Source organism: Pedobacter zeae (assembly GCF_014196715.1).
GTDB lineage: Bacteria > Bacteroidota > Bacteroidia > Sphingobacteriales > Sphingobacteriaceae > Pedobacter > Pedobacter zeae.
In genome coordinates this window covers 288,358-346,028 of sequence record NZ_JACIEF010000004.1, presented here as the reverse complement: position 1 = coordinate 346,028, position 57,671 = coordinate 288,358, and the positions used below count along the sequence as shown (strand labels likewise).

Genomic DNA, 57,671 nt, shown 5'->3' with positions numbered 1-57,671 from the left:
CATTTTTAGGTTTGCACCGTACAGAAACCCTTATTCCTAAACCCGATTGAACGGAATAGCCCGCATCCTGGTTTTTTCATCGGAAGAGGACTATAAACGAAAGCGGATTACAAACCCCTCATTTCCTTATCCTGGCCTGGTACGTGAGAATACCAACCATAGCGATGCATTTCGGTCGGCCAGACACCAACCGATAGGTTTAATCTGGAGTTCTGCGTACAGCAGCAAGACACACTCCTTATTACCTATTACTGTTATTTAATTAGGTTATAAAGCTCATCCAGCCTTGGCGAAAGCACGATTTCGATTCTCCTGTTTTTGCTTCTGCCATCGGCATTTGCATTGCTACCCAGCGGCTGGAATTCGCCTTTACCGGTGGCTGTCATCCTTACGCTCTCTACTTTTTCGTTCTCGGTTAAATAACGTACCACTGAAGTCGCCCTAAGCACACTTAGATCCCAGTTGTCTTTTATCTGTCCTAAATTATTTATTTTCTGGTTATCGGTATGTCCTTCTACCGCAATATTGATTTCGGGCTGCTGTTTCAACACTTTTGCCAACTGGGTTAAAGCCTGTTTTCCTTTTTCATCGATAATGATACTGCCTGACGGGAATAAAAGTTTATCAGTTAGCGAAACGTATACCTTACCGTTTTTAATCTCTACGGTTAAGCCGCTTTTGGTAAAGCCCAATAAAGCCTGCTGAAGTTTTTCTTTCAATGCATTGGTGGCTTCATCGCGTTTGCGCAATACTTCTTCTACTTCTTTTAAACGTTTTTCGCGTGCGGCCAGATCGCCTGATAACTTGGTAATTTCTGTTGACGAGTTGCTCTTAAGCTTTTTGTAATTCGCATCAACGGTGTTATAACTGCTTTGCAGATCGCGCAGTTCCTCGGCCATTAATGTGGTATCCTTTTTCAGTCTTGCCACTTCTTTTTCGAGGTTTTCTATTTTAATCAGACTTTCGTTAAAGGCGGTATAAAGCGAATCTTTGGTTCCCAATAAAGCCTTATACTTTTTGGGTGATAATACCACGCAGGAGGTGAACGAAGAAATAAAGAGGAGAACGGCAAAGGCAAGAAAGGTATTTTTCATGTTTAAAGTTTCAAGAGTTTATTAGCAAGTGTTAAGTAGCAAGTATCGAGAGGTTATTATGTTTGAAAATTGTTATTGATTATTGCTGCCTGGTTATTGCTATTTGGTCATTGATTATTATTTAATTACTGCTCAATCGCATTTCGTAAAAATGCAACTAAAGGCTGAACTGTTTTAAAAGAACTTATCAACTTATTAACGAGGTTCGGTTTAAAAAATTCTTCATCGTCGATTTTTGTAATGGCTTCGAAGCTTTTCAGCTTTAAAAATTCGATATTAGGGTCTTCAGGATCATAGCCCTTCGGGGCGTTTTTAAGCGAATTATCAAAGCCTAGTTTAAAGTTTTTCTTAAAATCCTTTCCGTTGATAATTTCTTTAAAATCGCCTATATTATAATCAATTTCCTGCCGGATGAGTTTTAAATGTGGCGCCTCCGGCATCCAGTAGCCGCCGGCAATAAAGCTTTTACCCGGTTGGATATGCAGGTAATAACCAGGCTCGTTCCCTCCCTTGCTTTTTGCCGAAAACCAGATACCGAAGTTATTTTTATAGGGATCTTTATTCTTACTGAAACGCACATCACGGTAAATGCGCAACAGGCTTTTTTTCGGATCAGCTTCTGCCGATAGTAATGGGTCTACCTTGGCCAATTCAGGAATTAACTTAGCTACCAGTGCCAATACATCGGCTTTTGCTGTTTCGTAAACATCTTTGTTAGCTGCAAACCATTCGCGGTTGTTATTCTCCGCTACATCTTTTATAAACTTTAAGGTTTCTTTTTTTAACATACAGTTTTATGGTTAACTGATCATTGGTTCATTCGTCATTAGTTCATTGGTTCATTGGTTAGCGCAGTGCTTAGATATTGCTATTGTTGAATTGCTTAATTGTAAACTGCCAACTAAAAACTGTATACTGATTAATTGTTTACCTTTTAGCTACTCTCAACTCCAAACGCCCAATCAAACTTAATAATGGCTCACTGATCATTGGTTCATTCTCGCTAATCGCCAAACCAACAGTTAACCGATTTATACAATTTAAACAGTTAACCTATTTATCGTAATACGGCTTATACTTAATATTTGGCGATAAAACATGAAGTAATATTATCCTCGAATATCGGTAATTAAAGGGATACAGGACAAAACAGCCTGTAAAAATTACGATGAGGTAATGCCAGAAAGTGGCATCGGTAAGTGGTCCGAAAATGAGATAAGTGATCAAGCTGGCTACCAGCATTTCGATCACATTCATGGCATAACTTACGTACATCGCTGCATAAAAATAACCAGGCTCTATTTCTATACGTTGCGCGCAATGCCCGCAGATTTCTTTGGTGTGCTGAATATTCCAGCCATACATACTGCCTGTAAAAATGTCGCCCCTGCGGCAATGCGGGCATTTGCAATGCACAATGGCATAAAGCTTTGACGTTTGCCCACGCATACGGTTAATTTAGATTAATAGGCTCTTTACGCATGTTGAGGTGGATATTTTTTTTACGGTATTTTTTATACCACACTACACCTACAATAATGGCCATTAAATAAGGAACAGATAAAAGATAAAGAACACCCGTATTTAAACCTGCGGTTTGTGTGTTGCCGTTTTTAACCCCCTGCTCGGCATTAATACTGCACATGGCACATTGTGCATTAACATTTGGGGCCAGCGCAAAAGCAAATACCAATACCAACAGGATAAAAAATACTTTTTTCTTCATGATGTACAAATATATGAATAAACGGCCGGAGGGGTTTAAAAATTATGTCATAAAAAAGCCCCCGAAATTTTCGGAGGCTTATGGAGAGTTAATTCTAAAATTTATTGTAAGACCCCAGAAAATGTAAAGGTTGGATTTTGTACACTTTTAAATTGTGCAAACAAACCGCCAGTTACCGGATCTGTAAGATAATCAACAGTGAAAGTATCTACATTTAATCTTTGTCCTAACAAAGCTGCCATGAAAGGAACAATAATGGCACCGTTTCCATCTGCGTCTACATAAGTAAACTTAAATACACCGTCATCGGTTCTGGTGTAAGTATAGTTTATCGTACCCACATACAGAGTAGAATTTTGGGGCATATTTACTTTTAAGGTTAACTTTTTAGTTGTATTATTAAAGGTATATGCCATTTGCTCTAGTCGCAATGCATAACCTCCATTTAACATAGCTGATGCGGCTGTAGCCCTTCTGGTAACATAATCGGCTCCCCAACCTGCATAGGTTGTTGCATTCGGAACTGTAACTAAGGTATATCCTGCACCGATCAATAAATAAAGTGGAGTAAGTGGCGTAGGGCTACTCTTTACTATGTATTCTTTCCCGGTTGAATCATATACAGCCAGAGTTGTTCCATCTTTCCAGGCAAATCTCACAAATTTAATTCCATTATACACCAGTCCATTACCTAATAAATCAGCTCCTGCCAGTGTAAATGCAAATTTAGAGTTACCGCCTAACACAGTTTTATTATCTTCAAGTACACCAGTAAAACTCACTCTTTTTCCCGCAGTCATATTATTAGTAACATTAACTGCAATGCCAGCTTTTAATGTGGCACTACCAGAAACGATTTCGATATAAGGATATTTTATAGTAGAGAAGAATGATTTAAACTTGTCAATTGCTGTTTTATATTCCCCGGCAAGAAACGCTGCTTTTTGAGCTGCAGTAGCTTTAACTAATAATAATGGCTGACGAAACTGACGACCAACCATAATTAAACTATCAGCAGTTGATCGCACGTAGGTAAATTCAACATCTGATGAAAACCCACTTCCCTGCACCCCACCAAGTACCGACGATTTTGGATCTTGAAGCATTGAGATGAAGTTATAGGTATCAAAAGCCAACATTGCTCCACTGCCAGTGGTAACCCTGTAAGTTGATTCGGCGCCTGTTGAGGCACCCGCATCTGAAATATCACTATACATAGTTACTTTTTGGTTGACATTAAAATTCATATAGAAACCATAACCACCTCCTGCAGAGGTCGGCAATGTTGCTATCCAACCATTTGGAGCTGAAGTTAGTGTATTATTCACTAAAGCAATGGCATCTGCCATTCTTTCTTCAGGGCTTTTTTCAAAATTAGATTCAAAATCTGATTTTTTACATCCTGCCAGAATCACCAAAGTCAAGCAGAACAAATAAAATATTTTTTTCATAATGATAAAGTCTTATAAGGTTACTTGTCCTAATGCGCCATAGAAATAGTTAGTTGGAGTTCCACTAACATAAAAGCCACCGTAACTATTAAAATTATCTGCATTAATTGATGCCGGCATCCAACTGGCTACAAAAGTATTGTTCAGAAGATAGTCTAATAAGGGCTGTACGCCTGGCTTTAATACAGTTGCATTACCAACCCATGGGGCATCCGTACCTCCTGCAGTACCATTTGTAAATTTGGTTTGTCCAGTAGCAACAGTTAACGCTACATTTAGTGCATATTTTGCTTCTAAAACGGTACCAGCACTATTAGAATAATTAACATACAATACAGCAGTTGCTGCAGTTGGAAAATCCAATCGGATATAATTTAATCTCCGGTTTGCTCCACCAATTGCCGCTATACCAGAAACTGTTGCCTGGTGAACTGCCTTGAAATCATCCGATATACCGTAGTTCGCATAAACCTGATCAGTAGCTAAATTAATAGTCATGGTTTTAAAAAGGTTTTGTCCTAACCAATATGGGAAACTAGCTTGAGTATATTTGTATTGGTTTCTTACAACATTCTGGATTTCCTGCTGAAGTTTTCTAAAATCAACCCCAAGATTTACAGTAAAATACTGCACAACACTTGCTTCTTTTGCCTTCAATGCAGCTTTACCAACGGCTGTTGATGCATTTGCACGCGCATCAAACCATGCCTGTCCAAATACTAATAAATGGGAGGTCACTTCAGCAAAATCCTCAACAGGTTCGCTCGAAGCATAAGGCGTAACATACCCATTATCTCTGGCTGTAGCATCCGAAACTGTTGTCCAGGTAGCATTATAAGTAGACTTGGTAATATTCTGAAAATCAGCCGGCATCGGCACAAGTTGATTCAAAATGTGCGTAAACTCATGATGAATGGTTTTTAGTTTACCAACAACCAGAGAAGCATCATTTACATTAAAGTTATTGATGTCATAAATGGTTACACGCCTACCTGCAGATGCTGTGGCCAATATCATTGATCCATCGGTTTGGTAAGCACCGGAACCATACATTACCCACTCTTTCGGTACATTCTTTTTAATAAATGCAACTCCTGCTATTTTGCGATAGGGCAAAATAAAACCGTCTAATACAGTTTGCATTTGAGGCCTGACACTTGCTATGTTACTTGGAGCAACATTTTTATCATTGTCATAATAATACCTGCTGTAACGGTAAATTACATCCATATTATATTCATCCAAAAACGTTGTTTTTAGCCACAAATCTAAATCCGTATTGGCTACAGGATTATCTATATTATACTTAGTCAGATCAACATTTAACGGATCTTCTTTCCGGCACGAAATCATCATACCAAGAAGAGCAATAAAGCTCAAAGTCTTAAATATATTCTTTTTCATAATAATTATATTTTATCTTGGATTTAATGGAACACCTGATAGTTTAGCCTGCTCCGGAATTTGGAAAACACGCCTATTATCGTTAGCTTCTAACGTAACAATTGTTTCTACACCGCTAGCATCGAAAAGATTATGCTTTACCGGAAGGTGATTTCTAACAATGTCCATCCACCTCATGCCCTCCTGTAAAAATTGTGCTTTTTTAATATCTAAGATCAACTTAATAATTCCTTCTTTCGGATCCGCAGTATTATAAAACGTTGCCACTTTAGTCTGGGTAGCAGCATCAGAGGCAGTATAACTTCTCACGGTATTCGCCAAAATAAGATTGGCATCCTTTAAAGCATTTTCATATTGGCTTAACTTGGCATAAGCTTCAGCCCGATTTAATAATGCTTCGTCAGTTGTTAAGAGCGGAGCCATTAGATATGGGTAGCCGATTTGGGCAACCTGGTCAGTTAAGAAAAAGTATTCATAATATTTATAGGTAGTATAATTGGGAACGCCATAACTAAGAATTTTATTGGCATAAGCCTTGCCTGTTATATTACCATAAACACCACCAGCGGCGAACATTTTAACCAGGTTTGCACCATAACCATACCTTGGACTGGTTAATCTTTGATAAACAGAGTACTGATTAGCCAGCAAGAGATTATATTTTTGGTCAGATCTAGTAAAAGCAGCCCTGTAATCTGCAGTGCTTAATGCAGAAAGGGTTGTATTGATTGGCCTAACAATACCTGTATAATCTCCACCTACCGTAACTGCATTAGCATGATCTATTACTTTTTGCCACTCACCTTTAAATAAATAGAACCGGCTGGCAAAAGCATGACCCGCTGCTGGAGTGAAGTGGTATTTTGGCACTTTATATGCTGTGGCAGACAATAGAGCTAACCCTTCAGTTAAATCCTTTTCAATTTTTTCATAAGTAGATTGCACCGTACCCCTGTCATATTGTTGAATAACTTTAGTTTCCGGAGCGGTTACATATGGAATTCCAGGAGAATCATTCGCTCCACCAATTACATATTCTTTAGCGAAAAATGTAACCAACATAAAGTGCGCGTAAGCTCTTGCAACTAATGCCTCGCCCTTGTAAGGAAGGGCTGCAGCACCAAAATTATTCTTCTCGATAGCCTCTAAAGCCTGGTTTGCAGCAGCAATACCAGAATAGCAACCATTCCAGTAATTGGTTGATGTACCTGTATCATCGCCAATTACATCTTTCCAAAAATATGGCAAAGTGGAAACGTCATCAATAGTTCCTACGCCATTTCCTTTATCTTCCGCATTATCTGAAGCTGCTTCGGTAAAAGTGTAATAATCATATTGCGGATAAGCCGTTGCGACCAATTGCGCTACTTTCTCAACCGAATTAATTTCCGTTCTATTATCAGGTTCCTTATCTAAATATTTATTACAGCCCTGTGTGCTTAATAATAAACACATCCCTAAAACTGAATATATCGATATCTTTATTTTCATGTTCTTACTATTTAAAATCCAACTTTAAGTGAAAATGTATATTGTTTAGGAATTGGCAATGCAACACCGCCATTACCAAAAAACTCAGGGTCTTGGCCATTCAAACGCTTATCTGAATATAACAGGGCAATGTTATTCCCAATTAATGATACTGATGCATTAGACATGCGTAGCTTAGCAGCTATTTTTTTCGGGATATCGTAGGTCAAAGATATTTGCTTAAACCTGATGAAATCGCCTTTAGCCACCCTTTCGCTCGAAAAATTATATAAGTTATAAGGATATACAGCATTTAAAGTAGCTCCATCTGCATCTTTAATAATCCTGGCTGAGGTATAAGGGTCTAACAAAGCCGGCACATTTGTGAATGCTTCATCCCCCGACTGTATCCATCTGTTTAACATCGATTTAGACATGGAGTATAAATCGGGATAAGTTGATGAGAATGTTTGTGCTAAACGAATGTAATTACCAGCTGCAAAGGTAAATAATGCCGAAAGGCTAAATCCTTTATACCTAAACTGATTGTAAAAACCACCAGTAAAGGTTGGATCTATAGGACCTTCATACTTTAAGTATCCAATTTTATCACTTTGAAGATTAACATAAGTATTTTTATTGCCTTTGTCGTCAACATAATAAGGATACCCGTAATTGTGATCTAAGCCTGAAAACTGTATAGAATATAAACCAGCCTGAGCATGGCCAAGTGTGGCAGCACCATTGTCATCAACCAGGTTAAATATTTGTGGATTTACTTCTAATGATGTAATCTCATTTTTATTAAATGCAAAGTTAAATTGGGTTCTCCACCTAAAATCATCTTTATTGATTGCATTACCTGCTAAAGTAAATTCAATACCCTTCGATTTCATTTTGGCGTAATTCGCAGTTTTAGTAAACTGTCCGCCGATGCCAGAAGTTTTTATTTCACCAATTAAATCGTAAATATTTCTTTTGTATAAATCTACTGTTAAATTGATTCTACCTTTTATTAAAGATAAATCGGCACCAATATTTGCTTCTTTTAGTTTTTCCCATGTTAGCTCATCGTTAGCCAGACCTGAAATATAAGTAACCGTTTCTTTTTCATTATCGTAAGGTCTTCTTGAAAGTTGGTTATAAAACACAGCAGCCGAGTTATTTGCATTACCTAAATTTGCTACTAAACCATAAGTACCCCTGATTCTGGCGGAAGTTAAATAATCATTTTTAGGCCAAAAGCTTTCCTCCTCGATATTCCATGCTCCTGAAACGTTCCAGGTAGGCAACCATCTTGCGGTCCTGCTCTTACCCATTAAATTAGAACCATCATAACGTGTGGTAGCATTAAAACTGTATTTGTCTTTATAGGCATAAGCTCCCCTCAATGCAAAGGAAGCAAAACGATCAGCTCCAACACTCATGGCGTAATAAGGTGCTGCAGCTTCTTGTGCTTTTTTGAAATAGTAGTAATTTGCATTTACTATGCCCCCATTATCATATTGATATCCAACTCCGTCAAATCTTGATGTCTGCCTGTCAATATAACGTGCCTCCATTGAACCAAAAAAGTTTAATTTGTGCACTTCATTAATGGTTTTATCAAATTCTAAATTTTGTCTAAAATAATAGTTCTTCAGGTTATCATAATTTACGTTATAGAATCCTCCTTCAGGAAGGACCACAATTGGATATGCCGAGAAGTCATCGGGATTCTGATATAAAAAAGGATTACTGCCTAAAACCGTTGGATCTTGTGCCCCAGCTCTAAAAACTTGAGCCATATTTGAATTTTCTTTAATATAATGCTGGCGATCTGTTTTAGCAAATCGGTAAGCACCATCTATCGAATAGGTTAAACTCGGTATAATTTTATATTTAATACCACCTTGTATTTTAAAGTCTATCTGCCCTAACGATAAATAATTATTTTCTAATTCATTAATAATATTAAATGGAGCAAATCCTCTGTTGAAATATTCTAAACTTCCGTCCGTATTGTAAGCTGTTACCGCCCTGCTTGTATTTAGTGCATATGAGTAAGGGTTGATATCAAAATCTCGTGAAAACTTACCATAAACAGGATCTGAAGTTCTGGTCAATGTACCTGGAGCACGCTGATCCCTAACAGAGCCATTGGCCAATAATTCTCCACTAAATTTATCACTCAGCTTAAAATTTATCCTAAAATTACCGGTAAAACGGTCAACTTCGTTTCCCAATGTTTGGCCACTATCATGTAAATAAGATGTAGAGGCATAGGTTTGGAATTTTTCTGTACCAGAACTCACACTCAGAGAGTGTTCTTGAAGTAAAGAATTCTTAAACAAAACATCAAACCAATCAGTATTAGCATTGGCGTATCTCTCTAAAAATTTGGTTCTGCTAATCACGTCGTTTCTTAGTTGATAAGTATTCGTCGCTGCGTCATAATTGTACAATGCATCGTACATTTTACCAAATGGACCAACGTTTGCTGTTTTCGTGGAAGTTTGTTGAAAGTATCCTTTGTTCTCCAGTTCTAGCATCACAGACATTTGATCTGCAGAATTTAGAATATCATATTGAGAGTAATTGGGTTTTAAATAAGTAGTTAAATTGGTGGTGTAACTGATTCGTGGAGCTCCTTCCGTTTGACGGCCTTTTTTAGTAGTAACAACAATTACACCGTTCATTGCCCGTGCACCATACATAGCTGTTGCAGCAGCATCCTTTAAAATATTAAAACTTTCAATATCATCAGGGTTTAAACCCGCAACAGATGAGCCGATCAGTGTATTTGCATCTCCTGTAGATAGAGCGTCATTTGAGATGTTTACCACATCTTCCAAAATAATTCCATCCACCACCCAAAGCGGTTTATTATCTCCAGAAATAGAAGTAGCACCACGTACGCGAATTTTAGGAGCTGCACCAAAAGTACCTGATACGTTCTGTACAGAAACACCGGCAACCTGACCTTCCAACATTCTACTAATATCTGGCACACCATTACGTTGTGAATCTTCCGCCTTAACCAAGGTTGAAGAACCTGTAAATAATTTTCGGTCCAACTGTTGGTAACCTGTTGATACCACATTTACCTCATTAAGCTGGGCAGCATCTTCTTCCAAAGTAACATTGATAATGGTTTTAGCACCAATTGGAATTTCGAGTGTTTTATAACCAATGTAACTAAAGGTTAAAACGGCACCCTCTTTAACAGAGATAGTATAATCGCCCGATGCATTGGTAGATACTGCATTAGCTGCACCTTTTTCTCTAACACTTACACCAGGAAGGGCCGTACCACTTTTATCGCGTACCTTACCCGAAACCTTTACCGCTACAAAATACCCAATCACTTTGTCGATTAGCGATTTTTCTTTGGGCTTAATTAAAATGGTTTTATCCTCAATGGTATAAGTTAAATCATTTCCAGCAATAATTTTTGCCATCACTTCCTCAATAGTCGAATTATTAAAATTCGCATTAAATGTAGTGGTACTGCTAATTTTATTGGTAGAGAGCAGTACATCATAACCAGATTGCAATCTAATTTCGCGGAACATTTTTTCGAGCGTTACATTTTTTTCTTTTAATGTAACCAGCTGGCCAAATGAAGCTGCACTTACCTGCATTAATGAGGCAAGCAAAATGACCGTAACTAACTTCATAATAAATAGCAATTTAGGTATGTAGCGTCGATGCGTACATAAAATTCTAATATAAATTTTGTACATTTAATAGTCTGTTTTTGTGCGGAACGCAATAAAGTTTAGACGCCAAATAGCGTTTCGCGGTTATCCAATAAATAATTGATTTTTAATCGGTTCCGATTTCCGGAATAGCCAAACAGATATAAAAGGGGTGTTCCCAGCACTCCTTTTTTATTTATCCAGCATTGAATCGTCAGATGTATTGTCGAAGTTTATTCATCATTTGTTAGGTTAGGGTTGATTAATTAGTTGTTTATTTTTAGAGATAGCGGTTAGTTAGTCCGCCATCTTTTTTCTTTATTCCTTATGAACAATAATTTTGTTACCTTTTATATCGAAACGAACCTGTCCGGTTTGCTCCAGTTTGGTTAAAACTTTTGATATTTTCTCAAAACGGCTTACTGTTCCATAGTATATTACATTTTTTGCCTGCGGATCGGCATATTCTACTTCCACATTATACCACCGGGCCAATTTGCGTAAAATACTGGCGTGTTTTTCGTTGTTAAATTTGAAATAACCTTCCTTCCAGGCAATGGCTTCATCCACATCGGCTTCTTTTACGTCAATGCCTGAAGCAGATACAATAGATTGATCGCCCGGTTTCAATATTTCGGTTTCATTGGTACTCTTATGCAGCACACGAACACTTCCTTCTAAAAGGGTGGTTTTGGTTACAATTTCATCGTGGTAACTATTGATATTGAAATGAGTACCCAATACCTCAACCAATTGTTTATCCGTTTCAACAATAAAGGGCCGTGCATTATCTTTGGCTACTTCAAAATAGGCTTCGCCATCAAGTTTAACCATCCGCTGCTTTGCTTTGCCTATGTTTAAACCATACTGCATGGATGAGGCTGCATTTAGCCACACTTTCGTTCCATCTGGTAAACGGATCTGCCACTCGCCACCATTAGGGGTTGCGATGGTATTTACCCTGGTATCGTCAACGCTTTCTGATTCATCAATATTATATACCAGCTGGCCGTCTGCCGTTTTAGTAATCGAGAAGCCCGCTTCCTTGGCAACATCGCCTGTTAAAGCATCAGAAAGTGAAATCTTTTTCCCATCTGCCAAAGTTAAAATGGCTTTATTTTTCCCCGGAGCCACATCAGTTGCAAAAACATGCTCTTTCTTCTTCTGTAAAGAGATATAAGCCGTAACCGAAAACACAATAAAAACAACTGCCGCTGCCGCCCATTTTAAGCTTTTCATTAAAACCCGTTTAGGCGACCGTGCCGGTTTATCTACCGTCAGAATTTTATTCAGAACGCTATTCCACTTTTCATCAACAACATCAGCAGCATGCTCCTCTTCAGCAATAATCATTTTCACAATTTCGTCTGAAAGCAGTGAATTATTGTCAACAGCCAAAGCCAAAAGTTCTTCTCTTTCAGCTTGACTTAGTTTCTTAGTTGTAAACTGTTGTAATAAATAATGTATACGTTCCTCCATAAAGATTCTGATATTAAGAAGCAGTAAAATAAAATTAGGACTATCGGGATTTCACTTTTTTTTATTTTATTTTTAAAAAGAAGCAAATAATTGGGAAAAAGAATACAATCCCATGCTGATCAAGATGAATGCGTATTGATTTTAACGCAATTACAAGGGCGTTTTTAACCGTATTGGGCGAAATATTTAATAATTCCGCAATTTCAGGTATGGTTTTACCATCACGTCTACTTAATTGATATATATTTCTGCGTTGATCAGGTAATTTTTCAACTGCAATAGCTATAATTTTAGTTACTTCGTTTAGATTAATCGTTTCGATGGTATTGTTATGGCTATCCTGTTGCCTGGCTGTAAATGCATCTACAACTCTATCTTCTTTTAATTTTTTACGAAGGTAACTTAAGCACTCGTTGGAAACATATTTATACAGATAGGCTTTTACATTATCTACTTCAGCCAGTTTATCGCGGTTTAACCATACCCTTAAAAAAGCATCCTGGATAATTTCTTCGGCAGCATCGTCGGATTTTGTAAATTTTGCGGCAAACAACTGGAGTACGGACAGGTATTTGAAGAACAGTACCGAAAAAGCCTGTTCATCACCCTCTACTATCTTATCAATCAGGGCCCGTTCTTTATCCATATTACTTACTGCCATAAGTTAGTTCATCATAACCGCCATGTATTTCATTTTCTGAATTTATCAGATAGATAACAGAGATGGAAAACTAAAACTATTTAGTTTAACCTTAATATAACTTTATAACCAAATATACTGATTAAGAAATTTTACGCGCTAAAAAATATATAAAAAATAAAAAGCCTTAATTTTAAAAATAAGGCTTCGTTTATACTTCTGGATAATGCTTTTAAATTTCCTAATATTGATAATACGGCGAAATCATCAGGTAAACCACAACACCGGTAATGGCCACATAAAGCCATAGCGGAAACGTAATTTTTGCAATTTTCCTGTGTTGATCAAATCGTTCGGCAATTGCCCTCACATAACTAACCAAAACCAATGGAATAATTGCTATTGAAAGCAATATATGCGTTAAAAGGATAAAAAAATAGATATATTTTGCCATACCATCACCACCAAATTTGGTAGAAGGAGTAGTCATATGGTAAGCAATGTACATCACCAAAAACAAAAGTGAGCAGCCAATGGCCGTTTTCATTAAATTTTGGTGCAGAACGATTTTTCCATTTTTAATTGCCCAAACTGCAATGACCAATAATACGGCTGTTATGCCATTAATGGTCGCATATATAGGAGGCAGGAACGGAAGCGTTGGTGCATCAATTCCAAGATCTTTTAGTTTTACAACAAACAAAAAGGCTACGGCAACAGGAATAAAAATGGATAAAATAATAATCCACTTGTTATATTTCTTCTCTATTGGGCTATTTTCCATGAGTATTTTTAATCAATTTATTTAATTATTCTATTCGTCTGTAAACTTTGAACTCCAAATTATGGACTCACAGCTCCAAACTAACCTACCTGCCGTCTTTAACGTTTCTCAGGTATTCGGCAATGAGTACTTTGATCTCGTCTTCCAACCTGGCATTGGCTTCAGCATTATCGGCATCATAAATACCACGGATACGGTGAAGATTATCGATGAGCAGGATCTTATTACCAAAAATAAAGCTTGGTTTTTCTTTGCTGTCATCTTCAAGCACATCAAGCAATAAGCCTTCTTTAATCAAAGGATAAGTTTGTACAGTATCGCCGGCCAGGAAATCCCATTTGCCTTCCTTGGCCTTAAAGCCTTTCGCAATAGCTGTCAATTTACTTTTATCAGCAGGATCTACAGACAGACTTAAAAATTTAACCAATGGCTTTTGTTCATAGCTATCAGATAACTGTTTAATGTATTTGTTGGTCTGTTGGCTACCGGCACCAGAATAGAACAGGTTAAATACCACAATTTTATTTTCCAGCGATTTCCAGCTGATGGTATCGTGATGTTGGTTAATCAGTTTAAAATCCGGAACCTGGTGATAAATCGTATCCGGTATTTTCTTTCCCTTAACACTATGGAATGTGGAGGCAACTGCTTTTTTTCCAAAGATGGGTAAACTTTTATATCTGTTTTTTGCAAAGTGCGGCAATATGTAAAAAAATAAAAATCCCGGTATAGCTAAAATGCTTACCAGGATTAATACCTTTTTTATCGGGCTTCTTTTCATTAATGGTGTAGCATGTGCAGATTTAAAAATCCACCTTCTGTTAACATTAAAACAATAAAGTAAATAATAAAAATGAACGATACGGTTAATGAAAGCTGCAAGCCCAGTTTCTCATATTTTAAGTGCATAAAATACGCTACGATATAAAATGCTTTCAATAAAGTTAACACAATATAAACATAGTTACCGATGTGCTGGGTCATCAATCCTTTAGGGATCAATACCAACGCAATGATAAACTCAATTACCGTGATTAATAAAAGGATACCAAAAACTTTCCAGATTTTACCTTTTGATAAACCTGCGTGCTCATCGTGTCCGTGACCTTCTGTTGTATGTGAGTGCTCTGACATAAAAATATTTTTATAATATGATAAATTAAACCAAATAGAAGAATGTAAATACAAACACCCATACTAAATCTACAAAGTGCCAGTATAAACCCACTTTTTCTACCATTAAATAATGACCACGTTTTTCGAAAGTTCCGTTAATGGTCATGATCAGGATAATGATATTAATGATTACACCACTAAATACGTGGAAACCGTGGAAACCTGTAATGGTGAAGAATAAGTTTGCAAATTGTTGTGACGCAATTAACGATACATCTTCAGGTTTATTGAAAAAGTGTTTCAATTCTTCAGCAGAAGGGATATGTCCCCACCAGAAACCATCATGGTGTAAGTGAGTCCACTCAATTGCCTGACAGCCTAAGAACATGAAACCACCGATGATGGTTGCTATCATCCAGCCAATTACTTCTTTTTTAGAACGCCTGTGTCCGGCTTCTACAGCCAATACCATGGTAACTGAACTCATGATCAGGATAAATGTCATGATCCCTACGAATACCAGTGGAGCACCATGTTCCATTACACCAGGGATAGATTGGAAAACTTTATCCGGAGCTGGCCATGTTAATTTAGAAAAACGCTGAGCGCCATAGTAGATCAATAAAGAAGAAAAGGTAAAAGCATCTGACAAAAGGAAAAACCACATCATGATTTTACCATATTCTACCGACCACGGAGAACGACCACCATTCCATGGCCCGGTTTTAACTTGATCTAATTGTGATACTGCATTCATTTGGAAATAGTATAATAGTTTGTTAACAAATTTAACGGTTCAAAAGTAAAAAAACATACAGATATATCCATAATATATCTATAAAATGCCAAAAAATAGAAGCAATTTCCATTCTATACTGGCTTTTAGCGGGAGGAATATTCTTATAGCTACCGGCTAATGCATTAATAATAAGGCCAACACCAGCAATAATGTGTAATAAGTGTATACCCGATACCACATAAATAAAAGAAATGGCAGCGTTGTTACCCACCAGGGTAGCACCCGTTCTTACCATGCTTCCCCATGCATTAAACTGCATCACACCAAAAACAATGGCCAATATAACGGTAACCCAAAGCAGGTTACGTTGTAAGCCGAAGTTTAGTTTTTTTAATGCTTTAGAAGCTAAAAATAAGGTAATACTGCTGGCAATAATCACTATGCTCGAGTAAATAAAAGCGTCAGGAAGCACTAAACCATGCCCCTTGCCTTTAGATGCTGCAAATACCAGGTAATAACTGGTAAAGCCCCCGAACATAATCGTAGATGATACTACAAATAGCCAAACAATAAACTTTCTGGGTTTGGGATCAAATGTATCCTGGAATTTTTCCATTGCGATATCCATAAGTTATTTTGCTATAAAATTTAATAATAAACCCAGCTGTACAGCAGGGATGTAAAAAAACGAACAGAACATCACTTTCTTTGCATCACTTAATTCTCTGTTCATTAAAAGTTTAAAAGCCAACCAGCTAAATATTAATCCGGCTACTAGTGATAAACCTGCGATATAATAACCACCAAAGCCATAAATGGTTGGCAATAAACTCACAGGGATTAAAATCAGCGTACTTAAAAATGTAAGCAAGGCCGAAGTTTTGTCTCTTTTTTTTGTTGGTAGCAACCTGAAGCCTGCTTTTTTATAATCATCATCCAATACCCAGGCAATCGACCAAAAATGTGGAAACTGCCATACAAACTGGATCAGGAATAAAATACCGGCAATATGATAATCAATTTCATGGAACATTTCAGCTTTTAAGCTTCCGAAAGCAGCCAGATACCCAATAAGTGGTGGCAATGCACCAGGAATGGCTCCTACAAAAACAGCAATTGGCGATTTTCTTTTTAAAGGCGTATAAGCAAATGCATATAATAAAATCGAAAATACAGATAAAAGCCCTGTTTCAAGGTTTAATTTTCCCAACAGCCAGGTTCCTAAAAAGCTCATAAAAACGCCCAGTATCAAACCTTGTCCGGTAGTCATTCTACCGGCCGGCATTGGGCGGTCTTTTGTACGCGACATGAGTTTATCCAGGTCTTTTTCTATAATCTCGTTAAAACAGTTTGCTGCCGCGGTAACTAAAAATCCGCCGGCAATTAAGATCAGCCAGTTCCCCCAGTCGATAGTAGGGATATGACCTCTGCCTACCTGCATTTTCTGACCGATCAAGAAAGAAATCGATGCAGAAAACACTACCGTAAACGATAGCCTGAATTTGATAAGTTTAGAAAAATCTGAAATATATTGTTTCAATTCCCTTAATATTATTGTTTATACGTACTTGTACGGTAAACCAACAGGTACAGATAAAATTGTAAACTAAATAGCAACGTCGAGAACAGGATGTGCACTGCCTGCGCTGCCGGTGGAAAAGCAATGTAAGCCAATGCGAAACCACTTAATAATTGCACTAAAAGCGTAATGAGAATAAACCGTGCCGTTAACAATGGTGCTGCCTTACCACTAAAACGGTCTATTACCATTTTATATACAATCGCATTGGTTACCACTACCAAAATCGCCAGGTCTCGGTGGTAAGAAAATACGGATCCTGCCTTCGAAAGCCAGGTATGTTTACTGCCATAAGCGAGTTCTTTCGCTACTCCGTCTATCGCTTCCCTTACATCTGTTCCCAATACAATCTGAATAATGCTGATCAGCAGTGTAAAGAACAAGAAACCTTTTAACCACAATATCCGGTACATAATTACCGAAGGTGCCTTATTGAGTTGCTTGGCATAATTATAGGTATATATGGATATGGCCAGAATAACCAATGCCAAAAGCATGTGTACGGTAACAACCCACTGCGTGAGGTTGGTTGATACCACAATAGAGCCTAACCAACCCTGGTAACCTACCACAAATAGATTCAGGATACTTAATACAATAATGCGTTTGGCCTTTTTACGGAAAGTAAATGAATAAACCATGGTTAGGAACAGGAATATTCCAGCTGCTACGCCAACTAAACGGTTAATGTATTCGGTCCAGGTTTTTGCAGGATTAAACTCCTCTGGTATGGTAATGCTTTTATCGTGCCTGATACTATCCGCAAGGGCAACTTTCCCCATGCTTTCGAGGTATTTGGCAAATTTTTCGTTCTTTTTTAACCTGCCCGCTACATATTTTTCTTTATAGTTGGCGGGAAGCTGCGATACATCGGTTGGCGGAATATAACGGTCGAAACATTTAGGCCAATCCGGACAGCCCATGCCAGATCCCGTACTGCGTACAATACCTCCGGCAAGTATAACCAGCAATGTAACGATGATGGTTATAAGATTTATACTAATGAAACGTTGTTCTGATCTGCTGACCATATCACTATTAAGATGAAAAGGGTATCCGGATAAGCAGAAACTTAATCAGATACCCCTTTTAAAATTTAATTTAAAGCTTTAACTAGCCTTTATTTTCTGGCACAGGATTAGCCAATTCCCAATCCCGCTGGATTTTTTCCGCTTCTTCATTTCCTTCAAAATCATGAGGCAAGTTAGAGCTCATGGTTTGAGAGAAAGGTACAGTTTGAGGAATAAAGTCTGCATCATGTCCTGGCTTGCTATAATCGTAAGGCCATCTGTAAACTGTTGGAATTTCTCCTGGCCAGTTACCATGTAGATGCTCAACAGGTGCTGTCCATTCTAATGTATTGGCTTCCCAAGGGTTTTGAGGAGATACTTTCCCTTTAAAGATCGAGTAGAAGAAATTGAAAAGGAATGCTACCTGCGCAAGTGCTGCCATAATAGCTGCCCAGGTTACAAACACGTTTACTGTCAACCATTTCTTCATAAATTCGAACTCCGTAAATGCATAGTAACGACGAGGTACACCATCTAAACCTAAGAAGTGTAGCGGGAAAAATACCAGGTAAGCTGCAATAAAAGTTAACCAGAAATGCAGGTATCCTAATTTAGCATTCATCATTCTTCCAAACATTTTAGGGAACCAATGGTAAACACCGGCAAGCATACCGAAAATTGCTGCCGAACCCATTACCAGGTGGAAGTGAGCAACAACAAAATAAGTATCGTGCAAGTTAATATCCAAAGATGCATTTCCTAAGAAGATACCGGTTAAACCACCAGATATAAAGAATGAAACCAAACCGATAGCGAATAACATAGCCGGAGTGAAACGGATGTTACCACGCCATAATGTAGCTAAATAGTTAAAGGTTTTTACTGCCGATGGTACCGCAATGATCAATGTGGTGATCATAAATACCCCACCCAGTAATGGATTCATACCGGTTACAAACATGTGGTGACCCCAAACAATGAACGATAATACAGTGATACCGATAAGTGAGTAAACCATTGCGTGGTAACCGAAGATCGGTTTACGCGAGTTTACGGAGATTACCTCAGACGAAATACCCAATGCAGGCATAATTACAATATATACCTCAGGGTGACCTAAGAACCAAAATAAATGTTGCCATAAAATCGGAGAACCACCCTCATTTGGTAAAATATCGGTACCGATAACAATATCTGATAAATAGAAACTGGTTCCGAAACTACGGTCGAATACCATTAACACTACCCCAGCCACAAGAACAGGGAACGATAAGATACCTAAAATAGCAGTCAGGAAGAAAGCCCAGATGGTTAACGGCATTTTCCAAAGGTCCATACCTTTGGTACGCATGTTTAAAATTGTACTTACGTAGTTGATACCTCCCATTAAAGATGAGGCTACGAAAAGTACCATACTTACTAACCACAGCGTCATACCTAAACCCGAACCCGGCATAGCTTTAGCGACAACGGATAGTGGCGGATAAACTGTCCAACCACCCGAAGCAGGTCCGGTTTGGATGAAAAACGACGACATCATTACCACACATGCCAGGAAAAAGAACCAATAAGAAAGCATGTTCAGGAATGGCGAAGCCATATCTCTTGCCCCTACCTGAAGTGGAATAAGTAAGTTACTAAAAGTACCACTTAAACCAGCAGTTAGTACAAAGAATACCATGATGGTACCGTGAATGGTTACCAAAGCCAGGTAAAAATCAGGTTTGATACGGCCACCCTCTGCCCATTTTCCTAAAAAGGTTTCTAAGAATGGGAAGTTTTTATCTGGCCATGCCAATTGAATACGGAATAAAATTGATAAGCCCATTGCAATTACCGCCATGATAATACCGGTAATTAAAAATTGCTTAGCAATCATTTTATGATCCATACTAAAGATATACTTTGAAATCAAAGTCTCTTTATGATGCCCATGATCAGCGTGATCGTGATTGTGTTCGTCGTGTAATGCTATTGTTGACATAATTCGTTCGCTCCTGCTTAATATTATTTATTTAAAGCCATTTGGTTAGTTTTCACAGCAGCTGAATCGTTAGCTACTGAATCTGCTACTGATTTTACAGGTGCAGGTGCCACTGGCAAATTAAATTGTTTTCTTAAATCGTCGTTTAAGTATGTTTTCTGTTCAGCTATCCAAGTTTTATACTCGGCCTCAGAAACTACACGTACCACCTTTTGCATGTTGTAGTGACCAGATCCACAGATCTTGGCACAATAGAAAAGGTACTTAAAGTTAGGATCATTTGTTTCCTGCTGCATTTCTGCAGTAGTTTTTGTAGGCGTAAACTCAAAGAAAACGCGCATACCCGGCACGGTATTTAACTGTACCCTAAAATGCGGCATATAAAAACTGTGAATTACATCTTTACTGGTTAAGATCAGTTTTACCGGTTTTCCAACTGGAATTACCATTTCATCTGCCATCTCATCATCGCGGGAGTTCAAATCCTTGAAATCGATACCCAAAGGATTGGTAGCTGTAGTTAACTTATAGTTTTTAGCACCAACCACACCGTCAGCTCCGGGATAACGGATAGACCACTTGAACTGCTCTGAAGTAACTTCGATCTGTAAAGGTTTATTTTTAGGATCTTCGGTTTTGAAGAAAATTGATCTCCAGGTTAAGAAACCCATCAATACCAATACTGTTAACACCAAGGCCGGAATGATGGTCCAGATTTTTTCGATGGTATTGTTATGCGGATAGTAGTAAGCTTTTCTTTTAGCAGAATATTTGTAGATATAAGAAAAACCGAATAACAGGATGTGTGTAACTACAAATACGATTGTAGTGATGATTAATGTTAAATTAAACATTTTATCAATCTTCTTTCCATGTTCTGATGCTGCATCAGGAAGCAGCATAGCACCATGTACGGTATATTCCCAATATACACCATATAAACCTACCACTAAAAACAGGGCAAATAAACTTGCGTGGATCCTGTTCCAGTTAATGCCAACAGGTTTACCTTGTGCTTCGCGGCTTAATTCATACACCCTTATTGCCTTACCAATAATTGCGATGAATAAACATACGGCAAGAAAAGCCAGTATATAAAATATTACTGATTTATAAATCTCGCCCATATCAACCTTCGGTGCCGCGGCAGCACCTGCTGCTGCATCTTGCGCAAATACGCTAGTGTTTGCAAAAGCGGTAATCAATACTGCTAAAGCTGCGGTCGTTTTATTCGTTATAAACTTTCTTAAACTCATTTTCTTAAAAGTAGTACGCCGTACTGCTAATTATAATAATTAAAATATTTGCTCTATCCTACCACCATTATAGCTGATGGTGCAAACTTTCTTGTAATAATGGGTGGTTCTTCGCAATTAAAGGTTTTTTGCTCAGTGCTGTTAAAACCGTAAAGGTAAACAATCCAACAAAACCCAATGCAGTACCAATTTCAATAATGCCAAAACCATTATGTGCTTCTACCGTTCCCGGCATAATCATCTGGTAGTAATCTACCCAATGACCTAACAATACCACGATTGAAACGAACAATAATTTAACATCGGTTCTTTTGTTATCCCTGTCCATTAACAATAATACAGGTGCTAAGAAGTTCATGGCAAGGTTTAAGAAGAACCAGAATTTGTAATATTCAAAGCGTTTGTAGAAATATACAGTTTCTTCCGGCATGTTTGCGTAGTAGATCAACAGGAACTGGGCAAACCATACATAAGTCCAAAAGATAGAGAAACCAAAGATAAACTGGCCTAAGTTATGTAAATGGCTATTGTTAACCCATTGCATATACCCTGCCCTTCTCAATAGGATGATGATAACTGCGATAGTGGCTAAGCTGCTCACCCACATTGCCGCAAAGTTATACCAACCAAACATGGTGGAGAACCAGTGCGCCTCTAACGACATGATGGTATCAAAAGCAAATACCGGTGTAGTAAAACCGTAAATTACCAAGAAGATACAAGCATTTTTAAAGCTCTTTCTGTATGAATTTAAACCACCTGCTAAATCTTCATTATAAGAAAACTTAACAAAAAGGATCGAAAATATACTGTAGATACCTAAGAACACCACCTGGCGACCTAAGAAGAAAGGTACATTTAAGAATACCGATTTACCGGCAATAATGGCATCGTAATTAGGGCTACCCTCTACGGTTAAACCATCTGCATGCCAGTGGTGATATAAATTGTGTGAGTACAAACCTGCTGAAATAACTACAATAAGTATTACAGCTGCTATTGGCAATGTTTTTGCCATGGCCTGTGGTACACGTAAAATTGATGCAGACCAACCTGCTTGAGCTACATATTGAACAGCAAGGAAAAATGTACCCGACATACATACGCATGCAAAGTAATATGCCATAAGCAACAGGTTAGCAAAAGTACGCTCGTGCATTATTTTGTCGCCCGCGAAGAAACCGTAAGCTATTGCAGCAACTCCTAAGATGATGCCTACTATGCTTAATGTTTTTACTTTACCTGTAAACTCAAACTGTTCACTAAAATTAATATTGTGAGTTCCCATTTATATTCTGCTTTACTTATTGTTGTTTTTGTAATTCCTGAACATACATCACCACTTTCCAACGATCAGTCGGAGAGATTTGTGATGCATGCGAACCCATGTTATTTACACCGTAGGTAATGGTGTGGTAGATTTTACCGGCAGTAAGCGCTTTCATCTCTCCACCTCTTGACGAACTTCCGGAGAAGTAAGAAGGTACACCACTAAATTTCTCAATTTTAACCAAGTGTCCTTGTCCATCGCCTTTTTCACCATGGCAAGGGCTGCAGAACACTTTAAACAAGTGTTGTCCCTGTGCCAAGTTAATGGTATCAACCGGTAAAGGGTTCACCATGCTTACACCTGCTGCTTCATATCCTTCTTTTGTGTTAGGATACTCATCGTACTCGGTAAATCCTACCGGTTTGGTATGTGCAGGTGGCAACTGTGCAGTTTTACCGTCTTTAAAATTTTTATTTGGCTGATCCGGGTTATAAGCAATCGGATCATACATGTTCCTGGCATATTCTAAACCAGTACTGCGTTTATCTCTACAGGCCGAAAAGGTAACTGCAAAAGCAATAGCTAAAAACGACGTGTAAACAAATTTATTCTTATTCATAGCTAACGTACTTCCTTTCATTATACTTTACTTCTAAAGCACCTGCACCTTTTAATAAACCATCAATTACAGTGTGTTCTGCATTGTCTTTTGCATCAATCGCAATTACAAAGCGGTCATCGGTTGCCCTTAAATCCATTACGCGGGGCGCTCTGCCCGGAAATAAGTGGGTAGATGCATAATACGTTAATACCATACCGAAAGCACAGAACAATACGGTAAGCTCGAACATTATCGGCACAAAATCCGGCAATGCGAACGATGGTTTACCACCAATGTTTACTCTCCAATCAATTACTGCGCAGAAATAAATCAAAGCGAATGCACAGCAGGTACCGGTAATACCAAAGCAAAACGCTGCGATATCAATCCTTGATCTTTTAATTCCTAATTTGGCTTCTATTCCGTGTATAGGCATTGGGGTATATACATCATAGATGCTGATGTTATTTTCCTGAAGCTTTTCGATGCCGTGCATCATTTCATCAGGATCGCCAAAGCTGCCTAAAATATATTTGATATCACTCATTGTTATATTTTTGCGTAATCTTCTTGTTTAACACTATCAAATTTTTCTAACGATTCAATATACTCGTTAATGTATTCAGGTTTTTCTGAACCTTCTTCAATAATCTTTTTCTTAGCCTGTTCTGAAGCCGATTTAAGAATGATTTTTACCTCTGCAATAGCAATTGATGGCAATACCCTTAAGAACAATAAGAATAAAGTAAAGAATAATCCGATTGAACCTACGAATACACTGATATCAACCCAGGTTGGATAAAACATCGCCCAGCTTGAAGGGATGTAATCGCGGTGTAATGAAGTTACGATAATTACGAAACGCTCAAACCACATCCCCACGTTTACTACGATTGATAAAATCCAGGTCGCTTTAATGCTTAAACGGATCTTTTTGAACCATAATAACTGTGGTGAGATTACGTTACAGGTCATCATCATCCAGTACGACCACCAGTAAGGACCTGTAGAACGGTTAACGAATGCATATGACTCATATTCAGAACCTGAATACCAGGCAATGAAGAACTCTGTTAAATAAGCCACACCTACAATTGATCCGGTTAAGATGATGATTTTGTTCATCGACTCGATGTGGAACATGGTGATGTAGTTCTCCAGACCCAATACTTTACGTGCCACCAATAATAGGGTTAATACCATCGCAAAACCTGAGAAGATCGCCCCGGCCACGAAATATGGAGGGAAGATGGTAGTGTGCCATCCAGGAATTACCGAAGTTGCAAAGTCCATTGATACAATGGTGTGTACCGAAAGTACAAGTGGTGTAGAGATACCGGCTAAGATTAACGACACCGCTTCGAAACGCTGCCATGTTTTAACGCTTCCGCTCCAGCCAAATGAAAAGATTGAATAAATTTTTCTGCGTGTACCTACTGCACGGTCGCGGATGGTTGCGATATCCGGCAATAAACCTGTGTACCAGAATAATAATGATACAGAGAAATAGGTAGAGATCGCAAACATATCCCACACCAATGGTGAGTTAAAGTTTACCCAAAGTGAACCGAACTGGTTTGGTAAAGGTAATACCCAATACGCTAACCAAGGGCGGCCCATGTGCGATACAACGTAAGTTGCGGCACAGATTACGGCGAAGATCGTCATCGCCTCTGCCGAACGGTTGATCGAGTTACGCCAGTTCTGACGGAAGAGTAAAAGTACGGCCGAAATAAGTGTTCCGGCGTGACCAATACCTACCCACCATACGAAACCGGTGATATCCCATGCCCAACCTACTGTTTTATTTAAACCCCAAGATCCGATACCGTTCCAAAAAGTGTAGCTTACTGCCACAACCCAAAGTAGCGCACCTAATGAGGCAACGATGAAACCAATCCACCAAGCTTTGTTTGGCTTGTTTTCTACCGGCATCAAAATATCATCCGTAATTTTAGCATACGTGATATTATCACCGGTAATTAATGGTTCTCTAAGTATTGATTCGTTATGTCCTGACATAATTTGTATTTTCTTTATGCTAAAGCTTACGCTTGTACTTTTGTATCTGTATTTCTAATTTTAGTCATATATCCGATACCTGGTTTCACATTGATTTCTTCCAATACGTAGTAGATACGCTCAGAACGTAATGCTTTTGAAACCTCTGAATTAGGATCGTTTGAATCACCAAATATGATCGCATTTGCTGAACAAGCTTCTTGACAAGCCATTTTAATATCGCCATCTTTTAATGGACGTTTTTCCAATTTAGCCTGTAACTTGCCACCTTGTATACGTTGGATACACATTGAGCATTTCTCCATTACACCGCGTGAGCGTGTAGTTACATCAGGGTTTAAAACCAATTGGGTAAACTCGTTATTTAAATAGTTATCGAAACGCGAATCGTTCCAGTAATTGAACCAGTTGAAACGGCGTACTTTGTACGGACAGTTGTTTGCACAGTAACGTGTACCTACGCAACGGTTATAAGCCATGTGGTTTAAACCATCTGAAGAGTGTACGGTAGCCAATACCGGACAAACGGTTTCGCAAGGTGCATGATCACAGTGCTGGCATAACATTGGTTGGTGAACCACAGAAACATGATCAAGGTCTTCCAACTTAGCGATTTCTTTTTCTTTGGTTACGTCACCAGCAGGTGTTTCGTAGCTATAGTAACGGTCGATACGGATCCAGTGCATCTCACGGCGACGGCGAACCTCATCACGGCCTACAACCGGAATGTTGTTTTCTACGTTACAGGCAACAATACAAGAACCACAACCAGTACAAGCATTCAAATCGATTGCCATTACCCAGTTGTTACCTGGTTTTTCATACTGATCCCAAAGGTCGTAATCTTTATGCTCGCCTTTCTCGTTACCTGCCCCAGGATTTTTCAAGTACTCCTTAAAAGTAGCTTCTTTAATCACGGCACGGCCCTCGAAAGAGTGGTGAGTCTGTGTTTGTGCAAGCTCATAGTAACCGCCTGTTGGGCTGATGGTTACATTAGTAGCATATTGCATGGTTCCGTTTACGAAAGAAATGAAAGGGAAAGCATTTTTACCTACATCGTTTCCTGCTTTACCCGCTTTCTGACGGCCATAACCTAAAGCGATAGAGGCTGTTCCCTGTGCTTGTCCTGGCTGGATCAACACCGGAAGCTCTACCGAATATCCATTGCTACCTTTAACAGCAACAACATCAAATTCTTTAACTTTTAATTTTTCAGCAGTTTTAGGTGCAAGCGCAACAAAGTTATCCCAGGTTACTTTTGATACCGGATCAGGTAATTCCTGTAAGAAAGCATTGTTGGCATTTTTACCATCACGCATCGGTACATTTTCGTAAACCTGTAACTCTAACTGATCGCCACCTTTTGCAAGGCTTTTGCTGCTATTGATGATTGAAGTTGCTACAGCATTTAATGATAAAGTAAAGCTGTAGGCTCCAGCTGTTTTAGCAGTGGTAGTTACCACACCTTTTTCTAAAACCTGATCCCATTTAAGACCGGCAGCCGGTAATACCTTAGCTTCCCAGTTGCTGCGTACAAACTGGTAGTAATCTTTAACAGGAGCATCAGCCCAGATTAACAAACTTTCTTCTGCCTGACGGCTATTGAATACCGGGTTAATGGTTGGCTGAACGATAGAATAATATCCCTCGTAAGCATTTGCATCACCCCAAGATTCTAAGTAGTTATGGTTAATCGCAATGGCATCACAAAGTGAAGCAGTTTCATCAGCCCGGTCTGCGAAAGAAATTTTCGCTGGCACTTTCGCCAATGCATCCGTAAATGCTTTTGCATTTGCTGCATCGTAAGCCGGGTTGCTGTTTAAGAATAAAACTGCACCAACTTCGCCACGGCCCATTTCAGCAACAAAGCCGTTAAATTCGGCATCGTTACCAGCATATAAGTAGCAAGGGTTATCTAAATCGATAGTAGTACCATAACTTCCGATAGCGGCGTTAATGGCATTTACCAAAATCTGTGTAGAAACGTCGTTAGAACCGCAAACTACAAGGCCTTTACCTTTGTTTTGCAATAATTCTTTTGCTGCCAGTTTAATTACTTTATCGGCAGTAGCGTTGTTACCCAACGTTCCGCCTGGTAAAGCTGCACCTGTAATTGCATTATATAAAGCAATTAAAGCAGGACCTTCTTCCGATAATTTAACCGGAACACGGGTATCTGCATTGGTACCTGTTAAGCTCATTCCACTTTCGAACTGAATGTGGCGGCTCATTTTTTTATTTTCTAACGATTTGTAGTTACGGTTAGCGGTGTATTGAGCAGTAAACTCTTCACCACTGATCCAGGTACCTAAGAAATCGGCACCGAAACTTACAATTAAATCGGCTTTATCAAAGTTATATTTTGGTAAAACAGCTTTACCGAAACTGTTCTGATTGGCCTGGATAATACCTGTGTAAGAAACTGCATCGTACTGCACCAGTTTAGCAGCAGGATATTTCGCCACAAAAGCAGCAATTACGGCATTTGTTGACGGGCTGTTAACCGTAGATGATACAATACGGATTTTCTTTCCACCTGCCTGTGCCTTTGCCAGTTCGCCTTTTACAAAGCTGTCGATTTTAGTCCAGGTAGTTTCTTCAACCTGCCCATTTTTTACGGTAGCAGGTGCTTTTAGTTTAGATACATCGTATAAATCCAATACCGAAGCCTGCGCTCTTGCATCCGTACCGCAGTTAAATTGTCCCGCATTAGGATTTGGTTCAATTTTAATCGGACGTCCTTCTCTTGTTTTAACCAAGATACTCTGGCCATTAAAGCTCGAAGTATAGAAGTTAGGAATACCCGGAGTTACCTCCTCAGGTTTTACCAGGTAAGGAATAGATTTTTTTAACGGTGTACTTTGGCAGGCAGCTAATGTAACCGCACCTAAACCAAAACCTAACGCCTTTAAAAAGTCGCGGCGTGGGGTAACGGTACTTAACCCTGCTTCATTTAAAACATCTTCTATTGGAAGTGGCTCGGCGAATTCGTTTTTGTTATTCTTAACAAAATCGGGCGTATTGTTATACTCCTCTAAGCCTTTCCAGTATTTTTTATTGCTTTCCATTTAAGCTATATTACTGTTTATCGAACGTTCTTACTAAACTCTAATCTATTAATAGTGGCATTTACCACACTCTAAACCACCCAATAAAGCTGGTGTGATTTTCTCGCCTTTTTTAATTTTCTCGTGCGCTTCGATAACCTTAGCGTAGAAAGCATTGTTTTTCTGACCAGAAATATCTGTTTCTTTATGGCAGTTAATACACCATTTCATCGTTAACGGAGAATATTGATAAATTTCTTCCATAGTATTAACCGGACCGTGACAAGCGAAACAAACAGGTTCAGTTGGCTGTAATCCTTTTGCTTTACGGATTGCATCTTCTGCAACCACCACGTGCTGAGAGTGGTTAAAGTAAGCAAAATCAGGAAGATTGTGTACACGTACCCATTCCATTGGTTTTGATTTACTTTCGTCGTATTTCTGTGTTTCAGGATCGTAACCTAAAGCACTGTAGATTTTTTTGATCTCCGGAGAAATTTCACCATCATATTTATCCCTGGCCTGTACCGCTTTGTGGCAGTTCATACATACATTTAATGATGGGATAGTTGCATTTTTAGATTTAAATGCACCGTTGTGGCAATACTGGCAATCAATCTGGTTGATACCGGCATGTAACTCGTGCGAGAATTTAATTGGCTGAACCGGCTGGTAACCTGTGTGAACACCGGTATTCCACATGCCCATCCAACCGAATGAACCCAAACAGATGATCAAACACAAGATAAAGAACATCACGAACTTCTTGTTTTTGAACATTTTGCGTACACCAACTTTCAATGGCACATCTTCTTCCATCTCGATGCCCTGTTTCTGCAGGATCAAACGCTCCAGCAATTTAGAAGCACGGCCCAAGATAACCAGGATCACGATAGCCAATATTACAATGGCAACGATACCGGCAATGGATAAACCTGAAGTACCCTGATCTTCAGCACCAGCTTTTGGCGCATTTGGATCTGCAGCAGCTTTAGGCTCACCTTCTTTGATATATGCTAAGATATCTTTTACTTTCGCCTCATCCAGCTCAGGGAAAGTAGTCATTGGCACTTTACCGTTCTCGTTAAATAATTTAACAGCGGCAGGATCTCCGGCAGCGATCATAGCTGCGTTGTTCGGAATCCATTTTAATAGGAACGCTTCAGGGTGACGATCGCTTACTCCTTCTAATGCCGGACCAACAACTTTGTGATCTAATGCATGGCACGAAGAACATTTTGCTTTGAAAAGCGTTCTTCCCTCTTTAGCATCTTGCGCATTTACGGTAGAAACCGCCATTACGGAAATTGCTGAAAATACGAATAACGACTTCCAAACGCTTTTTAAAATCATCGAGATATCTCTCATAATGAACACTTTATACTTATTTAATTTACTTTTTGTTGTGAAATTGATGATTGAACCCAGATAGCCCCACCAAAACTTGAACAAAAGTATAACTTATTAATAAATCCCATGACATAATAGTGACGGGAAATACAATTTATAATCATTCTAAACAACTGCGGTTTCAGGCCATTCTGGGCATAAAAATGCCCATTTTTGGCGCGAAATTTCAAACCGGTATACCAAGAACCAATTTGGTTTATTAAAATGTTATGATTATTGTTTTAATATCCAGGCAAACATTAATGGTGCTACAATTGTTGCATCACTTTCTACAATAAATTTTGGCGTATTGATATCCAGTTTACCCCAGGTTATCTTTTCGTTCGGTACAGCACCAGAATAAGAGCCATAAGATGTGGTCGAATCTGAAATCTGGCAGAAGTAGCTCCAAAACGGAATATTCTCCATTTCCATGTCCTGGTATAACATCGGCACCACACAGATCGGGAAATCGCCGGCAATACCTCCACCGATCTGGAAGAAACCTATTCCCTTACCTGATGAGTTTTTAACATACCAATCGGCCAGCCAGCCCATATACTCAATCCCGCTTTTCATCGTGGTAGCTTTGAATTCGTTTTTGATTACATAAGAAGCAAAGATGTTACCCATGGTCGAATCTTCCCATCCCGGTACCACAATTGGTAAGTTCTTTTCGGCTGCAGCCAACATCCATGAATTTTTAGGATCAATTTCATAGTATTGTTCTAAAACACCGCTTAGCAGCATTTTGTACATAAACTCATGCGGAAAATATCTTTCGCCCGCATCATCCGCATCTTTCCAGATTTTATGGATGTGTTTTTGTAAACGACGAAAAGCTTCCTCTTCAGGAATACAGGTATCAGTAACGCGGTTATAGTGGTTCTCTAACAAATCCCACTCATCCTGCGGACTTAAGTCGCGGTAATTAGGTACACGTTTATAATGTGAGTGTGCAACCAGGTTCATAATATCCTCTTCAAGGTTGGCTCCTGTACAAGAAATAATGGCTACTTTATCCTGACGGATCATCTCTGCAAGTGAAATACCCAATTCGGCAGTACTCATGGCACCGGCAAGTGTGATCATCATTTTACCACCCTCATCCAAATGCGTTTCGTAGCCTTTAGCTGCATCCATCATGGCCGCAGCATTAAAATGGAGGTAATTACGCTCCATAAATTGAGATATTGGTCCTCTTGTATTGCTCATTGCGTTCGTTTTGTATTGTTTGCGGCAAAAATAGGCATTTAGGCCGAAAGGTGAAAGCGTAAACGTGTTTAGCGTTTGGCGGGCTGCGTTTGGCGTTAAATTCGCCAGAAGTGAAGAATCTCGAATCCATAGTCCTTAGTCGGTTATATCAGATAAATCTTCCCCTGCGATAATCATCCTGAGGGTAGTCGAAGAATCTTTTTTTGGAAAGCAATTGCAGTAGCTTTTATTAAAGGCAGGCCGGCTTTCCGGTACAAGTCCTCGCTTCGCTCCGGGCTTTACCCTTCAATCCGGTTTAGGTGGCGGCAGGCAATAGCAATAAGGCTTGGCAATTCAAACGACAAACGAACCAATGACCAATGACCAGTGACCAGTGAACCAATGACCAATGACCAATGAACAAATGACCAGTGACCAGTGAACAAATGACCAGTGAACGAATGAACTATTAACTAATTTCCTTTTCTTTGCGCTGATGAAAAAATATTATCTGATTATTTTACTTGCACTCGTTTCGGGAACTTCTTTTGCACAAATGAAACTGATCAGGAAAATGCTCTCCAACGAAAAAGATACCACACGTAAGGCAAGCTTTTTACCTTTGCCTGCATTTGGATATAGTCAGGAAACCGGTTTTGAATTTGGTGTTGGCGCCATTTATTCCTTTTATATAGACCGCAAAGATACACTGAACCGCAGTTCTAATTTTGCATTGAACACGACCTACTCGACCAAAAAGACAGCCAATTTTATGCTTAAGGGCGATATGTGGACAAAAGGAAACAAATATCACTTTATCGGCGATATCCGTTTCAAAAATCAGCCCTTTAACTTTTATGGCATTGGCAATAACGCCAGGAAAGCAGATGAAGATAAATTGGACCAAAAGATTTTTAAAACACTTTTTGATGCAGAGATGAATACCCTGCCCCAGGCTTATACCGGTGTATCGCTGGGTTTCGAAAATTACCACTTTACAGATAAGGTATCGGGGGGAATTTTTAGTACCAATCCGCGCATTTTGGATAAGGATGGTGGCTCAGTAGCCTGGGTAGGTGCTTCGCAGAGTTACGATACCCGCAACAGCAACAATTACCCTACCAAAGGGTTTTTCGGAAGGGCAACTTATCAGTATGCACCAGATTTTTTCGGGGGCGAAAATTTCAATGGTTCACAGATTAAGCTGGACCTCCGCGGTTTCTTCAGCCTCGCACCAAAAGTGGTTTTGGGCGTACAGGGTATATATTATACTGTACAAAGCAAAAACACCCCGTTTTATTTATTACAGCAATTAGGAAACGACCAGATGATGCGTGGTTATTATAGCGGGCGCTACCGCGATGAAAACCTGATGGCCACACAGGCCGAAATCCGCTACCGTTTTATGAACCGTTTTGGCATCGTGGCCTTTGCCGGTACCGGAAAAGTCTTTAGCAACAGAGCATTCAATTTCGACGGTCTAAAACCAAACTTCGGTGTTGGCGGGCGTTATTTCTTCGATCCGGCGAAAGGTTTAAGTGTACGCCTTGATTATGGCATAGGCGAAAAACTGGCAAATGAAAAACGGCAGGCCGGTTTTTACATTAGTTTAGCAGAAGCATTCTAAGCAACTGAAGATGTAAAAGGAAAAATGGATGATAGGGCAATGACTTATCCTATCCCTTTATCATCCTGAATACAGTTAGGTATCTTTTAATTACGGAAGGGGGAAAACAAGGACTTCTCTTCCATCACCCATTTTCCGTCGTCCATTTCCCGATCCTCAATTACTCCTTCTCCGCTCTTCTTCATTACCCAATTTCCTATCCTGTTGTTTAATTTTTTCATTACCAAAATTATACCTGAAAGTAATCCGCAGCTGGCGGCTATCATAATAATTATGGTATTCCTGTCTGATATGGTTGATCATACTGCTAAAACGGTATTGGTTCGTTTTTAAAACATCAGTCGCTGTAACGGCCAATTGCATCTTTTTATTAAGCAATAAGGTTTTGATCCCCACATCGAGGTTATACTGACTTTTATTTTGGTTCAGCCCCTCAACAGTTGGGAACTGATACCACAGGCTTATTTCGCCCAAAATGGTTTTCCTAGAATTAAAAACAAGCTGGTTAAGGGAAGAAAAGTAGGCGCCTAACCCATTTAAATTACCAAGGGTCTGGGCAATACCGGAATGAGCTGCATTGTAAAAAAAATCCAGTTGGCTGGTACTTTCCCATCCTTTTATAACATTAAAACCAATGGCATGACTCAGTTGATAGTGGTAGCCCGTTATAAAATTAACTGGCTTGGAAGCCTGAATATTAGTCGCCTGATCAGTAAAATTAACATCATTAAAACCATTTGAGGTTTTTGAAAAAGACAAAGAAGTGGTAAATATATTATAGGTATGGGAAAATTCGATATTATCGTTATACGATGGCTGTAAAAAAGGATTGCCTTCGGCATAAGCATACTGGTTACTATACCAGCGGAAAGGATTCAGTTTACGGTAAGGCGGACGGTTAATACGGCGACCATAGTTTAACGAAAAAGTATTTTTATCATTTGCCCTGTAAATTACGTAAATCGTCGGAAAAAGGCGTAAATAGTCGTTTTTGTTCCGTTCATTAACTGATATCCCTTCAATTTCTGTGTATTCGCCCCTTAATCCACCCTGAAAATCCCATTTTTTAATCGTTTTATTAAAATTTACATACAATGCCTGGGTATTTTCCTTGTAATGGAACAAATTGCTTTGCTTCGGGTCTATTACGTAAGTACGGTTCTGAGATTCATAAAAGGTAAGATCACTTTGGTTTTTAATAAAACTCAGCTTTGCACCGAAAAATAATTTAAAGCTTTTATAAGGAAGATCTACATCGGCTTTCAAAGTATACAAATCGATGTTTTGTTTACTGGTCGACAGGTATTCGGCAAAGGAATGTGGAATTTCCATCCCATTTTGAAAATAACTGGTATTATTAAAAAACCTGTTTTTATCATCCCTGTAGGTAAACCAATCGCCATTAATGGTGAGCTGTTTACCCACCGAATCAAAGGCTTGTTTTAAATAAAAATTTGCCGAATGGTAATGAGACTTAATTTTAGCATTGGCATCAGAATTCAGCATCGAATCTAAGCCCTGGCTCTGGTTGTAAACCTTTGTCCTGATATTCTCTTCAGAATGAAAATCAGTTAATCCTCCATTATACGATAAACCCAATAAGGTATTTTTGGAAGCCTGAAAATCAATTCCGGTCTGCCCGCTGGGTACCGTTCTGAAATTGCGGTCTTTGTTTACGATACTCCAGTTTTGTGCGGGATAAAAAACAGCGCTTTGCTCAAGGGGAACAATAGAGCCCTTTCTGATATTAAAATTAGCATAAAGTGTAACCTTGTTTTTCCGGTAATTTAAATTGCCGCCGACAGATCCGGTAAAATAACTTGCTTTAGTCAAAGCTGCATTAACAGAGCCCTTAAAACCTTCGGTGTTAACTTTCTTCAGTACAATATTGATCAGCCCATTATTTCCCTGCGCATCGAATTTGGCCGGGGGATTGGTCACGACTTCAATTTTGGAAATATTAACTGAAGGAATGGACTTTAAATAATCCGACAGCTCATCTGCCGATAACGGCACCAATTTATCATTGATCATTACATTAACCCCACCTTTGCCTGCCAGCGAAACCTGATCGTTAAAAACGCGCACACCAGGAACTTTCGAAAGCAGCTCCAAGGCATCTGTTCCCATTGCCGAAATGCTATTTTCTACATTGAAAACAGTGCGATCTATCTTTTTCTCGATCAATCCTTTTTTAGCAGTAACCTGAACATCGGCGAGGGTAGCCGGATCGCTTTGAAGTTGAACCTTAATGATGGTATCAACCGTTATAGTAACAAAACGGTTCAAGCTTTTAAAATTAACTGCAGAAAAAATAACCGAATATTTCCCTGGCTGCAGTTTAAATTGATAGGTACCTAAACTATCGGTTTGGGTATAAAATACTTTATTCCGAATTCCAGAAATTTTAACCGTAACAAAAGGTAAATCTTTAAATTCCTCATCAACTACCTTACCAGAAAGATTAAGCTGTGCCTGGGAAGAGAAACCAGAAAAAACCGTAATGAAGAAGAAAATATACCTCAGCATCTAGTGGTTAAAATCGGCTCCGAATAATTTGGTCTTTTTTGTTTTTATATCAAAAATTAAACTATCGGCTTTTATTTTAGTATCACCTGAAGTCATGATTGCATCGTTCACAAGCACCCGGTTATCTTTTTTGTTATAAACAATCTTAGATCCCGATAACTTTACCCCGTTATAAGATAACATTGCATTTCCGAATAGGGATACGATTAATTTATCCTGGCTCATTTTAACCGAATCTTTGGCAACATAATCTACTTTGTCATTTAAATTTATTAAAAGATCCTTCTTACGCTCAGCATCATGTATATTCCCTCCTGTTTTACCTTCACCATTTTCTACACTGTAACTACCTTTATTGAGGTCGAAGGTAAATAAAGTTGATTTTATCGTATTCTTTTCATCGAGCGTTTTAAGGGAGGCATTCCTGGCAAGTATTTTATTATTGATGTGGTCAAATTCTACATATCCGGCTTCGAGTCTACTATTCATAAACTCCATTACCGCATTTTCCAGGTAAAAAATTTGGTTCCTTGCGTCACCCTTCATTTTACGATATGAAATAATTTTTGGCTTAACCGGTTTAGGTTTCAGCGTATCTGTCAGCACTTCTTTATTAGATTTAACCCCTCTAGGTTTATATAAAGCAGAAGCAGTCTTGTAAATTTTTCCGGGTAGAATTTCGCCAGAAACGCTCCCGACGCTGTTGGTACCCATAAACAATATCTTTCCATCCTGTACTGGCAAGCCCTCATGTTTTAAACCAACCAATTTATTGGCATATACCACTTGTACAGCAAATAACCAGAACAGTCCTGCCACAACTGGCAGTACCAACAGGTACATTAATTTCTTCATGTTTTTAGATTTTGAGTGAAACAACATTTTAATACGGTCTTTAATTGGATTTTTTACAAAATTGTGGATCAAGGGCATATCACTTCTACTGATGGCCAGTTTCAGTAACAGATTGGCATAAGCCTGATTTCCGAAAGCATTTGAAGTCATCTCGTCGGCCTCATATTCGTGCACCTGCCCTAAAGCCTTATCGTACAGGTAAACAATAGGATTAAACCATAAAATGCATTTAAAAATGATCAGCATCATTTTATCAGCAGAATGGAATTGCCTGGCATGTACTTCTTCGTGTTTAAGCAAAACGGCTATATCCGGCTGACTTATATTATGTTCATCGATGAAAACATAATTAAAAAAGGAGCAATTAGTAAAGCCAACCGATTTAGAAATGAGCTTTAAACCCTTGCTGTTTTTAGTGTAATTACTGGTATATTTTAGCAAATTGAGCAATCGCCACAAAAAGATCAGTAATAAAAGTGAAGCTATCCCCACATAAACTGCATAAACAATTGCCGGCCAGTTGATTTCCGGTTTCGCCTGCCGATCATATTCCAGCATTACAGGCTGGACAAGCGGCACAGGAATAGCATTAAACGACTTTAATTCAGGTACATTAGCCGAATCTTGGATCTCTGTTACTACGGTTTCGCGCATAATTTCAAATTGCAAAACAGGGATAATAAAACTCAGCAATAAGGTACCCAACAGGTAAAAGCGATTGATTTTAAAGAACGTGAGTTTTCTTAAAAACAACAGGTAAAAGCCGAAAAACAATGCCGTACAGGCGGTAACTTTAAGCAGGTAGATTAACCATTCCATCATTTTATTATCTAGCATCCACGTTTTGAGAACTGTACAAAGCCGTCTAAAATCAGGTTACTGATCTTACGGATATTTTGTTCCTGGTTGATGTAATCGAGTGTTTTCTGATCCGAAATATTTCCCATTTCAATTAAAATCGCAGGCACTTTCGATTCCCTGAGCAGGAGCAGGTTCGCATCTTTTAAAGAATCTTTTACCGCCAAACCATTCAATTGTCTCAGCTTGCCTAAAATGCCTGCTCCCAGATCTTCGGCAGCTCTGATATTGCCATTTAGTTTAGAAACATAAACTTCAATTCCGCCAAAAGGAGTAGCGGCGTCTGCACGTGCAGCATTATGGTGGATAGAAATAAATGCTGTGGCTTCCTGTTTTGGCAATCGATCGCGAAGGGAAATAAACTGGTCAGCATTTCTGGTGAGTATAACTTTAAGGCCTCTTTTTGCGGCCTCTTCTTTCAGTATCATTACCGCTCTCAGGTTCAGGTCTTTCTCTTTTTGTCCGTCAAATGCTACCGAAGCAGCATCTTTTCCGCCATGCCCAGCATCGATAATGAGAGTAGGTTCCACTTCTTTAAAAGGGGCATTTGGATTAACTTTTATGGTCCTGTTTAAATAGGTTATGGCGTAAACATCAGGCTTTTTGAAAGCACCGGTCGAAGTTTGGTTTTGGCCGGACATTTTTTGCACAATAACTTCCTTCCGATTTATAAAAGCTGCGCAACAGATCAATAAAACTGGCAATACGGCCACGTAAGCAAGTTTTTTTGATTTTAAATTGGGTTCCCGGTACATCATCACAATCCTGTTTTTTAACGGAAGTTTACTAAAACTATTGATGACAAGATTGTTGGAAGGCATGGCCAGGCTTAAAAGCAGTGAGGCATATTCTTTTTTATCGACGATCCTGGCGGTTTGCTGATCGGCCAAATATTCGTGGTTATGATCAATCGCGCTGCGCCAGAAATAAATAACCGGGTTAAACCAAAGAGCGGCCGTTACCAAATTCGCCAGAAACTTATCAACAGCATGCAGCTGCTTTACGTGGACCGATTCGTGTTTAATTACCAGGTTCTTTTCGTTGGCCGGGAGAGATGAGTCAACAATAATCCGGTTAAAAAAAGAACAGTTTTTAATCGTTGATCGCTTATCTACCCATACCACAGCACCATTTATGTTTAGGGTATATGTATGCAATTGCTTCCTGATGTGCAACATCATCAAAAGCATCCTAAAAATCAGGATTGCCAAAACAATGAAGTAAGCATAAAGTAAAAGCGGGCTCCAGTTAATCGTATTGTTAACCGCTTCTCCGCCGTCTACATCATCCTTTTCAGTAAAACCATCATTGTTATAGGCAATTTTTGATGAGATTTCTTTACTGGCGGCTACCACTTCGTGCCGGTTTTCGAGCGTAATAGCCGGAATACCAAAACTCACAATCAACATCACCAATAAATAAGCGCGGTTGAGGCTAAAAAAAGTAAGCCTGGCCAACAATAACCGGTAAACCGCAAAGAATAGAAGCGTACAGGCCGAAACCTTTAACAAATAGATTAAAATCATGGTTTTGAGTTTTGGTTGACGATCTTTTTAATTTCTTCTATATCCTTTTCACTTAACTTTTCTTCTTTCACCATAAAAGATAAAAGACTGCTTGGAGAGTTATCAAAATAACCAGAAAACAATTTGGAGAAAGTGGTTTTGGCATATTCATCTTTGCTAATGGCCGGAAAATATTCGTATGTTTTTCCGTAAGCCTTGTACTTAACATAACCTTTCTTTTCTAAAAGCCTAACGATTGACGAAATGGTGTTATAGGGTGGCTTAGGTTCTTCATCCAGCTCTTCTATAATGTCTTTTACAAATGCCTTTTGCAGCTTCCACAAAACCTGCATAATGCGCTCTTCTGTTTTGGTTAATTCTTCCATAACCAAATCTATAACTTATTTTTCAGTTTTACAACTATAAAATAAGTTATATTACTGAAAATTCAGTTTAAAAAACATAAAACAATGATATTCAAATAAATAAAATTAATTTTCTTATTTATTTGAAAACGAATGGTCTGTGGTTCTTGGCCAATGCAGCCCTGCCATTCGCTTTACTCCGTTACACTTCATGCTCGCTGCTGTCAGGTTTATGATCGAATGGCTTGCTCCTGGCATGGAGCCAAAAGCATTTAACCCTTGTAAATAAACCAGATTGGACGAATGCAGATTTCTTCAATCTGCAGAAGTGAAAGGGGGGGACTGAAGCCCTCCAAAAGAACAGAACCGTTCATTTCCCAATAACTGATGAATGTAGTGCTTAACAGGTGGCAGATGCTTCATGCGTCAGCACAACAGTTTAGGTGATTGCTTAGATGCCCTAAGGTAGCTGAGGTGATCAAAAATAAAAATAAGGTATAATATAGTTTGATAGACCTCCCTGCTGCACTTTCGGCCGAGATGACAAACTTAAAAAGTGATTCAACTAATTACTTAAACCTGCAATGGCATTAATGGTTAGCGCAACGATCACCGTATTGAAGATGAATGCAATTAAACTGTGCAAAAGGGAAAGTCTTCTGATTTTCCGGTCTGAAATCTCTACATCAGAAACCTGGAAAGTCATGCCGAGCACGAACGAAAAATAAGCAAAATCGATAAAATCGGGCTCTTCGTCTCCCGGAAAATCCAATCCTGAGCCTTTTTTCCCTGTATTCCCATCCTGGTCATCGCCATAATAGAGATGTGCATAACGCATGCTAAAGGTGGTATGTACCAAAAACCACGATAAAAACATACCGGTAATGGCTACAATCATATCGAGTGGTTTAATATCCTTATTGATCAGCAATAAAACCACTGCAAGCAGCCCCGCAAAAGTCGAAATTACCACAATGGCAAAAATTTCGGCACGGGTTTCATCCTGCATCCTTGCTTTGAGATGTGTTTCGGCAGCAGAGGTATGCAAAAACATGTACCAATGCAGACTGATCAAAACCAAACAGAATCCATCCCACCCCAACATAATATGGGCCAGTACACTCATTTCGATGACAAGCGAAACCAGGTAAACTACAATTCCCGAAAATAGACTGATCAGCAAAATAAATAATGCCGATCTTTTTTGAATACCTTCCAATTTCGGTTCAACGTTCATGTTTTTAAAATTTAAGCTTAAAGTGCTCTTTTGCCTGTCCCTTTTTAAAATAAACCAAGCCGATCCAGAACAGATCTACCGTTACGGTAACATCGGGATGGTTTTTAATTTCAGCCCAGGCTTCTTTCATTCCTTCGCTCCAATAAATATCGTCAAAAATCAGCAGTGAATTTTCATTAACTTTCGGCAGGCACCATTTAAAATAATTCAGGGTAGCTTCTTTACGGTGGTTTCCATCAATGTAAACAAAATCTAAACCGGGCTGATTTGCAATAATATCTGGTAAAATCACATCGAAATTACCCACATGAAGCTCAATATTAGTAAGATTTAACTCCTGAAAATTCTTTTTTGCTACTTCAGCCGTCTGCGGACAGCCTTCTATGGTAATCACCTCTGTTTGCGTATCGGTTTTGGCAAGATAAGCTGTGGTAATCCCTAAACAGGTACCCAGTTCTATTGCACTTTTAGGCTGGGTATGTTTGGCTAAACGGTAAATCAACTTAGCCAAACGTGGACTTTTCAATGCATTTTTGGCAATCTGGCTTATTTTTTTTGTGCGGTTTTTATTCAGGTGCGAACCTGCCCCGAGGTCGGTAACCGTAATTATGGAATCGTCATTAAAAAGTTTTTTTCGCTGCTCTTCTATATTTTTATATTCAGATTTGTCGGTAAAATCGTAAATTACCTCATCAGCTAACTTGTATACGAATGGAGAATGCGTTCCATGACGGGTTTTTGCTGTTAAACGGTGTTTAAGGTAATCTTTTATAAATTGAAATAGCATAATATTGCAAAAGTAATTAAACGCTGCAAACGTAGGTATGTTTTATGGAAAATAACGCAGAGATAAGTGCTTTAGTAAAATTGCTGGATGATCCTGACGAGGAAGTATTCCATCATGTAGAAAAAAAACTGCTCGAATATGGCGGTGAGGTTGTTCATTTTTTAGAAAATGCCTGGGAGCAATCCTTTGATGGGCTTTTACAGGAACGTATTGAGAACATTGTACACCAGATTCAGTTTAAAACAGTTAAAGAAGATTTAAATTTATGGTATTTAAGCGGTGCTTTTGATTTATTGCAGGGTGCCCTGATTATTAACCGTTATCAATATCCCGATTTAGATGAACAAAGAGTAATTAATCAGATCGAAGAAATGAAACGCGATATTTGGTTGGGTCTGCAATATGAAATGAGTTCGGTTGAAAAAGTGAAACTGATCAACCATGTGCTTTATCAGCAATATGGATTTGGGGGCAATACCAAAAACCACCATGATCCGCAAAATTCTTATTTAAATCAGGTATTGGAAAGCAAAAAAGGTAACCAGATTTCGCTGGCGATTATTTATTCAACCTTGGCACAAAAGCTTGATTTACCAATATATGGAATTAACCTGCCGCAGCATTTTATTTTGGGCTATATTGATGACAGTAAACAGGAAGGAACAGAATATAGCGTTCTTTTTTACATCAATGCCTTTAACCGTGGTAATATTTTCGGCAAACATGATGTAGACCAGTTTTTACGCCAGCTTAATTTAGAAGCCTTGCCTGAATATTACAGGCCCTGCAGCAATACCGATATTATCCGCCGGGTAATCAGAAACCTGATTTCTGCTTACGAAAATGCAGGGGCCACTGATAAGGTTGCCGAACTGAACGAACTACAGGATATTATTGCCGAAAAGTAGTTTATTCCAGAACCTATGCATAAAAAAAAGTTTACTTCTCCGGCTGTACTGTTCTGCATAACCGCGATCATTTCAGTATTATTTTTGAGCGTTCAATCAAAAGCTCAAAAAACGGTTAAACCAAATGTTATTGCCTATTACACAGGGCAGAATTCAGTGATCGATAGCTTTCCGGTCGAAAAATTGAGCCATTTGATCTATAGTTTCGGTCATTTAAAAGGCGATAGTTTAAACATCCGATCGGCTAAGGATTCGGCTCTGATCACCAGAATGGTTGCCTTAAAACAACGAAACCCCACTTTAAAGGTGATGATTGCGCTGGGTGGCTGGAGTGGCTGCGCACCTTGTTCTGAAGTTTTTAGCAGAGCCGACGGGCGGAAAACCTTTGCTGAAACCACTAAAGAAATCCTTGATTTTTTCCATGCGGACGGAATTGATATCGATTGGGAATACCCGGCTGTGATGGGCTTTCCGGGGCATCGGTATACGGCTGAAGATAAGCACAATTTCACTCTACTGATTAAGGAACTACGCAAAAAACTGGGTAAAAAAGCCGAAATCAGTTTCGCAGCCGGCGGAACAAAAAACTGTATCGATTCCTGTTTTGAATGGGACAAGGTAATGCCCCTGGTTAACAGGGTAAATTTAATGAGTTACGATCTGGTAAGCGGTTACGCGGTTAAAAGTGGCCATCATTCGCCCCTATATGCCACTGCTGAACAAGATTTATCGGGCGATTTTGGCGTGCAAGCCTTAATAAAACTGGGCGTTCCGGCACAAAAAATAGCCTTGGGAGCAGCTTTCTATGCCCGCGTTTTTGAAAACAGCACCGATGCAAACCAGGGTTTATATCAACCGACAAAATTTATTGGTGGGGTCTCTTTCAAAAATTTCAAAAAAGAGTTTTCGAACTTAAACGGCTACCATTATTATTGGGACGAAACTGCCCAGGCGCCGTATTATTATAATCCACAAACTAAACGCATTGCCACTTTTGATGATCCTAAATCAATATCATTGAAAACCAAGTATGTGATTGATCAAAAACTAAATGGCATTATGTTCTGGGAGCTTACCGATGATGCCTATACAGATGGCTTGTTAAATGTAATCGATAAAACCATAAAAGATTATAGGGAACTGCCAAAGGTTACTACCCAGTAATTCGGTGTGTTACCTACTCCCGCCTCTTTACTTTTAGCATCCATCATGGCTTTGCAGTGGCTCACACTGTTTTTCCAGGCGGCGATTACCTGATCAGCCTGGAGGTATCCTTTGGCTAGGTTTTCTGCTCTAAAATCGCCTTTATAACCTGCATTTAAAGCCCTTTCCTCTGGTGTGCCGCCTTCCGGAGATAAGTGATCAAAATAATTTCGCTGTGCCATATCCTGAGCATGTAGCTGTGCGGCTTCCTGCAATTGCTTATTTTGTGATAAATTGGGTACCGGAGGCATGTAGCTCGTACCGCAATTACATCCGCTATGTCTTAATTCATTAATTTTAGCGATTACCAACAGATCAACATCCTGCTCTGGTAAAGCCATTTCTGCCTTTTTACATTGCACCAGTAAAATCAAGAGCAACATTGCAGAAACATTAAGGTAATTTTTCATGTTCCATTTCCGAAGAAAGGAGGCAACTATAAAGCTACCTCCACTATGCATACATATAGATTTTACAAATTAAAAGGCTCTTTCCCTGCCCATATAAACATTTTTGCCCGTGTAAAAGGTATCACCAGACGGGCCCGGAGAGCCGCTATCACCCTCCATTTGCATATTGATGATAAGCCACATTGGTTTATTTACCGAATTGCTCATGGTATGTTTTGCTACCCAAACGTTATCGATATAGTAGTGGCAATCTACATCGGTTGCACTTATTTTATTATACCAGCATTTATAATTATGGTAAGAGCCTGCCGTAGAAACCGTTGTGAGCTTATTTTCCCAACCACCATCATACGTATTCTGCCAGTTGGTATTATTGCCTTTAAACTCCATAATATCGCTTTCCGGTGGCCACGAATTAACCCCGGTGATCCAGAAAGCAGGCCAGGTACCTTTATTGGTTGGTACAGCAAAATCGCCGGAAATCGTATAACTAGGGAACTGATCGTTAATTAAAACCTGCTGTTTGGCATAACAGGCACCTGAGTTATACCATATGGCCACGTTGGTAAAACCATTGGCCGTACTGTTTCCGGGTGAGGAAGCCAGGCGTGTAGCTTTAATGGTTAATACTCCTCCGCTTAATGAAAGCTGGTTATGGTTTGTGGTACTCCCTACCATGCGTGCAGAACCGTTATGATCGGTGCCCCAGGGATAATTATAATTCCACTGTGCTTCGAAATTGGCATAACTGGCCAACGAATTGCCATCGATCAGTGTTTCCCAGGCTTTAACCTCAGCTTTTTCCGCTTTAACTTCAGTTTTATCTTTTTTACAAGATAAAAGTACGGTAAACAGGCATACCCATAGCAGATGCCATTTCATTGTCTCTTTTCTCATTTTTTTGATTTTAGGTAAATATTTGGTTAATTGTAAAAGCTTTACGGCTGATCTTAACCTCATATAAACCCGAAATACAAACTACATTTACCATCAAAAAATCGTAAATCAGCTTGACTTTAATCAGATAATTTGGTTAGATCACTTGTAGCACACTCAGGTTAAAACCGACATACTTGTAAGCAAATTTATACAAACCCTAACTAAAAAATAAGGGGCTAATTCGTAAAAATAGAGTGGTAAAATGGGAGTTATAATTTGTTTCCAGAAAAAACAATAATGCCATATAAAACAAAAGCCTGACCACAAAATTGTGATCAGGCTTTTACTAGTGTTTTAAATGCTATTTACAGTTATAAGTTAAAAGGAATTTTCCGTTGTAGGTTTTCGTTTCTGCTGGTCCGCCTGAAGGATAAAAGGTAGAGGTATTGATATAGTTTAACGCAGTAGCATTTCCTTTAGAATCATATTGATAAGTGTATGCTAAAGTCTCGTCATTAAATGGATCTCCATCCTGATCGACGGTTTTTGATACACTTTTAATTAATACATTTTTAGATTGTTTACCGAAGTATCCACCAGGAAAATAATCAACATGATACGAAAGGGGATCGGATATTTCGTAAACATTCACCGCAATTTCGTTCGAATAGGTGTAAGTTGTTGTTTGCTTATAACCACCGTGGGCAGCAAGTGAAACAGCACTTACCAAATTACCATTAGCGTAAGTTAAGTTATCGGTGGTGCTTAATTCGTTATTTAAATAGTTTTTTACCTGAGTTAAATAGCCTTCCGCATTGTAAGTATATTTCCGGGTATAATCATAGGAAATACCTCCTACTGTAATTATGCCATCGCTACCACTCGAAACTGCCTTCCCGTTTTCGAGCACAATTTCCGCTACCATGCCATCTTCATCGGTGGCCGTAATTTTATTGGCGGTATAAACATAGGTATTGGTTTGAGCGCCGTTGGTTAGCTTCGAAATACGACCCTGCGCATCATAGTTAAAAGCTATATCATAGCTTCCTAAAAAATCGATATCGGCTTTTAAACTGGCCAGTTTACAACCATTTCCATTAGGGTCGAGCTTGGCATTCCAATTAATTTCTTTTTTACAGCCAGCTATTGCAATAACAGCCACCAGGGCTACTATTGCACATTTAATTATTTTTTGCATTAAAATTTCCGGTTAAGAGGTTAAAATATCGGCAAAGATATTAAAACTTTTCTTTTTTCATCCAGGAAACCAATAAGTTAAACCAGTCTACATCCGAAGTTTTGTTAATCAGGCCAAAACCATGCCCCCCCATTTCGTACAGGTAAATTTCCGTATCTATCTTATGCTGCTTTAGTGCCTCGTTCATCAATACACTGTTTTCATAAGGCACAACTTTGTCATCTTTGGCGTGCACAAAGAAAGCTGGAGGCGTTTTTTTGTTTACATTTTTATTGGCGGAAAAATAGTGTTTAAGATTTTCGGGTGGATTTGGTCCCAATAAATTTTTCATCGTGCCCGTATGCACAGATTCTTCAAAACTGATAACGGGATAAATTAATGCCCCGAAGTCTGGCCTTAAGTTTATTTTTTCAGGGTTGGTAATCTTTAAATCGTTATAATGCGCAATTAAAGTTGATGCGAAATGTCCCCCCGCAGAGAAACCCATTATCCCGATTTTATTGGCTTTGATGCCATACTTTTTAGCATTCTTCCTGATCAGATAAATAGCCTGCTGTGCATCTTGTAAAGGGCCATAGGTTTTATCTACCATAATGGCATCGCTAGGCAAGCGGTACTTCAATACGAAAGCGGTTACCCCAATGGCATTAAACCTTTTGGCTACATCAGTTCCTTCGTGACTAAATGCAAGCGTATGGTAACCTCCACCCGGACAGATTATTACAGCCGTGCCGGTAGCAATGTTTTTAGACGCTTCGAAAACAGTAATGGTTGGTATTGATACTTTGGTAACACTTAAAGTGCCATTTGGGCGCACTTCGGTATTTTCTACATAATCAGCAGGTGTGGGCTTAGCGCCCGGAATGTCGCCAGTATACAATGGGATTACTTCTTGTGCTTTCACATTAATTATTAAAAAGGATAGAATAATCAGGTTTAAAATAAATTTCATATCTATTTGGTTTCTTTTTTAGTAGATCTGATTTAAAATCGCTGTCTTAGTTTTCAATAGGCTAAAACTCCATTAAATATGCCTTTAAAAAGTCGTTGATATCTCCATTTAAAACCGCATCGGGATTAGAAGTCTGATAATTGGTACGGTGATCTTTAACCCGCCTGTCGTCCAGCACATAACTTCTGATCTGCGAGCCCCACTCTATTTTCTTTTTAGACCCTTCTATCAATGCAGTTGCTTCGTTGCGCTTGCGTTCCTCAATTTCGTATAACTGTGATTTTAATAATCGGATGGCATTCTCTTTATTCTGCAGCTGAGATCTCGACTCCTGGTTTTTAATAATAATACCCGAAGGCTTGTGATATAAGCGCACAGCTGTTTCGACCTTGTTTACATTTTGTCCACCGGCACCACCAGCCCTAAAGGTTTCGAATTCTATATCGGCCGGATTAATATCGATCTCTATCGTATCGTCAACCAGGGGATAAACATACACTGAGGCAAAAGAGGTGTGCCTGCGGGCATTTGAATCAAATGGAGAAATCCGTACCAAACGGTGTACTCCGTTTTCGCCTTTAAGGTAACCATATGCAAAATCGCCATCAAACTGGAGTGTTACTGATTTTATACCCGCAATCTCCCCTTCCTGGCTATCTTGCTCGGTAATTTTGTAGCCGTTTTTTTCGCCCCACATCAGGTACATCCGCATGAGCATGTAGGCCCAGTCGCAGCTTTCCGTTCCACCTGCACCAGCGGTAATCTGCAGTACGGCCGGAAGCTGGTCTTCTTTGTTCCGGAGCATATTTTTAAGTTCAAGCTCTTCTACAGCAACTTTAGCGATCTCGAACTGGTCTTTCATTTCTGCTTCCGAAGCATCTCCGGATTGGAAAAAATCAAACATTACAACCGCATCCTCAACCGCATTATGGGTATGATTAAAGCCATCTGTCCACTTTTTCTTTGCACTGATTTCGGCTAGAATTTTTTCTGCTTTTTTTGGATCGTCCCAGAAATCGGGTGCCATTGTTAATTTTTCTTCTTCGCGAATGGCGTAAAGTAGCTCATCAACGTCAAAGATACCTCCTCAGCGACGTTACTCTGTCCCTTAAATCCTGAATTTGTTCTTTGGTCATGCAACAAATATAGGAAATCGCATTGAGCATAGCGCATGGTCGAAAGCAATTTGCAGTTAACAATCATGCAATGAACAATTGTCTCCATAGAACAATTAACTGGTTAACCCAATGAACGAATAAAACTATTTCTTCATCGCCATATAATCCAGCGTAAGGTTGGATAGTAATTTAACGCCTAAAACAAAACCACTTTCATCGAGGTAAAAATCTGGTGTATGGTGCGATGGTGCTTTTAATGGGTCTTTACCTTTTGGCATTCCTCCCAAAAACACGAAAAGACCTGGCACTTTTTCCTGGAAGAAAGAAAAATCTTCGGCCCCGGTAACGGGTGGCTTTAGCTTAACATGCTCCTTGCCTGCTGTAGATTGCATACTTGGCAGCATTTTTTCGGTTAGCGCAATATTATTAAAGGTAACGGGATAATGATTGCTGTAGGGAATTTTAACTTCGGCAGTTGCACCGCCCGCTTCTGCTGTTTTGATTGCGATGGTTTTGATACGCTCAATAAACATGGCCTCATCCTCTTTGCTGAAATTACGTACGGTACCCAGCATCTCTACCTTTTCCGGGATAATGTTCGACCGTACCCCTCCATTAATAGCGCCTATGGTAACCACACCAGGGTTTTCAGTTACATTTAAGTTCCGGCTTACAATGGTTTGCAGGTTATTGATGATCTGCGCAGAGATCACCACAGGATCGATGCTGCTCCATGGATAAGCACCATGTGCCTGTCGGCCGGTAACGGTAATTTTCATATCGTTTACTGCAGCCATAGTTCCACCCGGACGGTAGGTTACCTCGCCAACCTCGGTTTGAGAATTGATGTGCAGTCCGAAAATTACATCAACCTTAGGGTTTTCGAGCACCCCCTCTTTGATCATTAATGCTGCTCCACCTTCATCTCCGGCAGGTACACCTTCTTCTGCTGGCTGAAATATGAATTTTACTGTTCCCTGAATATCTTTTTGCATGGAGGCCAGTACCTCCGCTACGCCCATTAAAATGGCCACATGACTGTCGTGCCCGCAGGCATGCATTACCCCCACTTCCTGTCCATTATATTGCGTTTTCACTTTTGAGGCAAATGGAATATCTACCCTTTCCGTAACGGGTAGTCCATCCATATCGGCACGTAAAGCCACAACTGGGCCCGGTTTACCGCCTTTTAAAACCCCTACCACGCCCGTTTTGGCCACACCTGTTGTTACCTTTATTCCTAATGATTCGAGGTGTTTCGCAATGATGCCCGCTGTTCTTACTTCGGTATTACCCAGTTCGGGATGTTCATGAAAATCGCGCCTCCAGGCAATTACTTTTTGTTCGATGGCATCTGCCTTTTTCGAAACCAATGGTCTTAAATCTGATTTTTGAGCTAGCGCGTTTAATGCCATCAGCGAAAAACCGATCAGAAATATTTTTTTCATAAATAAATTGTTTAGTTCAGGTGCCCTAAGCTAAATAATTTTGCGCAGAGATGGAATTGTGTAAAACGACAAAAGCCATCCTTTGTAAGAATGGCTTTATGTAATTCTCGAAAAGTAATTTTAACCTTTTTTAAATACAATTATTCTTCTGCCATAAACGTCGCAGGCCAGAACATCTCCATTTGGTGCAACCGTTACATCTACTAAATTCAAAAATGAACCAGCACCTATTTTTTCTTGAATATCTCCGTTCTCATCAGTCTTAATGATAACACTTTCGCCAGAGTTGGCGATATAAATATTATCACCAAACGCCCTTAGTCCAAAAAGGTATCCCTTTACAGCAAAAATCTTTAAAAACTTACCGTTTTTGTCAAAAACCTCAATCCGGTTATTTCTTGTATCAGATACATATATCTTATTTTTAAAGTAACAGATCCCGAATGGTGCATCAAAATCCCCATCAGCTTTCCCTTGTTTTCCAAATTTTAATAATAAATTACCATTTTGATCATATTTTTTGACCCTATGATTTACACCATCAACAATCCAGATATTTTGGTCATCATCGATTGTCAAACATTCAATGTTCCCAAAATTGCTATCTCCTGTTCCATAGGTACCCCATTCTTTGATCAGTTGTTTATTTGAATTAAAGATTTGAACATAGCTGCTGCTTTGTGTACGTGTTGCAATATAATTTCCGTTATTAAAAAAGGCTATTGCTCTTGCTGCTGACCCACTATAAAACTGCTCAATAAAGCCTCCAGTAGCACTAAACTTGAGCACCCTATTAAGCTCTTCATCACTTACATAAATATTTCCGGTTTTATCAACCTCAACGTGCATATTAAATTTAAACTGTGAGGCTCCTGATCCCTCAGAACCAAAAGTAAGTGCCTTATAGTAATTGGAAGCAGAAGTATATCCAAAATCTGCGTCACTGAATCTACTAAAAGATTTCGGACTATTGTAAGTTCTAACCTTATAAAAATTCTTTGTCAAGGATTTACTAATCGCCGAATCATCAAAAGTTGTGTCAGCTAATTCTTTTAACAAAACATATTTCTGAGCTGCATTATCAAATTTGTATAATTGATATTTTTGGGCGAGCGGCATTGGTGTCCACGATATTGTAATTCGTGTTCCGTAAACTCCTTTAGTAGCTTTTAGATTGATCGGGCGATCAACATCAAGAGTGTCAAGGATTCTTAAGGTATCGATTTTAATACCCCCATCTTTTTCGCAAGAAGAAAAAAGGAAACAAGAAATAAATAAGCAACAGGCTGCTAGGAAAGAGAACGTTTTAAACATAGTATTTTTTGTACAAAGATACTTATTTCGAATTAAATCGAAATAAGTATCTGACATTCATTTTTTACCCGAACATCCCTTTCAACTTATCCATAATCCCGCCTTCACCAGCCTGACCACCTTGTTGTGATTGTCCCCCGCCATTGAACATTCCGATTACATCACTTACATCAAACTTACCGTCATCGCCACCCAAACTCCCTAAAATATCCTTAATGTTAAAAGAACTGTCGTTAGGATCATTCGTTTTTTGGGTAAACTTGGCAATAAGCCCGGGAATGATGCTCGATGCCAAGGATTTCGCCGTATCAGCGTTAATGCCCAGTCCGCTTAATTTATCAATAAAACTTCCGGAAACCTGTTCAGCAACTTGGGTACCTTCTGCCTTATTTCCATTAAAAATATCAGTTAAAGCACCAATATTACCTGATGACAATTGATCTTTCAGACTATCGAATATAGAACCGGAAGCTGCCTGAATAACCGCTTCATTTTTTTCATTCGGAATAGCGGCATTGTTTACAACACTTTCCTGTACGTTTTCACGTACCATTTCATTTAATTTTTCTAACATAATGATAGAATTAATGGTAAAACAATCAACGGTTAGTTAACAGGGACGTCGATATTAAAGTTACACGCTTTATTTGAGATTTAAAATTCTTAATGATTTTTGAACATTAAAAAGACCGTTTTAAATTTTTGCTTTATTACTTTTACAAAAAAACAAAGATTATGTTACCTAAAGTAAATTTTACAGAAACTGAGGCCTACAAGTATTTAGCCGATCATTTTATAGATATTAATCAAAAAAGCATTAAAGATCTCTTTGCAGATGATGCGGATCGTTTCAACAAGTTTTCTGTTTTATTTGAAGATATTTTATTAGACTACAGCAAAAACCGGATCAGCGACGAAACATTGGCGCTGTTAATTCAACTGGCACGGGAGTGCAAATTGGATGAAGCCATAAAATCGATGTATAACGGAGATAAGATCAATGAAACAGAAGACCGTTCAGTACTCCATATTGCTTTACGTAATTTAAGCAATACCCCGATTTTGGTCGATGGTAAGGATGTAATGCCTGAAGTAAATGCAGTTTTAGCTAAAATGGAGAAATTCAGCAACAGCATTATCAGTGGCGAATGGAAAGGTTATACAGGCAAAGCCATCACAGATATTGTAAACATTGGCATCGGTGGTTCTGATTTAGGCCCCGTTATGGTTACCGAAGCATTAAAGCACTACAAAAACCACTTAAATATTCACTTCGTTTCTAATATTGATGGTACCCACATAGCAGAAACATTAGCAGATCTGGATGCTGAAACCACCTTATTCTTAGTGGCATCGAAAACCTTTACTACACAGGAGACCATGACCAATGCGCACTCTGCACGTACCTGGTTTTTAGAAAAAGGAGGTAAAGAAAACGATATTGCCAAACACTTTGCTGCCCTATCCACCAATGCAAAAGACGTTTCGGCCTTTGGTATCGATACCGAGAACATGTTCGAATTCTGGGACTGGGTTGGAGGCCGTTATTCGTTGTGGAGCGCTATTGGTTTATCCATCTCGTTAAGCATCGGCTTCGATAACTTTAAACAATTACTGGCCGGAGCGCACGCTACCGATAACCACTTTAAAACTGCGGAATTTGAGCGCAATTTGCCTGTTATACTGGGCCTGTTAGGCGTTTGGTACATTAATTTCTACAATGCAGAAACGCAGGTTATTTTACCTTACGACCAATACATGCACCGTTTTGCAGCTTATTTTCAACAGGGTGATATGGAAAGTAACGGTAAACATGTAGACCGGAACGGCAATGAAGTTGATTATGAAACCGGACCGATTATCTGGGGCGAGCCAGGCACAAACGGTCAGCATGCATTTTATCAGTTGATCCACCAGGGAACCAGAATTATACCTGCCGATTTTATCGCTCCTGCACAGAGTTTAAATCCGTTAGGCGATCACCATCCGATTTTATTGTCTAACTTTTTTGCGCAAACCGAGGCCCTCATGAATGGTAAAACCGAAGAGGAGGTTATAGCCGAATTAAAGAAAGAAGGTAAATCGGATGCCGAAATTAAAAAAATCGCACCATTTAAAGTGTTTGAAGGCAACCGCCCTACAAACTCTATTTTATTGAAAAAGGTAACGCCTTATACTTTGGGTAGTTTAGTGGCCATTTATGAGCACAAAATATTTGTTCAGGGGGTAATCTGGAACATTTTCAGTTTCGACCAATGGGGAGTGGAACTAGGCAAGCAACTGGCCAAAAAGATCCTTCCGGAACTGGCTGGCGACGAAAAAGTGTCGAGCCACGACAGTTCTACCAATGGCTTAATTAACCAATATAAGGCCTGGAGGTAAAATTAAATAAAAAAGCGGGTAGAAATACTCGCTTTTTTATTTAAAATCCCATAATTTAGGTCCATTCTTATTATTTCACGCCAGTGAAAATCCAAATTAACTTATTACTGAAATAATTGCTTGATTTTGATTATTTCCAATCCTTAAAAAAACTATCTATGAAAAAAAGAATGCTTCTTGCCTTGGTTATTTCAGGCCTCTGCTTAAGTGCTTCTGCACAAAAGGTAAAGTTTACCGAATTTGACCTCGACAATGGCCTGCATGTTATTTTGCACCAGGATAAAACCGCTCCTGTGGTAGCAGTTTCGGTAATGTATCATGTAGGATCAAAAGATGAAGATCCTCAGCGTACCGGTTTTGCCCATTTTTTCGAACATTTATTGTTCGAAGGCTCTAAGAACATCAAAAGAGGTGAATTTATGAAACTGGTGAGCAGTAATGGAGGCCAGAACAATGCAAACACTACGCAAGACCGTACCTTTTATTTCGAACTTTTCCCATCTAACCAACTGGAACTGGGTTTATGGCTGGAAAGCGAACGAATGCTTCATCCGGTGATTAACGAAAGTGGTGTAAAAACACAGAATGAAGTAGTAAAAGAAGAAAAACGCCTGCGCATCGATAATTCGCCTTATGGAAAATTTACCGAAAAAATCTTCTCACACCTATTTGATGGCCACCCTTACCGCTGGCAACCGATCGGTTCGATGGAACACTTAGATGCTGCAAAATTAGATGAGTTTATTGCTTTCTTTAAAAAATATTATGTGCCCAACAATGCGGTTTTAACCATTGCCGGCGACCTGGATATCGATAAAACCAGCGCTTTGGTAAAAGCTTATTTTGCTGAAGTACCTAAGGGCGAACCCATAGTACGTAAAGATTATAAGCTACCCGAAATTACCAAAGAAATTATTGATACCGCTTATGATGCAAACATCCAGATCCCTGCAATTTTTGCTGCTTACCGCGTGCCCGGTATGAAAACCAGAGAAAGTAAGGTTTTAGGGATGATCAGTTCAATCCTGTCTGAAGGTGGAAGCTCGAGATTGAGTACCAAAATGGTCGACCAAAAGAAAACCGCGTTGCAGGTTGCCGCTTTTAACTATTCATTAGAAGATTATGGAGCCTACATCACCCTTGCCTTACCAAACAAAAACACTCCGCTTAACGATCTTTTAAAAGATATTGATGAAGAAGTTTTACGTCTTCAAACCGATCTGATCAGCGAGAGCGACTACAAAAAGGTGCAGAACAAGTTTGAAAACAATTATGTAAGCGCAAACAGTAAGATGCTTGGTGTAGCCGAAAATTTAGCCGATGGCTATACTTTCCACGATAAGGATACGAACGATATTAACGAGGAACTGGAGGTAATCAGATCCATTACCCGTGAGGAGATCAGGGATGTTGCAAAAAAATACCTGAACAAAAACCAAAGAGTTGTATTGTATTACTTACCAAAAAAATAAGCTGACCGCGTTTTCATTTAATTATTAAAAACATGAAGAAATTATTCATAATAGCTGCAGTTTCCTTATTGGCCCAAGGTATTTCAGCACAAACTATAGATCGCAGCCATAAACCAAAACCAGGCCCGGCCCCGGTGATTACTATAGGCGATCCCGTTATTTATAAATTGGCCAATGGCATTACTGTTTTGGTGGTAGAAAATCATAAACTGCCTAAAGTTTCAGCCAGTTACAGCATTGATGCAGGACCAATTACTGAAGGTGCAAAAGCGGGCGTAATAAATTTATTGGGTGGTATGCTTAACGAAGGTACAACGACCAAAACAAAAGCACAATTTGACGAAGCGGTTGATCAGCTGGGTGCCAATGTAAGTGCTGGAGCAGGTGGCGGTTCTGTATCTGCCTTAACCCGTTATTTCCCACAGGCATTTGATTTATTGGCCGAAAGTATCCGTAAACCAGCTTTCCCGGCAGAATCTTTCGAGAAATTAAAATCGCAAACCATTACCGGTTTAAAATCCAATGAAAAAAGTGCAAAAGCCATTTCAGCACGTGTAGTAAATGCACTGGCTTATGGCAAAAACCATCCAAATGGAGAATTTGAGACCGAAAGCTCCCTTAATTCCATTACATTGGCAGATGTTAAAGCCGCTTATCAAAAATACATTACCCCATCAAGAGGTTATTTAACCTTCGTGGGTGATATTAAACCGGAAGCAGCAAAAGCTTTGGCCGAAAAAGCATTTGGCGATTGGAAAGGAGCAGCATTAAGTCTTCCCGTCCTGGCTAAGGTTGCAAATCCTGCCAAAACAGAAGTTGATATTATCAATGTAAGCAATGCCGTTCAATCTGAGATTACCGTGGTTAACTTAATCGAACTTCCAATGAGTAGTCCCGATTATTTCGCGGTTTTATTAACCAATCAGATTTTAGGTGGTGGTTCTGAATCGAGATTGTTTAATAACCTACGCGAAAAACACGGTTTCACTTATGGTGCCTATTCAAGCACAGGATCGGGCCGTTTCCAATCCAAATTCTCGGCTAATGCAGCTGTTAGAAATGAGAAAGTTGACAGTGCAGTGGTCGAATTTTTAAGAGAAATTAATGCTATCCGTACGACAAAGGTTACTGCTGATGAATTACAGAATGCCAAAAATCTTTTTAACGGATCGTTTGCACTAGGTTTGGAAAACCCGGCACTTACAGCAAACTTCGCCAGTAACATCTTAATTAATAACTTACCTAAAGATTTTTACCGCACCTACCTGCAAAGGGTAAATGCGGTAACTACCGATGATATTTTAAGGGTTGCCAGAAAATATTACAATTATGATAATACCCGTATCGTTATTGTAGGTAAAAGCGATGCATTTACGGCTGGTTTAATTAAAGCAGGTTTTAAAACGAAGGTTTATGATGGTTATGCAAATGCTGTTAAGGCAACCGAAACCCAGGCCATACCAACAGCTACACCTGCAGAAATTATCAAAAACTACGTTAAGGCCATTGGCGGTGAACAAGCTGTTAAAAAAATTACGGCATTACAGCAAAATGGCGAAATGGAAATGCAGGGCCAGAAACTTACGGTGATCATTAAAAACATGGCACCTAACCTTAGCAGCATGGAAATTGCTATGGGCGGCCAGACTGCTATGAAACAGGTTTACAATGGCAAAACCGGTTATTCGTTGCAAATGGGCCGGAAAGCAGAATTAACCGGTGATGATCTGGCTGAAAAGAAAGATGACAAAGGCTATGGAACCCAATTATATTATGCAACCGATGGGACTAAAATCGAAGCGGCAGGAACCGCAAAAGTAGGTACTGCTGATGCGTATAAATTAAATGTCACTTCTCCATCGGGTAAGAAGAAAACGGAATATTACGATACCCAATCAGGCTTACTTTTAAAAGAGGAGAGCACCACAACCAAAGGTGGCGTTGAAATTAGCCAATCTACCGAATATTCAAACTACAAGAAAGTTGGCGATGTGTTATTCCCTTTTACTTTGACTCAATCGGTGACAACCCCGCAAGGTTCTCAGGAATTTGCAGTATTAATTAAAGATATCTTAGTAAATCCGCCATTAAAAGCCGAAGATTTTAACTAGGTTTTAAATATAGTTAATGTAAAAAGCCGTTCCGATGTAAAATCGGAACGGCTTTTTTTGTGTTTTTTTTCATTCGAGGCAACCAATTGTTAAAAGTCTACGTAACGATTAATATTTCAACGGAAATCATCTAAAACCAGTGATTATCCTGATGAAGATATTTTTCAATAAATAAAACCTAAAAACAACATAAAAAACCTCACATCATTCTGATTAACAGTTAACTATAATGACGAGAAAAATAAATCTTTCCGATACTAATTTTAAATCAATACCTATGAAAAAACAAAATTCAATCTTTTTATTAGCTGCGATTACTGCCTTGCTTTTCGGCTGCTCTAAAAAACAGGCAGAGGAATTGAAACCAACAACCCCAACCGGTCCAAGTCCTGTAAGCACTGCCAATGTAACCTATAGCAATTTTGCAGGTGCACTTTTTCAAACCAAATGTAACAATTGCCATGGCCCTAATGGATCAGTAAAAGTTGTTTGGGCATTTAACGGCCTGGCTTCGATAAAAAATGATACACGCGTAGCCAATAGCGTGCTCGTAACCAAAACAATGCCTAAGGGTGGTACCCTGACAGCGAGCGAAAGGGAGTTACTTCAAGCATGGTTTGATCGTGGCATGCCAGAATAGCAATTAAACCAACTATAGTTTAACGCTTATGAATAACTATTTCACTAAAAACTTAAATCAAATTACTGATGCAAAAATTATTTTTCACATTGGTTGCCCTCTTTTTATGTACTGGTTTAAAAGCACAGATATGGGTAAGTAAAAATGTCACTTCTTCATTTTATTCCTCTACCCCGATAGAGGATATAGATGCTACGAGTAAAACCGGGGCCTCAGCCATAAATACCAATACCAACGATATTATTTTCAAGATCAATAATAGCTCTTATCAATTTAAGAAAAAATTGATGCAGGAGCATTTTAACGAGAATTATATAGAAAGTGATAAGTACCCAACCTCAGATTTTAAAGGAAAAATTGTAGAACAGATCGATTTTTCAAAACCAGGTACATATCCCATTACAGTGAAAGGAAATCTGCAGATCCATGGGGTTACCAAAGAATATCAGGCAAAAGGATCGCTTGTTATTGCAGGCGGAGAAGCAAAAGCTACCTCAACGTTTAACGTAAAACTTGCCGATCATAATATTAAAGTTCCAACCATTGTTTTTAAACAAATCGCAGAAATCATACAAGTAAAAATAAGTGCTGTTTATGAACCTAAAAAATAAAAACTTTATGAAATATCATCTAAAATCTCTTTTATGCCTGTTTATCATCTGTTTGCCGTATCTGGCTTTTAGCCAGGATTCCCTTGAAAACGCATTACAACTGCCTAAAGAAAAAAAGAATGTACAGGCCACATTCAAAGCAACTAAGCTCATTAACATACAAACAAACGAAACCATTTATAAAAATGAACTGGATTTCAGGGTCGACCACCGTTTCGGAGACATTGCCGGCAGTGCAGGCGGTACAAAAAACTTTTTCGGTCTTGATCAATCAACTGATATCCGTATTGGTTTTGAATATGGCATCAGCGACAGGCTTTCAGTAGG

General features: G+C 39.0%; 49 protein-coding genes (1 of these 49 running past the window's edge). 9 read left to right on the top strand and 40 right to left on the bottom strand.

What is annotated here, in order from left to right; all coding sequences use genetic code 11:
- Positions 1-254: 254 nt before the first annotated feature.
- From GGQ60_RS20175 to GGQ60_RS20050, 26 genes are all read right to left on the bottom strand, one after another.
- Complete coding sequence (locus GGQ60_RS20175; protein ID WP_183767788.1) at positions 255-1,094, bottom strand: OmpA/MotB family protein; 840 nt, start codon at positions 1,092-1,094, stop codon at positions 255-257.
- A 125-nt stretch (positions 1,095-1,219) separates the two neighbouring features.
- Positions 1,220-1,882 carry a DUF2461 domain-containing protein gene (locus GGQ60_RS20170; protein WP_183767786.1) on the bottom strand — a complete coding sequence of 221 codons (663 nt, stop codon included), beginning with the start codon at positions 1,880-1,882 and terminating at the stop codon, positions 1,220-1,222.
- 265 nt (positions 1,883-2,147) lie between these two features.
- Positions 2,148-2,543 (bottom strand): DUF983 domain-containing protein, encoded by a 396-nt coding sequence (locus tag GGQ60_RS20165; RefSeq protein ID WP_183767784.1) that lies wholly within the window; start codon positions 2,541-2,543, stop codon positions 2,148-2,150.
- Between the two features lie 4 nt (positions 2,544-2,547).
- Entirely contained in the window at positions 2,548-2,820 is a 273-nt protein-coding gene (locus GGQ60_RS20160; RefSeq protein ID WP_183767782.1) for a CAMCR motif-containing small membrane protein, read from the bottom strand.
- A 101-nt stretch (positions 2,821-2,921) separates the two neighbouring features.
- The gene (locus GGQ60_RS20155) at positions 2,922-4,271 is read right to left on the bottom strand and encodes a DUF4302 domain-containing protein (protein ID WP_183767780.1); all 1,350 of its coding nucleotides are present in this window, start codon (positions 4,269-4,271) and stop codon (positions 2,922-2,924) included.
- 12 nt (positions 4,272-4,283) lie between these two features.
- Complete coding sequence (locus GGQ60_RS20150) at positions 4,284-5,675, bottom strand: substrate import-associated zinc metallohydrolase lipoprotein (protein ID WP_183767778.1); 1,392 nt, start codon at positions 5,673-5,675, stop codon at positions 4,284-4,286.
- A gap of 12 nt (positions 5,676-5,687) precedes the next feature.
- Entirely contained in the window at positions 5,688-7,166 is a 1,479-nt protein-coding gene (locus GGQ60_RS20145; protein WP_183767776.1) for a RagB/SusD family nutrient uptake outer membrane protein, read from the bottom strand.
- Between the two features lie 11 nt (positions 7,167-7,177).
- A complete protein-coding gene (locus GGQ60_RS20140) occupies positions 7,178-10,804 on the bottom strand; it encodes a SusC/RagA family TonB-linked outer membrane protein (RefSeq protein ID WP_229685170.1) in 3,627 nt (1,208 codons plus the stop codon).
- Between the two features lie 339 nt (positions 10,805-11,143).
- On the bottom strand, positions 11,144-12,304 hold the full coding sequence (locus GGQ60_RS20135) for a FecR family protein (protein WP_183767774.1): 1,161 nt from the start codon (positions 12,302-12,304) through the stop codon (positions 11,144-11,146).
- 61 nt (positions 12,305-12,365) lie between these two features.
- Positions 12,366-12,965 (bottom strand): RNA polymerase sigma-70 factor, encoded by a 600-nt coding sequence (locus GGQ60_RS20130; RefSeq protein WP_183767772.1) that lies wholly within the window; start codon positions 12,963-12,965, stop codon positions 12,366-12,368.
- Between the two features lie 220 nt (positions 12,966-13,185).
- Entirely contained in the window at positions 13,186-13,728 is a 543-nt protein-coding gene (locus GGQ60_RS20125) for a DUF420 domain-containing protein (protein ID WP_183767770.1), read from the bottom strand.
- An 85-nt stretch (positions 13,729-13,813) separates the two neighbouring features.
- Positions 13,814-14,509, bottom strand: a complete 696-nt coding sequence (locus GGQ60_RS20120; protein ID WP_183767768.1) for an SCO family protein — start codon at positions 14,507-14,509, stop codon at positions 13,814-13,816.
- Positions 14,509-14,862, bottom strand: coding sequence for a cytochrome C oxidase subunit IV family protein (locus GGQ60_RS20115; RefSeq protein WP_183767766.1), 354 nt, complete (start codon positions 14,860-14,862; stop codon positions 14,509-14,511). The genes GGQ60_RS20120 and GGQ60_RS20115 overlap by 1 nt, the downstream gene beginning before the upstream one ends.
- Before the next feature lie 25 nt (positions 14,863-14,887).
- The gene (locus GGQ60_RS20110; protein ID WP_113947728.1) at positions 14,888-15,601 is read right to left on the bottom strand and encodes a cytochrome c oxidase subunit 3; all 714 of its coding nucleotides are present in this window, start codon (positions 15,599-15,601) and stop codon (positions 14,888-14,890) included.
- Between the two features lie 31 nt (positions 15,602-15,632).
- Complete coding sequence (locus GGQ60_RS20105) at positions 15,633-16,211, bottom strand: cytochrome c oxidase subunit 3 (protein ID WP_229685169.1); 579 nt, start codon at positions 16,209-16,211, stop codon at positions 15,633-15,635.
- Between the two features lie 3 nt (positions 16,212-16,214).
- Positions 16,215-17,123, bottom strand: a complete 909-nt coding sequence (cyoE, locus tag GGQ60_RS20100; RefSeq protein WP_183767764.1) for a heme o synthase — start codon at positions 17,121-17,123, stop codon at positions 16,215-16,217.
- Between the two features lie 11 nt (positions 17,124-17,134).
- Positions 17,135-18,193 carry a COX15/CtaA family protein gene (locus GGQ60_RS20095; RefSeq protein ID WP_183767762.1) on the bottom strand — a complete coding sequence of 353 codons (1,059 nt, stop codon included), beginning with the start codon at positions 18,191-18,193 and terminating at the stop codon, positions 17,135-17,137.
- Positions 18,194-18,275: 82 nt separating this feature from the next.
- A complete protein-coding gene (locus GGQ60_RS20090) occupies positions 18,276-20,156 on the bottom strand; it encodes a cytochrome c oxidase subunit I (protein WP_183767760.1) in 1,881 nt (626 codons plus the stop codon).
- A gap of 23 nt (positions 20,157-20,179) precedes the next feature.
- On the bottom strand, positions 20,180-21,412 hold the full coding sequence (locus tag GGQ60_RS20085; protein WP_183767758.1) for a cytochrome c oxidase subunit II: 1,233 nt from the start codon (positions 21,410-21,412) through the stop codon (positions 20,180-20,182).
- 67 nt (positions 21,413-21,479) lie between these two features.
- The gene (locus tag GGQ60_RS20080) at positions 21,480-22,700 is read right to left on the bottom strand and encodes a quinol:cytochrome C oxidoreductase (RefSeq protein ID WP_183767756.1); all 1,221 of its coding nucleotides are present in this window, start codon (positions 22,698-22,700) and stop codon (positions 21,480-21,482) included.
- Positions 22,701-22,716: 16 nt separating this feature from the next.
- Positions 22,717-23,322: a c-type cytochrome gene (locus tag GGQ60_RS20075; protein WP_183767754.1), complete on the bottom strand. Its 606-nt coding sequence runs from the start codon at positions 23,320-23,322 to the stop codon at positions 22,717-22,719.
- Positions 23,294-23,830, bottom strand: coding sequence for a DUF3341 domain-containing protein (locus tag GGQ60_RS20070; protein WP_183767752.1), 537 nt, complete (start codon positions 23,828-23,830; stop codon positions 23,294-23,296). The genes GGQ60_RS20075 and GGQ60_RS20070 overlap by 29 nt, the downstream gene beginning before the upstream one ends.
- 2 nt (positions 23,831-23,832) lie before the next feature.
- Positions 23,833-25,305, bottom strand: a complete 1,473-nt coding sequence (nrfD, locus tag GGQ60_RS20065) for an NrfD/PsrC family molybdoenzyme membrane anchor subunit (protein WP_183767750.1) — start codon at positions 25,303-25,305, stop codon at positions 23,833-23,835.
- Between the two features lie 26 nt (positions 25,306-25,331).
- Positions 25,332-28,373: a TAT-variant-translocated molybdopterin oxidoreductase gene (locus GGQ60_RS20060; protein ID WP_183767748.1), complete on the bottom strand. Its 3,042-nt coding sequence runs from the start codon at positions 28,371-28,373 to the stop codon at positions 25,332-25,334.
- A 48-nt stretch (positions 28,374-28,421) separates the two neighbouring features.
- Positions 28,422-29,720, bottom strand: coding sequence for a c-type cytochrome (locus tag GGQ60_RS20055; RefSeq protein ID WP_183767746.1), 1,299 nt, complete (start codon positions 29,718-29,720; stop codon positions 28,422-28,424).
- Between the two features lie 255 nt (positions 29,721-29,975).
- Positions 29,976-30,956: a deoxyhypusine synthase family protein gene (locus GGQ60_RS20050; RefSeq protein ID WP_183767744.1), complete on the bottom strand. Its 981-nt coding sequence runs from the start codon at positions 30,954-30,956 to the stop codon at positions 29,976-29,978.
- Positions 30,957-31,431: 475 nt separating this feature from the next.
- Between GGQ60_RS20050 and GGQ60_RS20045 the strand changes: the two genes are divergently transcribed.
- Entirely contained in the window at positions 31,432-32,562 is a 1,131-nt protein-coding gene (locus GGQ60_RS20045) for a BamA/TamA family outer membrane protein (RefSeq protein ID WP_183767742.1), read from the top strand.
- A gap of 156 nt (positions 32,563-32,718) precedes the next feature.
- Here GGQ60_RS20045 and GGQ60_RS20040 read toward each other — a convergent pair whose 3' ends face one another.
- The 6 genes from GGQ60_RS20040 to GGQ60_RS20015 form a co-directional block, all read right to left on the bottom strand.
- The gene (locus GGQ60_RS20040; protein ID WP_183767739.1) at positions 32,719-35,091 is read right to left on the bottom strand and encodes an outer membrane beta-barrel protein; all 2,373 of its coding nucleotides are present in this window, start codon (positions 35,089-35,091) and stop codon (positions 32,719-32,721) included.
- Complete coding sequence (locus GGQ60_RS20035) at positions 35,092-36,783, bottom strand: M56 family metallopeptidase (RefSeq protein ID WP_183767737.1); 1,692 nt, start codon at positions 36,781-36,783, stop codon at positions 35,092-35,094.
- Positions 36,777-38,330, bottom strand: a complete 1,554-nt coding sequence (locus GGQ60_RS20030; protein WP_183767735.1) for an N-acetylmuramoyl-L-alanine amidase — start codon at positions 38,328-38,330, stop codon at positions 36,777-36,779. The genes GGQ60_RS20035 and GGQ60_RS20030 overlap by 7 nt, the downstream gene beginning before the upstream one ends.
- Positions 38,327-38,695, bottom strand: coding sequence for a BlaI/MecI/CopY family transcriptional regulator (locus GGQ60_RS20025; RefSeq protein WP_183767733.1), 369 nt, complete (start codon positions 38,693-38,695; stop codon positions 38,327-38,329). The genes GGQ60_RS20030 and GGQ60_RS20025 overlap by 4 nt, the downstream gene beginning before the upstream one ends.
- A 544-nt stretch (positions 38,696-39,239) precedes the next feature.
- Positions 39,240-39,911, bottom strand: coding sequence for a DUF1345 domain-containing protein (locus GGQ60_RS20020; protein ID WP_183767731.1), 672 nt, complete (start codon positions 39,909-39,911; stop codon positions 39,240-39,242).
- Positions 39,912-39,915: 4 nt separating this feature from the next.
- Positions 39,916-40,698 carry an O-methyltransferase gene (locus GGQ60_RS20015; RefSeq protein WP_183767729.1) on the bottom strand — a complete coding sequence of 261 codons (783 nt, stop codon included), beginning with the start codon at positions 40,696-40,698 and terminating at the stop codon, positions 39,916-39,918.
- 44 nt (positions 40,699-40,742) lie between these two features.
- Here GGQ60_RS20015 and GGQ60_RS20010 point away from each other — a divergent pair, with 44 nt between their 5' ends.
- Together GGQ60_RS20010 and GGQ60_RS20005 are read left to right on the top strand one after the other, a co-directional pair.
- Positions 40,743-41,606 (top strand): transglutaminase-like domain-containing protein, encoded by an 864-nt coding sequence (locus GGQ60_RS20010; RefSeq protein WP_183767727.1) that lies wholly within the window; start codon positions 40,743-40,745, stop codon positions 41,604-41,606.
- 15 nt (positions 41,607-41,621) lie between these two features.
- Positions 41,622-42,770: a glycoside hydrolase family 18 protein gene (locus GGQ60_RS20005; RefSeq protein WP_183767725.1), complete on the top strand. Its 1,149-nt coding sequence runs from the start codon at positions 41,622-41,624 to the stop codon at positions 42,768-42,770.
- Here GGQ60_RS20005 and GGQ60_RS20000 read toward each other — a convergent pair.
- From GGQ60_RS20000 to GGQ60_RS19965, 8 genes are all read right to left on the bottom strand, one after another.
- On the bottom strand, positions 42,737-43,270 hold the full coding sequence (locus GGQ60_RS20000; RefSeq protein WP_183767723.1) for a CAP domain-containing protein: 534 nt from the start codon (positions 43,268-43,270) through the stop codon (positions 42,737-42,739). The genes GGQ60_RS20005 and GGQ60_RS20000 overlap by 34 nt on opposite strands.
- A gap of 18 nt (positions 43,271-43,288) precedes the next feature.
- Positions 43,289-44,116, bottom strand: coding sequence for a glycoside hydrolase family 16 protein (locus GGQ60_RS19995; protein ID WP_183767721.1), 828 nt, complete (start codon positions 44,114-44,116; stop codon positions 43,289-43,291).
- Positions 44,117-44,459: 343 nt separating this feature from the next.
- A complete protein-coding gene (locus GGQ60_RS19990) occupies positions 44,460-45,296 on the bottom strand; it encodes a DUF4595 domain-containing protein (RefSeq protein ID WP_183767719.1) in 837 nt (278 codons plus the stop codon).
- A gap of 40 nt (positions 45,297-45,336) precedes the next feature.
- Positions 45,337-46,248 (bottom strand): alpha/beta hydrolase, encoded by a 912-nt coding sequence (locus tag GGQ60_RS19985; RefSeq protein WP_183767717.1) that lies wholly within the window; start codon positions 46,246-46,248, stop codon positions 45,337-45,339.
- 61 nt (positions 46,249-46,309) lie between these two features.
- Positions 46,310-47,384 (bottom strand): peptide chain release factor 2 gene (prfB, locus tag GGQ60_RS19980; RefSeq protein WP_221236011.1). Its coding sequence is split into 2 segments (ribosomal slippage): positions 46,310-47,323 and positions 47,325-47,384, totalling 1,074 coding nucleotides; the frame shifts between segments, so codons are not numbered across the junction.
- 125 nt (positions 47,385-47,509) lie between these two features.
- Positions 47,510-48,814, bottom strand: coding sequence for an amidohydrolase (locus tag GGQ60_RS19975; protein WP_183767715.1), 1,305 nt, complete (start codon positions 48,812-48,814; stop codon positions 47,510-47,512).
- Positions 48,815-48,934: 120 nt separating this feature from the next.
- Positions 48,935-50,185, bottom strand: a complete 1,251-nt coding sequence (locus tag GGQ60_RS19970; protein ID WP_183767713.1) for an NHL repeat-containing protein — start codon at positions 50,183-50,185, stop codon at positions 48,935-48,937.
- 7 nt (positions 50,186-50,192) lie between these two features.
- The gene (locus GGQ60_RS19965) at positions 50,193-50,702 is read right to left on the bottom strand and encodes a hypothetical protein (protein ID WP_183767711.1); all 510 of its coding nucleotides are present in this window, start codon (positions 50,700-50,702) and stop codon (positions 50,193-50,195) included.
- Positions 50,703-50,863: 161 nt separating this feature from the next.
- Here GGQ60_RS19965 and pgi point away from each other — a divergent pair, with 161 nt between their 5' ends.
- The 6 genes from pgi to GGQ60_RS19935 all read left to right on the top strand — a co-directional run.
- Complete coding sequence (gene pgi / locus GGQ60_RS19960) at positions 50,864-52,510, top strand: glucose-6-phosphate isomerase (RefSeq protein ID WP_183767709.1); 1,647 nt, start codon at positions 50,864-50,866, stop codon at positions 52,508-52,510.
- Positions 52,511-52,668: 158 nt separating this feature from the next.
- The gene (locus GGQ60_RS19955) at positions 52,669-53,982 is read left to right on the top strand and encodes a M16 family metallopeptidase (protein ID WP_183767707.1); all 1,314 of its coding nucleotides are present in this window, start codon (positions 52,669-52,671) and stop codon (positions 53,980-53,982) included.
- 32 nt (positions 53,983-54,014) lie between these two features.
- Positions 54,015-56,093, top strand: a complete 2,079-nt coding sequence (locus GGQ60_RS19950; RefSeq protein ID WP_183767705.1) for a M16 family metallopeptidase — start codon at positions 54,015-54,017, stop codon at positions 56,091-56,093.
- A 277-nt stretch (positions 56,094-56,370) separates the two neighbouring features.
- Entirely contained in the window at positions 56,371-56,733 is a 363-nt protein-coding gene (locus tag GGQ60_RS19945) for a hypothetical protein (RefSeq protein WP_183767703.1), read from the top strand.
- Between the two features lie 68 nt (positions 56,734-56,801).
- Positions 56,802-57,344: a YceI family protein gene (locus GGQ60_RS19940; protein ID WP_183767701.1), complete on the top strand. Its 543-nt coding sequence runs from the start codon at positions 56,802-56,804 to the stop codon at positions 57,342-57,344.
- 7 nt (positions 57,345-57,351) lie between these two features.
- Positions 57,352-57,671, top strand: partial view of a DUF5777 family beta-barrel protein gene (locus GGQ60_RS19935; protein WP_183767699.1) — the beginning only. Its footprint extends 628 nt past the window's final position; the window shows 320 of its 948 coding nt (coding positions 1-320); it begins with the start codon at positions 57,352-57,354; the stop codon falls past the right edge of the window.

Bases quoted from the DNA above. Each gene is read 5' to 3' on its own strand.
- GGQ60_RS19995 (WP_183767721.1), bottom strand. From the start codon at position 44,116: ATGAGAAAAGAGACAATGAAATGGCATCTGCTATGGGTATGCCTGTTT.
- GGQ60_RS20095 (WP_183767762.1), bottom strand. From the start codon at position 18,193: ATGGTCAGCAGATCAGAACAACGTTTCATTAGTATAAATCTTATAACC.
- GGQ60_RS20105 (WP_229685169.1), bottom strand. From the start codon at position 16,211: ATGGATATCGCAATGGAAAAATTCCAGGATACATTTGATCCCAAACCC.
- GGQ60_RS20055 (WP_183767746.1), bottom strand. From the start codon at position 29,720: ATGAGAGATATCTCGATGATTTTAAAAAGCGTTTGGAAGTCGTTATTC.
- GGQ60_RS20080 (WP_183767756.1), bottom strand. From the start codon at position 22,700: ATGGGAACTCACAATATTAATTTTAGTGAACAGTTTGAGTTTACAGGT.
- GGQ60_RS19940 (WP_183767701.1), top strand. From the start codon at position 56,802: ATGCAAAAATTATTTTTCACATTGGTTGCCCTCTTTTTATGTACTGGT.
- pgi (WP_183767709.1), top strand. From the start codon at position 50,864: ATGTTACCTAAAGTAAATTTTACAGAAACTGAGGCCTACAAGTATTTA.
- GGQ60_RS19975 (WP_183767715.1), bottom strand. From the start codon at position 48,814: ATGAAAAAAATATTTCTGATCGGTTTTTCGCTGATGGCATTAAACGCG.
- GGQ60_RS19970 (WP_183767713.1), bottom strand. From the start codon at position 50,185: ATGTCAGATACTTATTTCGATTTAATTCGAAATAAGTATCTTTGTACA.
- GGQ60_RS20125 (WP_183767770.1), bottom strand. From the start codon at position 13,728: ATGGAAAATAGCCCAATAGAGAAGAAATATAACAAGTGGATTATTATT.
- GGQ60_RS19990 (WP_183767719.1), bottom strand. From the start codon at position 45,296: ATGCAAAAAATAATTAAATGTGCAATAGTAGCCCTGGTGGCTGTTATT.
- GGQ60_RS20060 (WP_183767748.1), bottom strand. From the start codon at position 28,373: ATGGAAAGCAATAAAAAATACTGGAAAGGCTTAGAGGAGTATAACAAT.
- GGQ60_RS20020 (WP_183767731.1), bottom strand. From the start codon at position 39,911: ATGAACGTTGAACCGAAATTGGAAGGTATTCAAAAAAGATCGGCATTA.
- GGQ60_RS20110 (WP_113947728.1), bottom strand. From the start codon at position 15,601: ATGAATGCAGTATCACAATTAGATCAAGTTAAAACCGGGCCATGGAAT.
- GGQ60_RS20165 (WP_183767784.1), bottom strand. From the start codon at position 2,543: ATGCGTGGGCAAACGTCAAAGCTTTATGCCATTGTGCATTGCAAATGC.
- nrfD (WP_183767750.1), bottom strand. From the start codon at position 25,305: ATGTCAGGACATAACGAATCAATACTTAGAGAACCATTAATTACCGGT.
- GGQ60_RS20170 (WP_183767786.1), bottom strand. From the start codon at position 1,882: ATGTTAAAAAAAGAAACCTTAAAGTTTATAAAAGATGTAGCGGAGAAT.
- GGQ60_RS20175 (WP_183767788.1), bottom strand. From the start codon at position 1,094: ATGAAAAATACCTTTCTTGCCTTTGCCGTTCTCCTCTTTATTTCTTCG.
- GGQ60_RS20050 (WP_183767744.1), bottom strand. From the start codon at position 30,956: ATGAGCAATACAAGAGGACCAATATCTCAATTTATGGAGCGTAATTAC.
- GGQ60_RS20140 (WP_229685170.1), bottom strand. From the start codon at position 10,804: ATGAAGTTAGTTACGGTCATTTTGCTTGCCTCATTAATGCAGGTAAGT.
- GGQ60_RS20160 (WP_183767782.1), bottom strand. From the start codon at position 2,820: ATGAAGAAAAAAGTATTTTTTATCCTGTTGGTATTGGTATTTGCTTTT.
- GGQ60_RS20040 (WP_183767739.1), bottom strand. From the start codon at position 35,091: ATGCTGAGGTATATTTTCTTCTTCATTACGGTTTTTTCTGGTTTCTCT.
- GGQ60_RS20145 (WP_183767776.1), bottom strand. From the start codon at position 7,166: ATGAAAATAAAGATATCGATATATTCAGTTTTAGGGATGTGTTTATTA.
- GGQ60_RS20155 (WP_183767780.1), bottom strand. From the start codon at position 4,271: ATGAAAAAAATATTTTATTTGTTCTGCTTGACTTTGGTGATTCTGGCA.
- GGQ60_RS20010 (WP_183767727.1), top strand. From the start codon at position 40,743: ATGGAAAATAACGCAGAGATAAGTGCTTTAGTAAAATTGCTGGATGAT.
- GGQ60_RS20135 (WP_183767774.1), bottom strand. From the start codon at position 12,304: ATGGAGGAACGTATACATTATTTATTACAACAGTTTACAACTAAGAAA.
- GGQ60_RS20115 (WP_183767766.1), bottom strand. From the start codon at position 14,862: ATGTCAGAGCACTCACATACAACAGAAGGTCACGGACACGATGAGCAC.
- GGQ60_RS19965 (WP_183767711.1), bottom strand. From the start codon at position 50,702: ATGTTAGAAAAATTAAATGAAATGGTACGTGAAAACGTACAGGAAAGT.
- GGQ60_RS19950 (WP_183767705.1), top strand. From the start codon at position 54,015: ATGAAGAAATTATTCATAATAGCTGCAGTTTCCTTATTGGCCCAAGGT.
- GGQ60_RS20130 (WP_183767772.1), bottom strand. From the start codon at position 12,965: ATGGCAGTAAGTAATATGGATAAAGAACGGGCCCTGATTGATAAGATA.
- GGQ60_RS20015 (WP_183767729.1), bottom strand. From the start codon at position 40,698: ATGCTATTTCAATTTATAAAAGATTACCTTAAACACCGTTTAACAGCA.
- GGQ60_RS20075 (WP_183767754.1), bottom strand. From the start codon at position 23,322: ATGAAAGGAAGTACGTTAGCTATGAATAAGAATAAATTTGTTTACACG.
- GGQ60_RS20045 (WP_183767742.1), top strand. From the start codon at position 31,432: ATGAAAAAATATTATCTGATTATTTTACTTGCACTCGTTTCGGGAACT.
- GGQ60_RS20090 (WP_183767760.1), bottom strand. From the start codon at position 20,156: ATGTCAACAATAGCATTACACGACGAACACAATCACGATCACGCTGAT.
- GGQ60_RS20000 (WP_183767723.1), bottom strand. From the start codon at position 43,270: ATGCATAGTGGAGGTAGCTTTATAGTTGCCTCCTTTCTTCGGAAATGG.
- GGQ60_RS19945 (WP_183767703.1), top strand. From the start codon at position 56,371: ATGAAAAAACAAAATTCAATCTTTTTATTAGCTGCGATTACTGCCTTG.
- GGQ60_RS19985 (WP_183767717.1), bottom strand. From the start codon at position 46,248: ATGAAATTTATTTTAAACCTGATTATTCTATCCTTTTTAATAATTAAT.
- GGQ60_RS19955 (WP_183767707.1), top strand. From the start codon at position 52,669: ATGAAAAAAAGAATGCTTCTTGCCTTGGTTATTTCAGGCCTCTGCTTA.
- GGQ60_RS20025 (WP_183767733.1), bottom strand. From the start codon at position 38,695: ATGGAAGAATTAACCAAAACAGAAGAGCGCATTATGCAGGTTTTGTGG.
- GGQ60_RS20070 (WP_183767752.1), bottom strand. From the start codon at position 23,830: ATGAGTGATATCAAATATATTTTAGGCAGCTTTGGCGATCCTGATGAA.
- GGQ60_RS20030 (WP_183767735.1), bottom strand. From the start codon at position 38,330: ATGATTTTAATCTATTTGTTAAAGGTTTCGGCCTGTACGCTTCTATTC.
- GGQ60_RS20120 (WP_183767768.1), bottom strand. From the start codon at position 14,509: ATGAAAAGAAGCCCGATAAAAAAGGTATTAATCCTGGTAAGCATTTTA.
- GGQ60_RS20150 (WP_183767778.1), bottom strand. From the start codon at position 5,675: ATGAAAAAGAATATATTTAAGACTTTGAGCTTTATTGCTCTTCTTGGT.
- GGQ60_RS20035 (WP_183767737.1), bottom strand. From the start codon at position 36,783: ATGCTAGATAATAAAATGATGGAATGGTTAATCTACCTGCTTAAAGTT.
- GGQ60_RS20085 (WP_183767758.1), bottom strand. From the start codon at position 21,412: ATGAGTTTAAGAAAGTTTATAACGAATAAAACGACCGCAGCTTTAGCA.
- GGQ60_RS20005 (WP_183767725.1), top strand. From the start codon at position 41,622: ATGCATAAAAAAAAGTTTACTTCTCCGGCTGTACTGTTCTGCATAACC.